The 55,741-nt window shown below is 69.6% G+C and carries 57 protein-coding genes and 1 riboswitch (2 of these 58 only partly in view); of the genes, 21 read left to right on the top strand and 36 right to left on the bottom strand.

The window, feature by feature from the left end:
* The 7 genes from ABC337_RS13370 to hemE all read right to left on the bottom strand — a co-directional run.
* A protein-coding gene (locus ABC337_RS13370; RefSeq protein WP_412883553.1) for a uroporphyrinogen-III synthase crosses the window boundary here: on the bottom strand, positions 1-173 show its 5' end (the start). It extends 754 nt beyond the left edge of the window; the window shows 173 of its 927 coding nt (coding positions 1-173); its start codon is at positions 171-173; its stop codon lies off the left edge, out of view.
* 17 nt (positions 174-190) lie between these two features.
* The gene (gene hemC, locus ABC337_RS13365; protein ID WP_412883554.1) at positions 191-1,189 is read right to left on the bottom strand and encodes a hydroxymethylbilane synthase; all 999 of its coding nucleotides are present in this window, start codon (positions 1,187-1,189) and stop codon (positions 191-193) included.
* Positions 1,186-2,487 carry a ferrochelatase gene (locus ABC337_RS13360; protein ID WP_412883555.1) on the bottom strand — a complete coding sequence of 434 codons (1,302 nt, stop codon included), beginning with the start codon at positions 2,485-2,487 and terminating at the stop codon, positions 1,186-1,188. The genes hemC and ABC337_RS13360 overlap by 4 nt, the downstream gene beginning before the upstream one ends.
* Complete coding sequence (gene hemQ / locus ABC337_RS13355) at positions 2,484-3,185, bottom strand: hydrogen peroxide-dependent heme synthase (RefSeq protein WP_290255731.1); 702 nt, start codon at positions 3,183-3,185, stop codon at positions 2,484-2,486. The genes ABC337_RS13360 and hemQ overlap by 4 nt, the downstream gene beginning before the upstream one ends.
* Before the next feature lie 102 nt (positions 3,186-3,287).
* The gene (locus ABC337_RS13350) at positions 3,288-3,914 is read right to left on the bottom strand and encodes a hypothetical protein (protein WP_412893236.1); all 627 of its coding nucleotides are present in this window, start codon (positions 3,912-3,914) and stop codon (positions 3,288-3,290) included.
* Positions 3,915-4,122: 208 nt separating this feature from the next.
* Entirely contained in the window at positions 4,123-5,640 is a 1,518-nt protein-coding gene (hemG, locus tag ABC337_RS13345; protein ID WP_412883557.1) for a protoporphyrinogen oxidase, read from the bottom strand.
* A complete protein-coding gene (gene hemE, locus ABC337_RS13340; protein WP_412883558.1) occupies positions 5,637-6,770 on the bottom strand; it encodes a uroporphyrinogen decarboxylase in 1,134 nt (377 codons plus the stop codon). The genes hemG and hemE overlap by 4 nt, the downstream gene beginning before the upstream one ends.
* 158 nt (positions 6,771-6,928) lie before the next feature.
* Here hemE and ABC337_RS13335 point away from each other — a divergent pair, with 158 nt between their 5' ends.
* Positions 6,929-8,260, top strand: coding sequence for a glutamyl-tRNA reductase (locus tag ABC337_RS13335; protein ID WP_412883559.1), 1,332 nt, complete (start codon positions 6,929-6,931; stop codon positions 8,258-8,260).
* 85 nt (positions 8,261-8,345) lie between these two features.
* On the opposite strand, the gene ABC337_RS13330 is transcribed toward ABC337_RS13335, so the two are convergent.
* Positions 8,346-9,347: an SDR family NAD(P)-dependent oxidoreductase gene (locus ABC337_RS13330; protein WP_412883560.1), complete on the bottom strand. Its 1,002-nt coding sequence runs from the start codon at positions 9,345-9,347 to the stop codon at positions 8,346-8,348.
* Positions 9,348-9,358: 11 nt separating this feature from the next.
* Entirely contained in the window at positions 9,359-10,570 is a 1,212-nt protein-coding gene (moeB, locus tag ABC337_RS13325; protein ID WP_412883561.1) for a molybdopterin-synthase adenylyltransferase MoeB, read from the bottom strand.
* An 82-nt stretch (positions 10,571-10,652) separates the two neighbouring features.
* Between moeB and ABC337_RS13320 the strand changes: the two genes are divergently transcribed.
* From ABC337_RS13320 to ABC337_RS13310, 3 genes are all read left to right on the top strand, one after another.
* The gene (locus ABC337_RS13320; RefSeq protein WP_290255737.1) at positions 10,653-11,318 is read left to right on the top strand and encodes a TetR/AcrR family transcriptional regulator; all 666 of its coding nucleotides are present in this window, start codon (positions 10,653-10,655) and stop codon (positions 11,316-11,318) included.
* Positions 11,319-11,381: 63 nt separating this feature from the next.
* Complete coding sequence (locus ABC337_RS13315) at positions 11,382-11,606, top strand: DUF3107 domain-containing protein (RefSeq protein WP_412883562.1); 225 nt, start codon at positions 11,382-11,384, stop codon at positions 11,604-11,606.
* Positions 11,607-11,614: 8 nt separating this feature from the next.
* Positions 11,615-11,917, top strand: coding sequence for a hypothetical protein (locus ABC337_RS13310; RefSeq protein ID WP_412883563.1), 303 nt, complete (start codon positions 11,615-11,617; stop codon positions 11,915-11,917).
* Positions 11,918-11,921: 4 nt separating this feature from the next.
* Here the strand turns inward: ABC337_RS13310 and ABC337_RS13305 are convergent, their stop codons facing one another.
* The 4 genes from ABC337_RS13305 to thiO form a co-directional block, all read right to left on the bottom strand.
* Entirely contained in the window at positions 11,922-12,284 is a 363-nt protein-coding gene (locus ABC337_RS13305; RefSeq protein ID WP_412883564.1) for a VOC family protein, read from the bottom strand.
* A gap of 44 nt (positions 12,285-12,328) precedes the next feature.
* Entirely contained in the window at positions 12,329-13,150 is an 822-nt protein-coding gene (locus ABC337_RS13300) for a thiazole synthase (RefSeq protein WP_412883565.1), read from the bottom strand.
* A 5-nt stretch (positions 13,151-13,155) separates the two neighbouring features.
* Complete coding sequence (gene thiS / locus ABC337_RS13295) at positions 13,156-13,392, bottom strand: sulfur carrier protein ThiS (RefSeq protein WP_290255751.1); 237 nt, start codon at positions 13,390-13,392, stop codon at positions 13,156-13,158.
* Complete coding sequence (thiO, locus tag ABC337_RS13290) at positions 13,389-14,681, bottom strand: glycine oxidase ThiO (protein WP_412883566.1); 1,293 nt, start codon at positions 14,679-14,681, stop codon at positions 13,389-13,391. Before thiO ends, thiS begins: the two co-directional genes overlap by 4 nt.
* A riboswitch (TPP riboswitch) is annotated at positions 14,672-14,789 on the bottom strand. Its footprint overlaps the gene before it by 10 nt.
* Before the next feature lie 26 nt (positions 14,790-14,815).
* On the opposite strand from thiO, the gene thiE reads away from it, so the two are divergent.
* A complete protein-coding gene (gene thiE / locus ABC337_RS13285; protein WP_412883567.1) occupies positions 14,816-15,508 on the top strand; it encodes a thiamine phosphate synthase in 693 nt (230 codons plus the stop codon).
* A 41-nt stretch (positions 15,509-15,549) separates the two neighbouring features.
* Here thiE and ABC337_RS13280 read toward each other — a convergent pair whose 3' ends face one another.
* Positions 15,550-16,263: a ferritin-like fold-containing protein gene (locus ABC337_RS13280; RefSeq protein ID WP_412883568.1), complete on the bottom strand. Its 714-nt coding sequence runs from the start codon at positions 16,261-16,263 to the stop codon at positions 15,550-15,552.
* Between the two features lie 41 nt (positions 16,264-16,304).
* Here ABC337_RS13280 and ABC337_RS13275 point away from each other — a divergent pair, with 41 nt between their 5' ends.
* The 3 genes from ABC337_RS13275 (at position 16,305) to ABC337_RS13265 (ending at position 20,818) form a co-directional block, all read left to right on the top strand.
* A complete protein-coding gene (locus ABC337_RS13275) occupies positions 16,305-17,846 on the top strand; it encodes an RNB domain-containing ribonuclease (RefSeq protein ID WP_412883569.1) in 1,542 nt (513 codons plus the stop codon).
* A 285-nt stretch (positions 17,847-18,131) separates the two neighbouring features.
* Positions 18,132-19,928, top strand: coding sequence for a DEAD/DEAH box helicase (locus tag ABC337_RS13270; RefSeq protein WP_412883570.1), 1,797 nt, complete (start codon positions 18,132-18,134; stop codon positions 19,926-19,928).
* A gap of 8 nt (positions 19,929-19,936) precedes the next feature.
* The gene (locus ABC337_RS13265; RefSeq protein WP_412883571.1) at positions 19,937-20,818 is read left to right on the top strand and encodes a DNA-methyltransferase; all 882 of its coding nucleotides are present in this window, start codon (positions 19,937-19,939) and stop codon (positions 20,816-20,818) included.
* A 16-nt stretch (positions 20,819-20,834) separates the two neighbouring features.
* On the opposite strand, the gene ABC337_RS13260 is transcribed toward ABC337_RS13265, so the two are convergent.
* Positions 20,835-21,443, bottom strand: a complete 609-nt coding sequence (locus ABC337_RS13260) for a MarC family protein (protein ID WP_290256465.1) — start codon at positions 21,441-21,443, stop codon at positions 20,835-20,837.
* 8 nt (positions 21,444-21,451) lie between these two features.
* Entirely contained in the window at positions 21,452-22,297 is an 846-nt protein-coding gene (locus ABC337_RS13255) for a PHP domain-containing protein (protein WP_412883572.1), read from the bottom strand.
* An 84-nt stretch (positions 22,298-22,381) separates the two neighbouring features.
* Here ABC337_RS13255 and ABC337_RS13250 point away from each other — a divergent pair, with 84 nt between their 5' ends.
* Positions 22,382-23,959, top strand: coding sequence for an aminopeptidase P family protein (locus tag ABC337_RS13250; RefSeq protein ID WP_412883573.1), 1,578 nt, complete (start codon positions 22,382-22,384; stop codon positions 23,957-23,959).
* Between the two features lie 73 nt (positions 23,960-24,032).
* Here ABC337_RS13250 and ABC337_RS13245 read toward each other — a convergent pair whose 3' ends face one another.
* On the bottom strand, positions 24,033-24,926 hold the full coding sequence (locus tag ABC337_RS13245) for a YflT domain-containing protein (RefSeq protein ID WP_412883574.1): 894 nt from the start codon (positions 24,924-24,926) through the stop codon (positions 24,033-24,035).
* 77 nt (positions 24,927-25,003) lie between these two features.
* On the opposite strand from ABC337_RS13245, the gene ABC337_RS13240 reads away from it, so the two are divergent.
* The 3 genes from ABC337_RS13240 to ABC337_RS13230 are packed head-to-tail and all read left to right on the top strand — an operon-like array spanning position 25,004 to position 28,141.
* Entirely contained in the window at positions 25,004-26,287 is a 1,284-nt protein-coding gene (locus ABC337_RS13240) for a magnesium transporter MgtE N-terminal domain-containing protein (protein WP_290255761.1), read from the top strand.
* Positions 26,280-26,984: a DUF1003 domain-containing protein gene (locus ABC337_RS13235; RefSeq protein WP_412883575.1), complete on the top strand. Its 705-nt coding sequence runs from the start codon at positions 26,280-26,282 to the stop codon at positions 26,982-26,984. Before ABC337_RS13240 ends, ABC337_RS13235 begins: the two co-directional genes overlap by 8 nt.
* A gap of 14 nt (positions 26,985-26,998) precedes the next feature.
* Positions 26,999-28,141, top strand: coding sequence for an Mrp/NBP35 family ATP-binding protein (locus tag ABC337_RS13230; protein WP_412884927.1), 1,143 nt, complete (start codon positions 26,999-27,001; stop codon positions 28,139-28,141).
* 305 nt (positions 28,142-28,446) lie between these two features.
* Here the strand turns inward: ABC337_RS13230 and ABC337_RS13225 are convergent, their stop codons facing one another.
* From ABC337_RS13225 to sigE, 3 genes are all read right to left on the bottom strand, one after another.
* On the bottom strand, positions 28,447-28,824 hold the full coding sequence (locus ABC337_RS13225; protein WP_290255766.1) for a twin-arginine translocase TatA/TatE family subunit: 378 nt from the start codon (positions 28,822-28,824) through the stop codon (positions 28,447-28,449).
* Positions 28,825-28,914: 90 nt separating this feature from the next.
* Positions 28,915-29,982 (bottom strand): anti-sigma factor, encoded by a 1,068-nt coding sequence (locus tag ABC337_RS13220; RefSeq protein WP_412883576.1) that lies wholly within the window; start codon positions 29,980-29,982, stop codon positions 28,915-28,917.
* Positions 29,983-30,070: 88 nt separating this feature from the next.
* On the bottom strand, positions 30,071-30,700 hold the full coding sequence (gene sigE / locus ABC337_RS13215; protein WP_412883577.1) for an RNA polymerase sigma factor SigE: 630 nt from the start codon (positions 30,698-30,700) through the stop codon (positions 30,071-30,073).
* Between the two features lie 241 nt (positions 30,701-30,941).
* Between sigE and ABC337_RS13210 the strand changes: the two genes are divergently transcribed.
* Complete coding sequence (locus ABC337_RS13210; protein ID WP_290255769.1) at positions 30,942-31,574, top strand: O-methyltransferase; 633 nt, start codon at positions 30,942-30,944, stop codon at positions 31,572-31,574.
* Positions 31,575-31,657: 83 nt separating this feature from the next.
* Here the strand turns inward: ABC337_RS13210 and ABC337_RS13205 are convergent, their stop codons facing one another.
* From ABC337_RS13205 to ABC337_RS13190, 4 genes are all read right to left on the bottom strand, one after another.
* Complete coding sequence (locus ABC337_RS13205) at positions 31,658-31,825, bottom strand: DUF3117 domain-containing protein (RefSeq protein WP_290255770.1); 168 nt, start codon at positions 31,823-31,825, stop codon at positions 31,658-31,660.
* A 190-nt stretch (positions 31,826-32,015) separates the two neighbouring features.
* Entirely contained in the window at positions 32,016-33,269 is a 1,254-nt protein-coding gene (locus ABC337_RS13200) for a hypothetical protein (RefSeq protein ID WP_412884928.1), read from the bottom strand.
* Between the two features lie 74 nt (positions 33,270-33,343).
* Positions 33,344-33,757, bottom strand: a complete 414-nt coding sequence (locus ABC337_RS13195; RefSeq protein ID WP_412883578.1) for a DivIVA domain-containing protein — start codon at positions 33,755-33,757, stop codon at positions 33,344-33,346.
* Positions 33,758-33,793: 36 nt separating this feature from the next.
* Positions 33,794-34,522, bottom strand: a complete 729-nt coding sequence (locus tag ABC337_RS13190) for an LOG family protein (protein WP_412884929.1) — start codon at positions 34,520-34,522, stop codon at positions 33,794-33,796.
* Positions 34,523-34,834: 312 nt separating this feature from the next.
* On the opposite strand from ABC337_RS13190, the gene ABC337_RS13185 reads away from it, so the two are divergent.
* The 4 genes from ABC337_RS13185 to ABC337_RS13170 all read left to right on the top strand — a co-directional run bounded on the left by ABC337_RS13185 (position 34,835) and on the right by ABC337_RS13170 (position 38,114).
* A complete protein-coding gene (locus tag ABC337_RS13185; RefSeq protein ID WP_290255773.1) occupies positions 34,835-35,590 on the top strand; it encodes an amino acid ABC transporter ATP-binding protein in 756 nt (251 codons plus the stop codon).
* Between the two features lie 56 nt (positions 35,591-35,646).
* Entirely contained in the window at positions 35,647-36,555 is a 909-nt protein-coding gene (locus tag ABC337_RS13180) for a glutamate ABC transporter substrate-binding protein (protein ID WP_290255774.1), read from the top strand.
* 63 nt (positions 36,556-36,618) lie between these two features.
* A complete protein-coding gene (locus tag ABC337_RS13175) occupies positions 36,619-37,266 on the top strand; it encodes an amino acid ABC transporter permease (protein WP_290255775.1) in 648 nt (215 codons plus the stop codon).
* Positions 37,263-38,114, top strand: coding sequence for an amino acid ABC transporter permease (locus ABC337_RS13170; protein WP_412883579.1), 852 nt, complete (start codon positions 37,263-37,265; stop codon positions 38,112-38,114). Before ABC337_RS13175 ends, ABC337_RS13170 begins: the two co-directional genes overlap by 4 nt.
* A gap of 91 nt (positions 38,115-38,205) precedes the next feature.
* Here the strand turns inward: ABC337_RS13170 and dapE are convergent, their stop codons facing one another.
* Positions 38,206-39,342 carry a succinyl-diaminopimelate desuccinylase gene (gene dapE, locus ABC337_RS13165; RefSeq protein ID WP_412883580.1) on the bottom strand — a complete coding sequence of 379 codons (1,137 nt, stop codon included), beginning with the start codon at positions 39,340-39,342 and terminating at the stop codon, positions 38,206-38,208.
* 71 nt (positions 39,343-39,413) lie between these two features.
* Here dapE and dapD point away from each other — a divergent pair, with 71 nt between their 5' ends.
* Together dapD and ABC337_RS13155 are read left to right on the top strand one after the other, a co-directional pair.
* Positions 39,414-40,424, top strand: a complete 1,011-nt coding sequence (gene dapD / locus ABC337_RS13160; RefSeq protein WP_412883581.1) for a 2,3,4,5-tetrahydropyridine-2,6-dicarboxylate N-succinyltransferase — start codon at positions 39,414-39,416, stop codon at positions 40,422-40,424.
* Between the two features lie 65 nt (positions 40,425-40,489).
* Positions 40,490-41,338: a hypothetical protein gene (locus tag ABC337_RS13155; protein ID WP_412883582.1), complete on the top strand. Its 849-nt coding sequence runs from the start codon at positions 40,490-40,492 to the stop codon at positions 41,336-41,338.
* Between the two features lie 51 nt (positions 41,339-41,389).
* Here ABC337_RS13155 and ABC337_RS13150 read toward each other — a convergent pair whose 3' ends face one another.
* The 5 genes from ABC337_RS13150 to fdxA form a co-directional block, all read right to left on the bottom strand.
* Positions 41,390-42,001, bottom strand: coding sequence for a hypothetical protein (locus ABC337_RS13150; RefSeq protein WP_412883583.1), 612 nt, complete (start codon positions 41,999-42,001; stop codon positions 41,390-41,392).
* A 108-nt stretch (positions 42,002-42,109) separates the two neighbouring features.
* Positions 42,110-42,742 (bottom strand): TetR/AcrR family transcriptional regulator, encoded by a 633-nt coding sequence (locus ABC337_RS13145; RefSeq protein WP_412883584.1) that lies wholly within the window; start codon positions 42,740-42,742, stop codon positions 42,110-42,112.
* Positions 42,743-42,920: 178 nt separating this feature from the next.
* Positions 42,921-44,204, bottom strand: a complete 1,284-nt coding sequence (locus ABC337_RS13140) for a citrate synthase (RefSeq protein WP_412883585.1) — start codon at positions 44,202-44,204, stop codon at positions 42,921-42,923.
* Positions 44,205-44,433: 229 nt separating this feature from the next.
* Positions 44,434-45,582: a succinyldiaminopimelate transaminase gene (gene dapC / locus ABC337_RS13135; RefSeq protein ID WP_412883586.1), complete on the bottom strand. Its 1,149-nt coding sequence runs from the start codon at positions 45,580-45,582 to the stop codon at positions 44,434-44,436.
* A gap of 12 nt (positions 45,583-45,594) precedes the next feature.
* Positions 45,595-45,921 carry a ferredoxin gene (fdxA, locus tag ABC337_RS13130; RefSeq protein WP_290255783.1) on the bottom strand — a complete coding sequence of 109 codons (327 nt, stop codon included), beginning with the start codon at positions 45,919-45,921 and terminating at the stop codon, positions 45,595-45,597.
* A gap of 170 nt (positions 45,922-46,091) precedes the next feature.
* Between fdxA and ABC337_RS13125 the strand changes: the two genes are divergently transcribed.
* Complete coding sequence (locus ABC337_RS13125; RefSeq protein ID WP_412883587.1) at positions 46,092-46,388, top strand: putative acetyltransferase; 297 nt, start codon at positions 46,092-46,094, stop codon at positions 46,386-46,388.
* Here ABC337_RS13125 and ABC337_RS13120 read toward each other — a convergent pair.
* The gene (locus tag ABC337_RS13120) at positions 46,385-47,722 is read right to left on the bottom strand and encodes an MFS transporter (protein ID WP_412883588.1); all 1,338 of its coding nucleotides are present in this window, start codon (positions 47,720-47,722) and stop codon (positions 46,385-46,387) included. The two genes, ABC337_RS13125 and ABC337_RS13120, sit on opposite strands and share 4 nt — an antisense overlap.
* A 195-nt stretch (positions 47,723-47,917) precedes the next feature.
* Positions 47,918-49,846: a translational GTPase TypA gene (gene typA, locus ABC337_RS13115; protein ID WP_412883589.1), complete on the bottom strand. Its 1,929-nt coding sequence runs from the start codon at positions 49,844-49,846 to the stop codon at positions 47,918-47,920.
* Positions 49,847-50,141: 295 nt separating this feature from the next.
* Between typA and ABC337_RS13110 the strand changes: the two genes are divergently transcribed.
* The gene (locus tag ABC337_RS13110; RefSeq protein WP_412883590.1) at positions 50,142-51,053 is read left to right on the top strand and encodes an SGNH/GDSL hydrolase family protein; all 912 of its coding nucleotides are present in this window, start codon (positions 50,142-50,144) and stop codon (positions 51,051-51,053) included.
* Positions 51,054-51,168: 115 nt separating this feature from the next.
* Here ABC337_RS13110 and ABC337_RS13105 read toward each other — a convergent pair whose 3' ends face one another.
* The 4 genes from ABC337_RS13105 to ABC337_RS13090 all read right to left on the bottom strand — a co-directional run.
* Positions 51,169-52,884 carry an ABC transporter ATP-binding protein gene (locus tag ABC337_RS13105; RefSeq protein ID WP_412883591.1) on the bottom strand — a complete coding sequence of 572 codons (1,716 nt, stop codon included), beginning with the start codon at positions 52,882-52,884 and terminating at the stop codon, positions 51,169-51,171.
* Positions 52,885-52,895: 11 nt separating this feature from the next.
* Positions 52,896-53,888 carry an ABC transporter permease gene (locus tag ABC337_RS13100; protein WP_364133087.1) on the bottom strand — a complete coding sequence of 331 codons (993 nt, stop codon included), beginning with the start codon at positions 53,886-53,888 and terminating at the stop codon, positions 52,896-52,898.
* Positions 53,878-54,807, bottom strand: a complete 930-nt coding sequence (locus tag ABC337_RS13095; RefSeq protein WP_412883592.1) for an ABC transporter permease — start codon at positions 54,805-54,807, stop codon at positions 53,878-53,880. The genes ABC337_RS13100 and ABC337_RS13095 overlap by 11 nt, the downstream gene beginning before the upstream one ends.
* A 255-nt stretch (positions 54,808-55,062) precedes the next feature.
* Positions 55,063-55,741, bottom strand: the 3' end of a protein-coding gene (locus ABC337_RS13090) for a peptide ABC transporter substrate-binding protein (protein WP_290255791.1). It continues 962 nt past the right edge of the window; only the last 679 of its 1,641 coding nucleotides appear in the window; the start codon falls outside the window, past its right edge — the gene reads right to left on this strand; the stop codon is at positions 55,063-55,065.

Raw genomic sequence — 55,741 nt, 5'->3', positions numbered from 1 at the left:
GCCTGTTCGAAGTCGATCAGCGGCAGCAGCAGCGGCTCGGCGCCGGTGGCGCGCAGCGCGGAGACCAGCGCGCCGGCCCGGTCCGGGCTGCGGGTCACCAGCACGCGGGCGCCATCCAGCGGCCGCGGCACGGCGGTGCCGTCCGCCCCGGAAGTGGCGCTGCGGCGTCCCATCAGGCTGGTGGTCCTCCTCAGGAAGCGGTCAGGTCGGCGATGTCCGCCGCGCCGGCCGCGAGCAGTGCCTCGGCGAGCTCGATGCCGAGCAGGGTGGCGCCCACCTCGGTCAGCCCGTCGGTGGCCTTCTTGTCCCGGACGCTGGCGGTGCCGTCGACGGCGCAGACCACGGCGTCCAGGTGCAGCATGCTGCCCTTGCGGTAGGCGTAGGCGCCCACCGGGGCGGCGCAGCCGGCCTCGAGCCGGGCCAGCAGGGCCCGCTCGGCGGTGACGGCCAGGCGGGTGTCCGGGTCATCCAGCGCCGCGAGGGCCTGGGCGAGGACGCCCTGGGATCCCTCGGTGGAACCGGCCTTGCGCGGGGCGTCGGCGGTGCGGCATTCGATGGCCAGCGAGCCCTGCCCGGCGGCGGGAAGCATCACGTCGGGGTCGAGGTATTCGCTGACCGCGTCCAGCCGGCCGATGCGGTGCAGTCCGGCGGCGGCGAGCACGACGGCGTCGAGGTCGCAGGACTTGCCCGGCACCACGGCGTCGGTGGCGTTCCCCGGCAGCCCGGGCACGCGGCCCAGGCGGGTGTCCACGTTGCCGCGGATGTCGCGGATGTCCAGGTCCGGGCGGGCGGCGCGCAGCTGGGCGGCGCGCCGCGGCGAGCCCGTGCCCACCGTGGCGCCGGCCGGCAGTTGGGCGAGCGTGAGTCCGTCCCGGGCGCAGAGCACGTCGCGGACGTCCACGCGCTTCGGGGTCGCGGCCAGGCTCAGGCCGAGGGACGGGCCGACGGGCAGGTCCTTGAGCGAGTGCACGGCCACATCGCAGGCGTCCTGGAGCAGGGCGTCGCGGAGGGCGGCGACGAAAACGCCGGTGCCGCCCATCTGGGACAGCGGGCCGGTCAGGACGTCACCGTCGGTGCGGATGTGCACCAGCTCCACGGGGAACCCGCCGACGGCCGCCAACTGGTCGGCGGTCTGCTGGGTCTGGGTGAGGGCGAGCTTGCTGGCCCTCGTGCCGATCCGTACGGTCACGGCGCGGCGTGCCCGGTCGCTTTGCCAGCCTCGGCGGCGTCCGGGTAGGGATCGTGGCCCGTGCCGACGGTGGTGTCGGCGCCGGAGATCGTCGGCTTCTCACCGCGGAAGTTGGCGCAGCAACCGGGGCGGCAGACGTCGTACCAGGGGCCGAGCTTGGTCAGGTGCGGACGCTCGGTGATGGTGTTGGAGCTGGTCCGTTCGGAGATCAGGTCCACGATGCCGGCGACGAACTTGCGGTGCGTACCCGGGGTGGGGACGCGGGTGGCGGCGACGCCGAGCTTTTCGCAGGTCTCGAGGGCCTCGGTGTCCAGGTCCCAGACGACTTCCATGTGGTCGCTGACGAAGCCGAGCGGCACGATCACGACGCCCTTGACGCCCTGGCCGGCCAGGTCCTCGATGGCATCGTTGATGTCCGGCTCCAGCCACGGCACGTGCGGGGCACCGGAGCGGGACTGGTAGACGAGGGACCACGGGGCGGTGTCACCGGTCTGGGCCTCGACGCGGCGGATGACCTCGCCGCCGGTGGCGAGGTGCTGCGCGGCGTAGGCGGAGTCCTGTTCGAACCGGCGCGGTTCGCCCTCGGAGCGCCCGGACGCCTCGGCGTCGCGAGTGGGGATGGAGTGGGTGGCGAAGAGGATGTGCACCGGGGCGTCCGGCGTTCCGGCGGCGGCCAGCTGGGCGCGGACCTCGGCCAGGCCGGCGGCAGTGCCCTCGACGAACGGTTCGACGAAGCCGGGGTGGTCGAAGTACTGGCGGACCTTGTCCACCTCGAGCTTGCCGTCCAGGCCGGTCTCGGTCAGGGCCATGCCGATGTCCTCGCGGTACTGGCGGCAGCTGGAGTAGCAGGAGTAGGCACTGGTGGTGATCATCAGGACCTTGCGGTGCCCGGCGTCGTAGATCTCCTGCAGGGTCTGCGGGATGTAGGGGTCCCAGTTACGGTTGCCCCAGAACACCGGCAGTTCGATGCCGCGCTTGGCCAGCTCGGCCTCCATGGCGGCCTTGAGCTCGCGGTTCTGGGCGTTGATGGGGCTGACGCCGCCGTTGGCGCGGTAGTGGTGGGAGACCTCTTCGAGGCGCTCATCCGGGATGCCGCGGCCGCGGGTGACGTTGCGCAGGAACGGGATGACGTCGTCCTGGCCCTCAGGGCCGCCGAAGGAGGCGAGGAGCACGGCGTCGTAGTCCTTGGGGGCCATGCGGCCCGCCTCGGTGACGGGGTTGACGGAGGTCAGGTCGGTCTCAGCGGTCACGTTGCTCTCCAGCGTCATTGCGGTTTCCTTGGGGTCGAGCGGGCTCATGCGAGGACTTCCGCGACCTCGGCGGCGCTGACGCGGCGGCCGGTGTAGAACGGAACTTCCTCGCGGACGTGGTGGCGGGCCTCTGTCGCGCGCAGGTGGCGCATCAGGTCCACGAGGTCCACCAGTTCCGGGGCTTCCAGGCCGAGGATCCACTCCCAGTCGCCGAGGGCGAAGGAGGACACGGTGTTGGAGATGACCTGGGGGAAGTCTCGGCCCAGGAGGCCGTGGTCGCGAAGCATGGCGCCGCGCTCGGCCTCGGGCAGCAGGTACCACTCGTAGGAGCGCACGAAGGGGTAGACGCAGAGCCACTCGGCCGGTTCCACGTTCCGGGAGAAGGCCGGGGTGTGGTTCTTGGCGAATTCTGCCTCGCGGTGGACGCCCATGGCCGACCAGGCGATCTCCGTGCCGGCGAAGAGCTTGCTGCGGCGGATGTCCCGGATCGCGCGCTGCAGCGCCTCCGGCTGCGGGCCGTGCAGCCAGACCATGATGTCCGCGTCAGCGCGCATGGCGGAGACGTCGTAGCTGCCGCGGTGGATCACGCCGTCCTCGGCAAGCCGGCCGAGGAGCGCCTCGAAATCCTCGGCCGCGTCGCCGCTGCGGAGGACGTCGGAAGAGCGCTTGAAGACGGTCCAGAGCGTAAAGAACTGCTCGGCTGATTCTTCGGTTTTGGTGACAGATTCGGCAGAAGTGTGGCTCATACGTACCAGTCTGCCCCCTCCCCGAGGTGAAGTCGAAACAGGCAACTTCTACAGGCCGTAGAAGTGATCAACATCACACGTGCAGCCTCGGGGTCGGGCGTGTCAGACCCGGCACATCCGGAGGTAGACGGCGCCGGCGCCGAGGGAGACGGCCACCAGGCAGATGCCCCAGCCCACCAGGGCGGAGCCGCCGAAGGGCTGCACGTCGGAGGCGGCCTGCATGCTGTCGCCGGACCGGGCTCCCGCTGCAGGAGCGGCCTTCGCGGCGGCCCGGGTGCTGGCCGACGTCGGGCTGCCCGCGGGCGTGGGCGTCCCGGCGGCGCCGGGGGTCGCTGTCGCCGTGGGGGCGCCCGGAGCGGCGGGGGCTTCGCTGGGAGCCGGCGCCGGTGCAATGCCTGCCCCGGCCGCCGGGGAGGCGGGGACAGCGGGAACCGCGGGGGCCGGGACAGCCGGTGCCACGGTTCCGGGAGCGGCGGGAGCCGGGGTTCCGGGAGCGGGTGCCGACGGTGAAGAGGGCTGGCTGGGGGTGCCGCCGGGCGAGGGCGAGGAGGACGACGGCGGCGCGGTGCTCCGGGTGGGGGTGGGACTGGACCCCTCGTCGGGGGTGGGCGTCGGTGACGGGGTCCACGAGCCGCTCAGTCCGTCGATGAGGCCGCCGAGGCCCACGGAGACGGACGCGGTGGGGGCATCGGGGCTCGGGGTGGGCGTTGCAGCCTGGGTGGCGGGCACTCCCGCCGTAAGGACCAGCACCGCTCCGAGCGCCGCTGCTGCCGTTCCGCGCCGGAGTCCCCCATGGCCGGCCGACGAACTAAAATCTTCGGACCTGTGCGTAACCATGGTCATCGACTGTAGCGGCCGGTCAGTGGGCGGGGAAAATTTGCCGAACCGTTATTTTCCCGCTAGCGGAGGCAGGTCCGGAGCCGCCGCGGGGCCGGGTTCAGGGTGCGGAATTCCGGGCGTCGGCGTGCAGCAGCGGGGCGATCTGGCGGGGGGTGTCCGCGACGATCGCGGCGAGACCGTTGCCGGCCACCCAGCCGCCGACGACGGCGAGGTCCCCCTCCGCGGCGCAGAGTTCCCGGACCCGGGCCACGCGTTGTTTGTGGCCCAGGGACGCGAACGGCAGGGCACCCGCCCAGCGCACCACATCCCACCCGACGAGGTCGTCGCGGGAGAGGCCAACGCCCAGCAGCGTGGAGGCGTCCCGGAGGGCCGCCTCCAGCAGGTCCGCCTCGGTGTCGGGTTCGGGCCTTGCGCCGGCGGGTGCGCTCTCCGGGGCACCCGTCGTGGCGCCCCGGCCGTAGGAGAGCCTGAGGACGTGCAGGCCCGGGGCGGTGGATTCGTCCAGCCAGGCCCATTTGGCGGTGGCGTGGGTGAGGGCTTTGGCCTGGATGCCGGGGCTTTGCGGGGCCACCAGCACGCCGGTGCCGCGCGGGGCGGTGTCCAGCTCGGGCCGGTCCAGCACCAGGGTGACCAGCTTGACGTCCGGGCCGGCAGCGGGACGCAGGGCGGTGATTTCCGGTAGGACACCGGAGAGCAGGCCGACGGCGGCCGGGCCCTCGACGGCGACGACCAGCCGTTCGGCGTCGTACTCCTCTCCCCCGGCGGTGACCTGCCAGCCGGTGAGGGTCCGCCGGACCGCGGCGCCAGGGGTCCCGCCGCGGAGCGTGACGCCCAGGTCCGTGAGTTCGGCCAGCAGCGCGGTGACCAGCGTGTACATGCCGCCGCGGAGGCCGGCCACGGCGGAGCCCGCCTTCTGCAGGGCGGCGCTCCCCTCCGGGCCCGCAGGGGTGGCGGGGGTGGACGCCCGGCGCTGGGCCTTGACCGCAGCGGCGAGGGATCCGTGGGTGCGCAGCCCGGCCCGCAGGCCGGGTGCCACCATGTCCACGTCGAGCAGTGCCGGGTCCGCCGAGTGCACGCCGCCCACCACCGGCGAGACCAGCCGGTCCAGGACGCGGCGGCCCATCCGGGCGCGGACCAGGGCGGCAACGCTGGTGGCGGCGCCCCCGGTCCCCACGGACGCCGGCAGGAGCGTGTCGACCCAGGCGCGGAGCGAGCCGGCCAGGCCCAGGGTGCGGCGGACCTCGGGGTCCCAGGGGTTCGCCGGGATGCCCAGCACGCCGGTTTTGGGCAGTTCGCGCGGGCCTTCGGGCAACTGCACCCAGGCCCCGCCCGGGTTCGGGGCGACGATCTGCGGCCCCAGGCCCAGTTCACGGGCCAGCGCGGCGACGGCGTCGGAGCGGGTGGCGAAGGATTCGGCGCCGCTGTCCAGGGTCAGGCCGGCGACGACGTGGCTGCCGACGCAGCCGCCCCAGGTTCCTGTGGCCTCGAGCACCGTGGTGCGGACGCCGGCCCCGGCCAGTTGGCGGGCAGCCAGCAGTCCGGAGATGCCGCCGCCCACCACCACCGCGGTGGCGGCGTGGGTGGCGTGGGCGTCGTCGGGGGCCACGGGGCTCACTCGGGGGCGATGGAGTGGATGAGTTGCACCACGCGGGTCAAAACGTCCGGGTCGGTTTCCGGCGGGACGCCGTGGCCCAGGTTGAGCACGTGGCCGGGGGCGGCGGCACCGGCAGCGATGACCTCGCGGACGTGGGCCTCGAGCACCTCCCACGGGGCGGCCAGCAGGGCCGGGTCGATGTTGCCCTGCAGCGGCACGGTGCCGCCCAGGCGGCGGTTGGCCTCGTCCAGCGGCAGGCGGTAGTCGACGCCGACGACGTCCACGCCCACGTCACGCATGGCGACCAGCAGTTCCGAGGTTCCGGTGCCGAAGTGGATCAGCGGGGCGCCGAGGTGGCGGACGTGGTCCAGGGCCCGGGCCGAGGCGGGGGCTACAAAGCGGGTGTAGTCGTTCAGGCCGAGGGAGCCGGCCCAGGAGTCGAAGAGCTGGGCGGCGGAGGCGCCGGCCTCGAGCTGGGCCCGCAGGAACATGCCGGAGGCGTCGGCGGCCCAGTTGGCCAGGGCGGTCCAGGTTTCCGGGTCCGCGTGCATCATGGTGCGCGGGCCCAGGTGGTCGCGGGAGGGACGGCCCTCCACCATGTAGGCGGCCAGCGTAAAGGGGGCCCCGGCGAAGCCGATCAGCGGGGTGGTGCCGAGCTCGGCGACGGTCAGCCGGACGGCCTCGCGGATCGGTTCCAGCGCCTCCCAGGTCAGGGTGGGCAGGGCCGCGACGTCGGCGGCGGTGCGGACCGGGGCGTCCAGGACGGGTCCGACGCCGGGGACGATGTCGACGCCGACGCCGGCCAGCTTGAGCGGGATGACGATGTCGGAGAAGAAGATCGCCGCGTCCACGTCGTGCCGGCGGACCGGCTGCAGGGTGATTTCGGAGGCCAGTTCGGGGCGGAGGCAGGAATCCAGCATGGCCACGCCCTCGCGGACCTTGAGGTATTCAGGCAGCGAGCGGCCGGCTTGGCGCATGAACCAGACGGGACGGCGGGAGGGGGTGCCGCCGCGGTAGGCGGTGATCAGCGGCGACCCGGAGGTGCGGCCGTCCATCAGTGGGTGGCTGGCGTCGAGCCCGCCCTGGGCGCCGGGGGTGCCGTCCGTTCCGTCCAGTGTCGAGTCGTGGGGTGCCGCCGCGCGTGAAGTCATGCCTTTGATTCTGCCCAAAACCGGCCCCAAAAGATAACGACAGGCTGTCAAACGGCGGCCGCGGGCGGCCGATGTGCTGCGGCTCACAGCCGGGAGTGCCCAGTCCCACGTCCGGAAACTCTTCTACCGGAGCACGAAAAAGCTATGATGGTCGTGCTGTGGTTCTTTTCTCATTGGTGGCTACACACGCCGACATCGATCTCGAGACCGTTGCTCAGTTGAGCACCGGTGCCTCCGGCCTTGCCACTTCAGCCCTCGCAGAATCCCCCGCCGTCGCCGGCGCCGTGGTGCTCTCCACCTGCAACCGGTTCGAGATTTACGGCGAGGCACCGAACCCCGACGACGTCGAGGCGGCCCGCGCCGCCCTGATCTCCCGGATCAGCGACACCAGCGGCCTGAACAAGCAGCTCGTCTCCCGCGCCTTCAACACCCGCACCGGCGCCGACGTCAGCCGGCATCTCTTCGCCGTCAGCTCCGGCCTGGACTCCGCCGTTGTCGGCGAACGCGAAATCGCCGGCCAGGTGCGCCGCGCCCTGATCTCCGCCCAGCACGAGGGAACCGCCAGCTCCGGCCTCGTCCGGCTCTTCCAGGCTGCGTCGAAGACCGCCAAGGATGTGGGCGCGCAGACCGCCCTCGGCTCCCGCGGCCTCTCGATCGTCTCGGTCGCCCTCGACCTGGCCACCGATCTCTCCGAGAGCAACGACTGGGCCAGCAAGAAGGTCGTGGTCTTTGGCACCGGCGCCTACGCCGGCGCCACCATGTCCCTGCTGCGGGAACGCGGCTGCACCGACATCTCCGTCTTCTCCTCCTCCGGCCGCGCCGCCGGCTTCGTCGCCACCCGCGGCGGGACCGCCCTGGACAGCGACTCACTGCCGGGCGCCGTCGCCGCGGCGGACATCATGATCGGCTGCAGCGGCTCGGACAGCCGGGTCGAGGCCGATGAGCTGGCCCGCATCCGCTCGGCCTCGCCGCAGCCACTGATCGCCATCGACCTGGCGCTCACCCACGACTTCGATCCCGCGGTGGCCGAGCTCGACGGCGTCGAACTCCTCACCCTAGAATCTGTCCGCCTCGCCGCGCCGCAGGAGCAGGCCGAGTCCCTGACCCAGGCCAGCGGCATCGTGGCCGGGGCCGCCACCGCCTTCGAGCAGGAGCGCGAGGCGCGGTCCGTGGACTCCGCCATCGTGGCCCTGCGCCGGCACACCATGGACGTCCTCGACGCCGAGATGGAGAAGGTCCGCGCCCGGCACGGCTGCACCGCCGCCGCCGAGGAGGTCGAGTTCGCCCTCCGACGCATGGTCAAGCAGCTGCTGCACGTCCCGACGGTCCGCGCCCGCGAGCTGGCGGCCAACGGCCAGCAGGCCGACTATGTCGCCGGCCTGGAGGCCGTCTACGGCATCACCGTCGAACAGCCCGCCCAGCCTGCCGCCGGCAAGGCACCGCTCGCCGCGGAGGCCGGCTGCCCGGTCGACCACAGCGAATCCGCCTGACCGGCCCCTCTGCCTGGCGTTTATCCCGCCTGACCGGCCCTCCCTGCCTGACGAACTCCCTGCCTGGCCTTCCCGCGAACGCCGCCTACGCGAACGCGTTGATCCCGGTCAATTCCGCCGACTTCTGCCACAGCTTTTCCGCCGCCTCACGGTCGATCGCGTGGGCATCAACGCCGCGGACCCTTGCCTCCGGGGAGCCCGGAACGGTGGGCTCCGCGATGTCGCAGTCCTCGCAGTAGACCCCACCCATGCCCGCCAACCGCGGTGAGGTGGCGGCCCAGACCGAGGTGGCCGCCCCCTGCTCCGGGGTCTTGAAGCGTTCGTTAACGTTTCCGGCCTCGTCCATCCAACCGGAAACAATCATTTCCTCGCGGGGCAGGTGGCGCTGCAGTTCGGTCATGATGCCGCCCGGGTGCACGGCGAAGGCACGCACCCCGGAGGACTTGCCCAGGGCGTCGAGTTCGACGGCGAAGAGCGCGTTGGCCGTCTTGGCCTGGCCGTAGGCCTGCCACTTGTCGTAGCCGGAGTCGAAGTTCAGATCCTCGAACCGGACCGGCGAGAGCTTGTGGCCGGTGGAGGACAACGCCACCACCCGGGCCCCGTCCCCGGCGGACAGGGCGGGCCACAGGAGGTTGGCCAGGGCATAGTGGCCCAGGTGGTTGGTGGCGAACTGCGCTTCCCAGCCGGGCCCGACGCGGGTCTCCGGGCTGGCCATGATGGCCGCGTTGTTGATCAGGATGTCCAGGCTGCCGGCGTCGCCGAGGAAACCGGAGGCGAGGAAGTCCGCCGCGAAGCTCCCGACGCTGTCCAGGTCGGATAGGTCCAGTGCGGCCACGGCCACGCCGTCGAGGCCGGCCTGATCCAGCACCTCGCGGGCGTGATCGGGCCGGCGCGCCGGGACCATGACCTTGGCGCCGGCGGAGGCCAGGGCCCGGACCGTTTCGAGGCCCAGCCCGGAATAGCCTCCGGTGACGACGGCGGTCCTGCCGTGCAGGTCGATTCCCGCTACCGCTTCGGCCGCCGTCGTGCGGGGCCCGAATCCGGAGCCGAGGGGGTGCTGCGGGGTGGTGCCGTTGCCCGTGACCATGGAGTTGCCTTTCAGTAGACGGGTTTGCCGGGCTCGACGTCCCGGACCCAGGCGAGGATGCCGCCCTCGAGGTGGCTGACGCGCTCGTATCCTGCGGCGCGGGCGGCGGCTAGGACGGCCGCGGACCGGGTGCCGGCCTTGCAGTGGAACACGATGTCCGTGTCCTGTGGCAGCTCGGCCCACGCCTCGCCGGCGAGGATCCGGCCCTGCGGGATGAGCCGGGCGCCCTCAATCCGGACGATGTCGTACTCGCCGCTCTCCCGGACGTCCACCAGTTCGAAGTCCCGCAGCCCCGCCTTGCGGGAGGCGAGCATGGTGGCCAGCTGGGTGGCGGTGACCGTGTGTTCGGTGCCGGCGTCCACGGCCGGAGTGATCCCGCAGAACGCCTCGTAGTCGGTCAGTTCGGTGACCCGGGGCGCGTCCGGGTCGCGGGAGACCTTGATTTCGCGCCAGCTGCCGCCCAGGGCGTCGAAGAGCGCCACCCGGCCCAGCAGGGAACGGCCGACGCCGGTGATGAGTTTGACCGCCTCGGAAACCATCAGAGAGCCGACGGCGGCGCACAGCATCCCGAAGACGCCGCCCTCGCCGCAGGAGGGGACGGACCCGGCTGGGGGCGCCTCGGGGTACAGGTCGCGGTAGGTGGGACCGTGCTGCTCCCAGAACACGCTGACCTGGCCGTCGAAGCGGAAGATCGACCCCCAGACGTAAGGCTTGCCCAGGATGGCAGCCGCGTCGTTGACCAAGTAGCGGGTGGCGAAGTTGTCCGCCCCGTCGATAATCAGGTCGTATCCCGCGAAAAGCTCCAGGGCGTTGGACGCGTCGAGCCGGACGTTGTGCAGGCGGACGTCAACGAGGGGGTTCAGCGCGGCGATTGCGTCCCGCGCCGACTCGGTCTTGGGCCGGCCGACGTCGGCGACGCTGTGGATCACCTGGCGCTGCAGGTTGCTCAGGTCGACGTCGTCGTCGTCGATGATCCCGAGCGTCCCGACGCCTGCGGCCGCCAGGTACAGCAGCGTGGGCGAGCCGAGGCCGCCGGCGCCGATCACCAGGACCTTGGCGTTCTTCAGGCGGCGTTGGCCCAGGGATCCGATCTCCGGAATGATGAGGTGGCGGGAATACCGTTCCACCTCCGCCGGGGTGAGGTCGGCGGCCGGTTCCACCAGCGGGCCGGGAGCCTGGCCGGCTGCGGCGGGAGTGCTGTTCTCGGTCAACTTCGAAGCCATACTTCAATCTATGCCCGAAGTTGCCGCCAGTCATATTACCCCCGCGTATTGTGGAACCAACAGCGAGGAAAGAAGGCCCAGAGTGGTTCATCAGGCACCGGTTGATCGGGGACAGACCGGAAAGCCGGCGGCGCAGCCGCGCACCGGCGGGCAGCGTTCCGCACGCCTGCCCCGCGATGAACGCCGGGCCCAGCTGCTGGCCGCCGCGCAGGAGGTCTTCGTCGCGAACGGCTACCACGGTGCCGCCATGGATGAGATCGCCGAGACCGCCCACGTGAGCAAGCCGGTCCTCTACCAGCACTTCCCCTCCAAGCGTGAGCTGTACCTGGCGCTGCTGGACAGCCACCTCTCCACCCTCACCGCGCTGCTGCTGGGGGCATTGAACTCCACGACCGACAACGACGAACGCGTCCAGGCGGTCATGCGGGCCTACTTCAGGTTCATCGCCCACGATGACCAGGCGCACCGGCTGGTGTTCGAATCCGACCTGGTGAACGACGCCGACGTCGCCCGCCGGCTGGAAACCTTCAACAAGACGTTCGCCGACGCGATCGCCAAGGTCATCGCCGAGGACACCAAACTTCCGTTGCTGGAGGCCCAGCTGCTGGGCCGCGGCCTGTCCGGCATGGCCCAGGTCAGCGCCCGGTACTGGCTGGAAACGGACGGCAACCTGGACCTCGATGTGGCCAGCGACCTGATCTACCGTTTAGCTTGGCGCGGAATCAGCCGCTTCCCGAAAGAGTCCTAGACTACAAATAGAAAACCCCCTTTAGGGGAACGTGAACACTTTGATTGGCTGGGAGGCCTTGCTGTGGAAGTAAAGATCGGCATTCAGAACATCGGCCGCGAAATCGCCCTGGAGTCCGGCCAGGACGCCGACGCCGTGGCGGCGCTGGTCAGCGAGGCCATCGCCAAGGGCACCGAGCTGCGCCTCACCGACGAGAAGGGCCGCCAGGTCATCGTGCCGGCCAACGTCCTCGGCTATGTCGAGATCGGCGCCGAAGAGGTCCGCCGCGTCGGCTTCGGCGCCCTCTAGGACCCGCTGTGCTCTCCCTCATCGTGGTGGCGATGGTGGCCGTGGCCGCCGGCTTCGTCGTCTGGGCCAATGACAAGCGGCATGCCAAGTACGGCATCGCCGTACCCGCCGGCGTCGCCCTCACGGTGGGGATGATCAGCTGGATCATCTTCCAGGCAGCGGGCCTCGGCTACCAGCCGGGCCTGACCTGGATGCCGTGGATCCTGCCGCTGCTGCTTGCCGCGGCCGCCGCGGTTGCCGCCGTCGTGCTCCTGGGCCGGTCCCGCACCGCCCAGGACACGGAGCGGCTGAACGCGATCCTGCGCTCCTAGGCTCCTACAGCGCCTGCTGCAGCACCCAGCGGTTGCCGTCCGGATCGCTGACGTGGGCGAACAGGACGCCGCCCATATCCTCGATTTCGCTGACCTCCGCCCCGCGGCCCACCAGCTCCGCGCGCGTCGCGGCCAGGTCCGGCGTGACCAGTTGCAGCCCCTCCAGGCTGCCGGGCTTCATGCCGGTCATGCCCGTTCCAATCACGATCGACGCCGCGGAGCCGGGCGGCGTCAGCTGGACCACCCGCATTCCCGGGATGTGTTCGACGTCGTGGTCCAGCACGAACCCCAGCCGTTCGGAATAGAACTCCTTGGCCGCGTCGACGTCGGCCACCGGAACCTGGATCACTTCAAGGCGCATCTGCATGCGCCTAGGCTACCCCGCTCCCCCGTCCGGCTCGTCGCCCGTCCCTAGAGGAACTCGGCGCGGCCTTCCATGCCGGAGGATGCCAGCGCGTGCTCGCGGCGCGGGATGCGGCCGGCCAGCCGGGCCAGGCGGCCCGCGGCGACGGCGTGTTTGAACGCCTCCCCCATCAGCACCGGGTTCTGCGCCCGGGTCACCGCGGTGGCCAGCAGCACGGCGTCACAGCCCAGCTCCATGGCCAGCGCCGCATCCGAGGCCGTGCCGATGCCGGCGTCGAGGACCACGGGCACCGAGGCCCGGGAGACGATCAGTTCGATGTTGTGCGGGTTCAGGATGCCCAGGCCCGTGCCGATCGGCGCGCCCAACGGCATGACTGCGGTGGCGCCGAGGTGCTCCAGGCGCAGCGCCAGGACCGGATCGTCGTTCGTGTAGGCGAAGACCTTGAACCCGCGCGCCACCAGCTGCTCGGTGGCGTCGGCCAGTTCCAGGGCGTCCGGAAGCAGCGTCTGCTCGTCGGCGATCACTTCGAGTTTCACCCAGTCCGTCTCCAGCGCCTCGCGGGCCAGTTCGGCGGTGAGCACCGCGTCGCGGGCGGTGAAGCACCCTGCGGTGTTGGGCAGCACCCGGATGTTGCGGTCGGCCAGCAGCTGAAACAGCGATCCGCTCTCCGCCGGGGAGTAGCGGCGCATCGCCACGGTGGTCAGCTCCGTGCCGGAGGCTTCCAGTGCCGCGCCCAGGCCATCGAGGCTGGGCGCGCCGCCGGTGCCCATGATCAGCCGGGAGCCCAGCTCCACGCCGTCGAAGGTCACCGGGTCGCGGTGCGCCGCGGCCTTCACGGCGGGCTCCTGTGCGCTGTCTGCTTCGTTCATGCCGTTCATCCTCCCTGTACCGCGGTGACGAGTTCGACGTCGTCGCCCTCGATGAGTTCTGTCGCGTGCCACCGGCTGCGGGGCACGACCTCGGCGTTGCGTGCGACGGCGACGCCGAGTTTGCGTCCGTCCGTGGCCTGGCCGTTATCCGCCAGGGGCCGTCCGGTGACGCCGCTGACGAGGGCGCCGACCGTGGCGTTGTCCGGGAGCGCGTGCGGCTTCCCGTTGAGGGTGATGTTCATGCTGTTGTCCTGTGGGTCGCGGGGTGGAGAGCATTGGTACGGCTGGGCGCCCGGGTGGTCGCCTGGCTGGTCGACTGGCTGCGCTCAGCGTCGGCGTGCGGGCGGTCGAAGCGGTCCGGGAGGAACCCGTCCCAGCGCGGGTCCGGGGTGCCGTCCAGCAGCTCCCGGCAGATGGCGGCGGCGGCCGGGGTCAGCAGCACCCCGTGCCGGAAGAAGCCGGTGGCAATCACCAGGCCCGGGACGTGGCCGCCGCCGGGGGCACGGACCCGTCCCAGCAGCGGGGCGTTGTCCGGGGTGCCGGGGCGGGCCCTGGCCGTGGCCTCGACGAGTTCCAGCTCGGCGACGGCCGGGACCAGCTGCTGGGCGTCGCGCAGCAGCTGGTAGACCCCGCCGGCGGAGACCGCCCGGTCATAAGCCTGGTCCTCGCGCTGGGTGGCGCCAACCACCACGGTGCCGTCCCCGCGCGGAACGATGTAGACCGGGATACCCCGGACCAGCCCGCGGACGGTGGAACTCAGCAGGGGACGCAGCCGCTCGGGCACCCGGAGCCGGAGAATGTCGCCATGGACCGGACGCAGCGGCAGGGTGAGCCCGGCCGGGAGGTCCTGCAGGGCGGCGGCGCCCAGGCCGTTGGCCACGATGGTCTCGGCCGCCCGGACCTCCCCTCCCCCGCTGAGCCGGACGCCGGCAACCCGGCCGTCCGCCTGAATCAGGCCCTCGGCGCGGTGCGGGACGGCCCGGAATCCGGTGTCGGCGGCCAGCAGGGCTCTGATCCGGGTGATCAGCCGGCGCGGGTCCACCTGGTGGTCGGCGGGGATCTCGAAGGCGCAGGAGATCGCCGGGCTGAGCAGCGGTTCGCGGCGGCGGGCCTCCCGCACGGTGAGGGGTTCGACGGACAGTCCCGAGGCCAATTGGAGGGCGCGCAGGTCCGCGAGCGCCTGCCGGTCCGCGGCGTCCGCCCCCACGGCGAGGGTCGGCGTCGTCAGGTAGCCGGTGCCGGCTCCCCCGTCACCGCCGTCGGCGAGGCGGCCGGCGAAGGCGGGCCAGAGCCGGGAGGACTCCAGCATCAGCGGCAGGAGCCCCTCCTCCTGGTAGTGGAGTTCGCTGACGGGGGCCAGCATGCCGGCGGCGGCCCAGCTGGCCCCGTCCCCGGGGGCGTCGTCGACCAGCGCCACGGTCCGCCCGGAGCGTCGGAGTTCCCACGCGATGCCGTGGCCGATCACGCCCCCGCCAATCACGACGGCGTCGACCGCGTCTACGGCGGTCCCAGGGCCGGGGGTGGTGTTCATGGGTTCCTTCCCTACGCCGGTACTAGCCGGATCAGGTCAAGCGGTCGGCTCTGACGCCCTCTCAGCCCTGCGCCGTCGACGGCGTGCGGGGCTCCCGCGGTATGCGCCCAGTTTAGAGGAACTACGCTTGGGGCATGAGCCAGGACGTCCACAGCACCGCCCGTTTGTACCTCTGCACCGATGCCCGCAAGGACCGTGGAGACTTTGAAACCTTTGTCGATGCCGCGTTTACCGGGGGCGTGGACATCATCCAGCTCCGGGACAAGACCATCGAAGCCGCGGAGGAACTCGAACTCCTGGAGGTCCTGCACACGGTCGCAGCGCGCCACGGCCGGCTGTGGGCGGTCAACGACCGGGCGGACCTGGCCTCGCTGGCCGGCGCCCCGGTGTTCCACATCGGGCAGAAGGACATTCCGTTCGGTGCGGCCCGTGACTTCCTCGGCAAGGACACCGTGATCGGCCTGTCCACCCACACCCCGGAGCAGGTCGACGCCGCCATCGCCGCCGCGCCGGGCCGGAGCGGGCTGGACTACTTCTGCGTGGGCCCCGTCTGGGCCACCCCCACCAAGCCCGGCCGTGCCGCCGTCGGCCTGGACCTGGTCCGCTACGCCGCCGACGCGATCGAGCGCGCCGAGGCCGCGGGCGACGGCGGCAAGGTGGCCGGCGTCGTGCCGTGGTTCGCAATCGGCGGCATCGACCTGACCAACGTGGAGCAGGTCCTCGACGCCGGGGCCCGGCGGATCGTGGTGGTCCGGGCGATCACCGAGGCCGACGACCCCGCTGCTGCGGCACAGGCCCTGCTCGCCGCCCTCGACGCCCGGGCGTAAACGCGGCCGGGTACTTCGGGCGCCGGGCGGGTGCAGGCTCTCTACCCGGCGAGGCCCAAGAGGGTCATCCGGCGTGAGTGCGCCGTGGCCAGCGAGGTCAGCAACGCCCGGACCGGATCCGTGCCCGCCGCGACGCCGTTGCCTGCAGCGCCGTTGCCCGTTGCCCCGTTGCCCGCTGCTTCCGAACCCTGGACGCCAAGGAAGGCATGGTCGGCCGCGACCCGCTGCGCCTGGGTCAGCGCCTCGCCGAGGAGCCGCCGTGCCCACAGCGCCAGCCGGGAGGCCAGCCGTGGATCGTCGGCCAGGGCCTGCTTGAGCCGTTCGCGCAGCACCCCGGTGGCCTCTTCGGAGGCCTGGACCTGCTCCACCAGTGCCGCGGTGGCGGGATCCAGCCGCGGAATCAGGGAGCGGTAGAAGTCGGCGGAGACGGTGTCGATGACGTACGCCTTCATTAGCGACTCGAACCAGTCGGCCGGCCGCGTCCGCTCATGGAAGTGGTCAACCGAGCGCTGGAACGGCACCATGGCGCCCTCCACGTCCTCGCCCATGTCCTGCAGCCGGGCGCACACCAACTCGTAGTGCTCGAACTCCCGCACCGCCAGCCGGCCCAGCACGGCCCGGTCCCGGAGGGTGGGCGCATAGCGGGCGTCGGAGGAAAGCCGTTCAAAGGCGGAGAGTTCGCTGTAGGCCATCACGCCGAGCAGGTCCGTGAGAAAGCGGTGATCGCGGGCGGAATCCGGCGTCGGAGTGCTCATCGTTCAAGACTAGCGGCGGATTTCGGGCTACCCTGACTTTCGTGTCTCACCATCGCCTGACGCCGAGCGTCCGCCAGCAGCAAAACCAGCTAGCCAAGGCGCTGAAGGCCCTGCGCACCCTCCTGGAACTGCCCGGGCCGTTCCCCGAAGAGGCGCTGCGCGACGCCGAGGCGGCGGTGGCCGGGCACGAACTCCCCGGCCTGGACCTGACGCACGTGGAGTTCGTGACGATCGACCCGGCGTCGTCCACGGATCTGGACCAGGCACTGTTCATTGATCGCTCCGGGGACGGATACAAGGTCTTCTACGCGATCGCCGATGTCCCCTCCTTCGTGGCCCCCGGCGGCCCGCTCGACGCCGAGACGCGCCGCCGCGGGCAGACGTTCTACACGCCCGAGGGCCGCATTCCGCTCCACCCCGAGGTCATCAGCGAGGCCGCCGGCAGCCTCCTCGCCGGCCAGCTCTGCGCGGCCTTCGTCTGGGAGTTCGAACTCGACGCCGCCGCCGAGGTGTCCTCGGTCCTGATGCGCCGCGCCCGGGTCATCAGCCGCGCCAAGCTCAGTTACGCCGGGGTGCAGGCGGACCTCGACGCCGGCACGGCGGCCCCCGTCCTGGAACTGCTGAAAGAGGTCGGCGGCAAGCGGGTGGAGCTCGAACGGCAGCGCGGCGGAGCGAGCCTGAACATGCCGGACCAGGAAATCGAACAGCTCCCCGACGGCGGCTACCGGATCGTCGCGGCTCCCCCGCTGCCGGTGGAGGACTGGAACGCGCAGATCTCGCTGATGACCGGAATGGCCGCCGCGGGCCTGATGCTCGAGGGCAAGGTGGGCATCCTGCGGACCATGCCCGCGCCGGACGAACGCTCCCTGCGCCACTTCCGCCGGCAGACCGGAGCGCTGGGCAAGCCGTGGGACGGGGAGACCAGCTACGGGGAATACCTGCGCACCCTGGACCCCACGGATCCCAAGCAGCTGGCGATCCTGCACTCGGCCGGGATGTTGTTCCGCGGCGCCGGGTACACCCCCTTCGATGGCAGCGTCCCGGACGACGCCATCCAATCCGCCATCGGCGCGTCCTACGCGCACTCCACCGCCCCGCTGCGGCGCCTGATCGACCGGTTCGTCCTGGTCATCTGCGAGGCGCTCTCGAATGACGGCGAGGTTCCGGCCTGGGCCCGGGAGGCGCTGCCGTCCCTGCCCGCGATCATGGCCGCCTCGGACCAGCTCGCCGGAAAGCTGGAGCGGATGTCGCTGGACACGGTCGAGGCGGCGCTGCTGGTCAACCACGTCGGCCAGGAGTTCGACGCCGTCGTCATCTCCGGGTCGAAGCCCGCCAACGGTAACGGCACGGGTCCCGGCAACGGCGCCGGCGCAGCCCAGGGCACCACCGGGAAGGGTACTGGGAACGGGAACGGGACAAAAGCCAACGGCAACGGAAACGGTCCGTCCGGGATCGTGCAGATCGCGGAGCCGGCCGTAACCGCCCGCTGCCCGGGTGAGATGGAGTCGGGCAGCCTGGTCCGGGTGCGCGTCGTCTCGGCCGACATCGCCGCCCGCGAGGTGCGGCTGGAGCTGGTCGGCTAAGGCCGCACCGCGCCGCAACGGCCGCGCCGTCGGGGACGCAGAGGCCGAACGGCTAGACTGGAAGGGTAGTAATGGATGCCCGGTCGTTGATTTCCTCGTATTTTCGAATCAACAAGCCCGCCCCTACGCGATCTTGAGACACACCCGCTGGTCCCAGTGCCAGCATCTAGATAGCCCGCGATCGGCTCCACTGGACTTGCTTGCGCCTAACGAGCGTGCTCCGGAACGGCCCTCCGCCGCCCCGTCGAGCAGGCAGCGCAACCCAAATGAATAAGGAAACTCCCCGTGAGTGAATTGCACACGCATCAGCTTCTGACCGACGAATCCGGCACGGAATCGATCGAACCGGAAGAAACCATCAGCTCCGACGAGGCGCCCCACGCCCTTCCGGAAAAAACGTTCGCCGACTTCAACGTCCGCGCCGACATCGTCGAGTCCCTGGCCGACGCCGGGATCACCCACCCGTTCCCCATCCAGGCCATGACGCTGCCGGTGGCCCTGGGCGGCCACGACATCATCGGCCAGGCCAAGACCGGTACCGGCAAGACCCTCGGCTTCGGCATCCCCGCGCTGCAGCGGGTCATCGGCCGCGACGACGCCGGCTACGACGCCCTCCCGACACCGGGTGCCCCGCAGGCCCTCGTGATCGTCCCCACCCGCGAGCTCGCCGTCCAGGTCGCCAACGACCTGCAGAACGCCGCCCGCAAGCGCAACGCCCGGATCGCCACCATCTACGGCGGCCGCGCGTACGAGCCGCAGGTCGATGCGCTGCAGAAGGGCGTGGAGGTCGTCGTCGGCACCCCCGGACGCCTCATCGACTTGTTCAAGCAGAAGCACCTGGTGCTCAAGAACGTCAAGATGGTCATCCTCGACGAGGCCGACGAGATGCTGGACCTGGGCTTCCTGCCGGATGTCGAGACGCTGATCGCCGCCACCCCGGCCGTGCGCCAGACCCTGCTGTTCTCCGCCACCATGCCCGGCCCGGTCATCGCCATGGCCCGCCGCTACATGAGCCAGCCCACCCACATCCGCGCCGCGGACCCCGAGGACGAGGGCCTCACCAAGCGGGACATCCGCCAGCTGATCTACCGCGCCCACAGCATGGACAAGGTCGAGGTGGTGGCCCGCATCCTGCAGGCCCGCGGCCGCGGCCGGACCATCATCTTCACCAAGACCAAGCGCACCGCCGCTAAGGTCGCCGAGGAACTCGTGGACCGCGGGTTCGCGGCCGCCGCCATCCACGGTGACCTCGGCCAGGGCGCCCGCGAACAGGCGCTGCGCGCCTTCCGCAACAACAAGGTGGACGTCCTCGTCGCCACCGACGTCGCCGCCCGCGGCATCGACGTCGACGACGTCACGCACGTGATCAACTACCAGTGCGTCGAGGACGAGAAGATCTACCTGCACCGCGTGGGCCGCACCGGCCGCGCCGGCAACAAGGGCACCGCCGTGACCTTCGTGGACTGGGACGACATGCCGCGCTGGGGCCTGATCAACAAGGCACTCGGCCTGAGCGTTCCGGAACCCATCGAAACCTACTCCTCCTCCCCGCACCTGTTCGAGGACCTGGATATCCCCGAGGGCACCAAGGGCCGTTTGCCGCGCGACAAGCGCGTCCTGGCCGGCGTGGACGCCGAGGAACTCGAGGACCTGGGCGAGACCGGCAAGAAGAACACGCGCAGCAGCGCAGGCACCGGCTCCCGCGACGGCGGACGCTCCGGCTCCCGCGACGGCGGACGCTCCGGCTCCCGTGAGGGCGGACGCTCCGGCAACCGCGAGGGTTCGCGGGCCGGTTCGTCCGAAGGCGGCCGCGAAGGTGGCCGTTCCGGTTCCCGCTCCGGTTCGCGTGAGGGTTCGCGCGAAGGCACCCGCGAGGGCTCACGCCGTCGTCGGACCGCACCCGAGCAGGAGACGACCGCAGCGCCCGTGGAGGCCACCGGGCGCGCCGCTGCCGCGACGTCCGCCACCGAGGTTGACCGGGCCACCCGTGCCCGCCGCCGCACCCGGACCCGCCGTCACAACGGCGAAGTGGTTTCCGGCGAGGCCCAGGGCGGTACCGCGACGCGCAGCGCCGAGGCCTAATTTCCACCATGCCTGATTCCGTCTGGGCGCCGGACGGCAGCAACCTGGTGGTACACGCGGACAACGCGGAGTACCTCCAGACGCTGCCGGACGGCGCCTTCACCCTCATCTACGTGGACCCGCCGTTCAATACCGGGCGGGTCCAGAAGCGCCAGGAAACGAAGATGGTGCTCAACGCCGACGGCGTGGGCGACCGGGTGGGTTTCAAGGGCCGCTCCTACGACACGATCAAGGGCGCCCTGCACAGCTACGACGACGCCTTCAGCGACTACTGGTCCTTCCTGGAACCGCGGCTGGTGGAGGCGTGGCGGCTGCTGGCGGATGACGGCACGCTCTACCTGCACCTGGATTACCGCGAGGTGCACTACGCCAAGGTGATGCTGGACGCGATCTTCGGCCGCGAGTGCTTCCTCAACGAGATCATCTGGGCCTACGACTACGGCGCCCGCGCGAAGTTCCGCTGGCCCACCAAGCACGACAACATCCTCGTGTACGTCAAGAACCCGGCGAAGTACCACTTCGACAGCGCCGAGGTGGACCGGGAGCCGTACATGGCGCCGGGCCTGGTCACGCCGGCCAAGCGGGAGCTCGGCAAGCTGCCCACCGACGTCTGGTGGCACACCATCGTCTCCCCCACAGGCCGGGAGAAGACCGGGTACCCGACCCAGAAGCCCGAGGGGCTGATCCGCCGCGTGGTGGCAGCCTCCAGCCGGCCCGGGGACTGGTGCCTGGACTTCTTCGCCGGGTCCGGGACGCTCGGTGCCGTGGCCTCAAAGCTGGGCCGCAAATTCGTCTGCGTGGACCAGAACCAGGCGGCCATCGACGTCATGGCCAAGCGCCTGTCCGGCGCCGCCGAGTTCACCGCGTACCCGGCCACTCCGCCTGCCTGAGAATCCGGCCTGAGCGCTACATCCAGCTCTTCACGAAGGAGTGCACGGCGTCGGCGATCATCTGCACGGCGATCGCCGAAAGCAGCAGGCCGGCGATCCGGGTGACCAGCTCGACGCCGTTCTCCCCCAGCGCCCGCTGCACCAGCCCGGCGAACCGCATCGCCAGGTACAGGGACGCCAGCGTCACGGCGATGCCCACCCCCACCGCAAGGTACTGCGGCACCGTCGAGGACCGCTGGACGAACACCATCACCGCCACGATCGCGCCCGGGCCGGCCATCAGCGGTGTGCCCAGCGGGACGAACGCCACGTTCTTGTACTTCGCCGCGCTCTCCTCCCCGCCGGTGGACCCGGTCAGCAGCTGCAGCGCGATCAGCACCAGCAGCAATCCGCCGGCGCCCTGCAGGGCCGCCAGGGAGATGTGCATGTAGTTCAGGATGGACTGACCGAAGATCGCGAAGGTGACAATCACGCCGGTTGCCACCACGAGCGCCTGCAGGGCCGAAAGGTTGCGTTCCTTCGCGTTCATCTGCGCCGTCAGGGACATGAAGATGGGCACAGTGCCCGGCGGGTCCATGATCACGAAGAGCGTCACGATCACCGAGGCCAGCAGCTGCAGGTCGATCCAGTCCATCAGCGCACCACCGCGGTGCCGCTGGCGAGTTCCTCGATGCGTGCCAGCACCTCCGGGGCGGTGGTGTTCTCGCCCAGCAGGTTCGGCTTCCCGGCGCCGTGGTAGTCAGAAGATCCGGTCACCAGCAGGTCGTGCTCCGCGGCCAGGCGGCGCAGGAAGGCCCGGCCCTGTTCCGGGTTGTCCCGGTGGTTGACCTCCAGGCCGGCCAGGCCGGCGTCGATCATCTCCCGGTAGGTGTGCTCGCCGACGATCCGGCCGCGGGAGGACGCCACCGGGTGGGCAAAGACCGGGACCCCGCCGGCAGCACGGACGAGTTCGACGGCGGCTGCCGGATCCGGGGCGTAGTGCTGCACCCAGTAGCGGGACCGGGAGGTCAGGATCGTCGCGAAGGCCTCGCTCCGGTCCTCGACGACGCCGGCGGCCACGAGCGCGTCGGCGATGTGCGGGCGGCCCAGGGTGGCGCCGGGGGCAACGTGGTGGATCACGTCGTCCCAGCTGAGCGGGTAGTCCTCGGCCAGCAGGCTGACCATCCGTTCGGCCCGGGTGAAGCGGGCGTCCTTGGACTTGGTGATCTCCTCCAGCAGCCCGGGGTGGGCGGGGTCGTGCAGGTAGCTGAGCAGGTGCACGCTGATGCCCTCGCGGGTCCGGCACGAGACCTCCATGCCCGGGACCAGGGCCACGCCCAGGTTCCTGGCCGCGGCGGAGGCCTCGGCCCAGCCGTCCGTGGTGTCGTGATCGGTCAGGGCCACCACGTCGAGTCCGGCCTCCGCGGCGGCGGCGATCAGCTCCGCCGGCGGCTGGGTTCCATCGGAAACATTCGAGTGGGCATGCAGGTCTATCCTCACCTGTCCAGCCTAGTAGATCGGGGTGCCTCCGGGCCCCGTGCGGCCTGTTGGCCTAAGCCGCGCCGCTGGTGAGACGATGGGGACGTGAACGATGCAGATAACACCCAGATCTCCGCTTCCCAGCCCCTCGAAGAGCGCGTCAACAACCGCTCCCAGCGCCCCGCTTCCGAGGCCTTCAAGGCCTTCATGGCCAGCAACTGGGCTTCCGCCCCGGCAGAGCTGCCGGAACGGGACGCCGTCGCCGGCCACGCCGCCTCCCGCCGCAAGGCCATCTCCGAGCTGTTCAAGGGTGAACGCCTGGTGATCCCGGCCGGCCCGCTGAAGGTCCGCTCCAACGACTGCGACTACCGTTTCCGCCCGCACTCGGGCTTCGCGCACCTGACCGGTCTCGGCCTGGACCACGAGCCCGACGCCGTCCTGATCCTCGAGCCCACGGACGAGGGCAAGGGCGACGACGGCGGCCACCACCATGCGACGCTGTACTTCCGTCCCCTCGCCGGCCGCGATACCGAACAGTTCTACGCCGACTCCCGCTCCGGTGAATTCTGGATCGGCGCCCGCCCCACCCTCGCCGAGTTCAAGGCCCGCCTGGGCCTGGCGACCGCCGACCTGGCCGAACTCGAACTGGCCATTACCAAGGACGTCGGCGCGTCCGAGATCGGCGGGATCTCCATCCGCCTGGTCCGCAAGGTCGACGAGAACATCGACGCGCTCGTGGACACCGCACGCTACAACACCGCCAAGGACCCGGAAAACCTGGACCTCGGCGTGCTGGACGCCCTCGACGAGAAGCTCAGCGAGGCCCTCTCCGAACTCCGCCTGATCAAGGACGAGTGGGAAGTCGAGCAGATGAAAATCGCCGTCGCCGCCACGGTGGAAGGTTTCACCGAGGTGGTCAAGGCCCTGCCGCGGGCACTCACCCACCACCGCGGCGAGCGTGTGGTCGAGGGCGCGTTCTTCGCCCGCGCCCGTGAAGAAGGCAACGAGCTCGGCTACGACACCATCGCTGCGTCCGGCAACAACGCCACCGTGCTGCACTGGACCCGGAACACCGGCAAGGTCAACGCCGGCGAACTGCTCCTGCTGGACGCGGGCGTCGAGGCGGATTCGCTCTACACCGCCGACGTCACCCGCACCCTGCCGGCCAACGGCACCTTCTCCGAGATCCAGCGCAAGGTGTACGAGGCCGTCCTGGACGCCGCCGACGCCGGTTTCGCCGCCGCCCAGCCCGGCACCAAGTTCCGCGACATCCACACCGCCGCCACTACGGTCCTGGCCGAGCGCCTGTCCGAGTGGGGCCTGCTGCCGGTCTCCGTTAAGGAGGCCATCAGCGTCGACGGCCAGCAGCACCGGCGCTGGATGCCGCACGGCACCAGCCACCACCTGGGCCTTGACGTGCACGACTGCGCCCAGGCCAAGCGGGAGCTGTACCTGGACGGCGTCCTCACCCCCGGCATGGTCTTCACGATCGAACCGGGCCTGTACTTCAAGGACGAGGACCTGGCCATCCCGGCCGAGTACCGCGGCATCGGCGTCCGGATCGAGGACGACATCCTGATGACCGAGGACGGCCCGGTCAACCTCAGCGCCGCCCTGCCGCGCAAGGCCGACGACGTCGAGTCGTGGATGGCGGGCATCTACCAGGAAGTCGACGCCCAGTAAGGCCCCCGACCCGCTTACGAGAGAGGACCCCCGGCGCTGCGCCGGGGGTCCTCTTTTTGTCTCGTGGGTTCAGCTACTGCCGAGGCTGGCCGCCCTCGGGCTGCTGTCCCTCCTGCTTCGGCGCATCGCCGACGCGGATGCCGTACTGCGGGCGTCCGTCCGGCAGGTCCGGGTAACGGACGGCGGAGGGGCGGGCGGGCTGCTGGTTCGGCTCGCCGGCCGGGGCACCGTACTGGCCCTGCTGAGGTCCGCCCTGCTGCTGGCCCGGTTGCTGGCCGGCTTCCGGGGAGCGCTGGCCGTAGGGGTCGGTCCAGCCGGCCGGACGCTGCGGGCCCTGCGGCTGGCCCTGCTGCGGGCCGCCGTACTGGGGACCATTTTGCTGAGGACCGGTCTGCTGGTGGCCGCCCCAGGGCTGCTGGCCCTGCGGCGGGGTGTGCTGCTGGTAGCCGGCCGCGTCGGAGCGGTTCATCGGCAGCTGCTGGAGCAGGCGGCGCGCCTCGTGGGACGCCTCGAAGGCCACCACCACGTCGTAGTTGGTAGCGACCACCTGGCTGGTGGAGGTGAAGTCACGCTTGCCGCGCTGCATGGCGTAGGTGACGATGCCGAACAGCATGAAGAAGGCGGCGCCCATCAGCACGGAGGTCATGATGGAGAAGTAGCCGTCCGAGGTGGAGAAGAAGGAGAGCATGACGCCGACGAACAGGCCGAACCACATGCCGCTGAGTGCGCCGGAGAGCGCCACCCGGGGGTAGGTGAGCCGCCCGGTGACCCGCTCCACCATCTTCAACTCGTTGCCCACGATTGAGACAAGCTGCACGGGGAACTGCTGGTCCGCGAGGTAGTCCACGGCCTTCTGGGCGTCCAGGTAGGAGCTGTAGGAGCCGACCGTGTCACCCTTGGGGACGGCGCGGGCATCGTCCGCCCCGCCCGGAACGTTGGCCTTCGGACCACCAAAAATGTTTGACATAGGCCCATTCTCACCCATCGAGCTGGTGGGCGCCTGCAAATTCAGCTAAAAGAGAGCAGACTCGGTAGCCTGTAGGAGTGAGCACCACTCTTTCGCGGGTATTTGTCGCGCGCCTCCTCGGACTGGACGTCTTCGACCCCCTGGGCGACCGTCTGGGCCGGTTGCGCGATGTCGTCGTGCTCTCCCGCGGCAACCGCGGCGCACCCCACGTGGTGGGCATCGTCGTCGAGGTCCCGGGCAAGAAGCGCGTCTTCGTGCCGATGACCCGCATTACCTCGATTGACCAGACCCAGGTGATCTGCACCGGGCTGGTGAACCTGCGCCGCTTCGAACAGCGCGGAGCCGAAACCCTGGTGGTCGCGGAGATGTTCGACCGGCGCGTGACCCTGGCCGACGGCAGCGGCGACGCCACCATCGAGGACATCGCGATGGACCGGCACCGTTCGGGCGACTGGTTCGTCAGCAAGCTCTTCGTCCGCCGCGGCCACTCGCTCTCGCCGCTGAGCCGGCTGCGCCGCAACGAGACCCTCATCATCGACTGGGCCGACGCGCAGCAGGGCGCCCGCACCGAACCGCAGGCCGCCACCCAGTTCGTCGCCACCCACGAGGACCTCAAGCCGGCCGACTTCGCCGAGGCCCTGCAGGAGATGAGCGACAAGCGCCGCTTCGAGGTGGCCAGCGAACTCCAGGACGAACGCCTCGCCGACGTGCTCCAGGAGATGCCCGAGGGAGACCAGGTGGAGATCCTGTCCGCCCTCGACGTCGAACGCGCCGCTGACGTGCTGGAAGAGATGGACCCGGACGACGCCGCCGACCTCCTCGCCGAACTCCCCTCCGCCCAGGCCGAGGAACTCCTGCAGCTGATGGAGCCGGAGGGCGCCGAGGACGTCCGGCGCCTGCTCGAGTACGACGAGGACACCGCCGGCGGCCTGATGACCCCGGTCCCGGTGATCCTCCCGCCCGAGGCGACCGTGGCCGAGGCTCTGGCGCATGTCCGGCGCGAGGAGCTCTCCCCCGCCCTGGCGTCGTCGATCTTCATCGCCCGTCCGCCGCTGGAGACCCCCACCGGGCGGTTCCTCGGCGTCGTCCACATCCAGCAGCTGCTGCGCTACCCGCCGCCGGAACCGCTGGGCAACCTGGTGGACAAGAATCTGGAGCCCGTCTCCGACCAGGCGCACATCAGCGAGGTGGCCCGCACCCTGGCCACCTACAACCTCAACTCGCTTCCCGTGGTCAACGACGACGGCCGGCTTGTCGGGGCGGTGACTGTTGACGACGTGCTTGATCATCTGTTGCCCGACGACTGGCGCGCCCACGAGGATGACGCCCCGATAAGGAAGCTTGGAGGCCGCATTGGCTGAACTCAGCACCCCCCGGAACTCCAACGTCCGTCCCGGCACCCGCTCCGCCGGCACCCTCGACACCCCGCTGAGCGGCCGGCAACGCATCCTGCCGAAGCTCTCGCCCAACCCGGACGCGTTCGGCCACGCCACCGAGGGCTTCGCCCGCTTCATGGGAACGCCGCAGTTCCTGGTCTACATGACCGTGTTCTGTGTCTTCTGGCTGGCCTGGAACACCTGGGCACCCACCGACTGGCAGTTCGACTCCAAGGACCTCGGCTTCACGCTGCTGACCCTGATGCTCTCGCTCCAGGCCTCCTACGCCGCTCCCCTGCTGCTGCTGGCCCAAAACCGCCAGGACGACCGGGACCGCGTCTCGCTGCAGCAGGACCGGCAGCGCGCCGAACGGAACCTCTCGGACACCGAATACCTGACCCGGGAACTGGCGTCCCTCCGCATCGCGCTGCGCGAGGTCGCCACCCGCGACTACGTACGCGCCGAACTGCGCAGCCTGCTGGAGGACATGCTGGAGGCGCAGGAGGAGCTCCGCAACCAGGAAGAGCCCGGCGCCGGTCCGGACAACCCGCGGGACAAGGTCAAGGAACACCTCCGGGAACGCCGGGACAAGCAGCGCGGTCCGCGCACCCAGCAGATCCCCCGCGTCCGCGCCGACGGCGGCGCCGAGACCCAGGGCCGCCGCTCCGTCCCCGAAAGCTGACATCCGTGAACACCCTGCAGGATCACTCCGGCGCGCCCGGACTGGAACCGGCGGTCCGCGCCGCGCTGGCCACCGTCATTGACCCGGAGCTGCGACGCCCCATCACCGAACTCGGGATGGTCGACGCGGTGGAGATCGACGACGCCGGCCGGGTGAAGATCAGCGTGCTGCTGACCATCGCCGGCTGCCCGCTGCGCGGCACCATCACCGCCGACTGCGAGGCGGCGCTGGCCGCCGTCCCGGGCGTCACCGCCGTCGACGTCGAACTGAAGGTGATGACGCAGGACCAGCGGGACGCGCTCAAGGAGATGCTCCGCGGTCCGGGCGGTGCCCGCGGCATCCCGTTCAACCAGCCCGGCTCCCTCACCAAGGTCTACGCCGTGGCCAGCGGCAAGGGCGGGGTGGGCAAGTCTTCCGTCACGGTCAACCTCGCCTCCGCGCTGGCCGCGAAAGGCCTGCGGGTCGGGATCGTCGACGCCGACGTGCACGGCTTCTCCGTGCCGGCGCTGATGGGCATCACCGCCGCCCCCACCCGGGTGGACGACATGATCCTGCCGCCGGTGGCGCACGGAGTGAAGGTCATCTCCATCGGCATGTTCGTCGCCGGGAACCAGCCGGTGGCCTGGCGTGGTCCCATGCTGCACCGCGCGCTGGAGCAGTTCCTGACGGACGTCTACTTCGGGGACCTGGACGTGTTGTTCCTGGACCTTCCGCCGGGCACCGGGGACATCGCCATCTCCGTGGCGCAGCTGCTGCCGGGTGCGGAGCTCCTGGTGGTCACCACTCCGCAGGCCGCGGCGGCGGACGTCGCCGAACGTGCCGGCACCATCGCCGCGCAGACCGGGCAGACGCTGGCGGGCGTCGTGGAGAACATGTCCTACCTGCAGCTGCCCGACGGCGGCCGGATGGAGCTGTTCGGCAGCGGCGGTGGCAAGGTCCTCACCGAGCGGCTCTCCGCCACGGTCGGCGCCGACGTGCCGCTCCTGGGCCAGATTCCGCTGGAGATCCTGCTGCGCGAGGGCGGCGACGCCGGCACCCCGCTGGTGCTGGCGCACCCGGAAACCCCGGCAGCGGCGGCACTGGAAGCCATCGCGGGCCGGCTCGCCTCCGTCCCCCGCAACCTCGCCGGCCGCCCGCTGGGACTCCAGCCCCGCTGACGGGCCTCCTCATCAGCTCCGTGCCTTCACCGCCACTCCTGCGGCAAGCCACGTCGAAATGACCGGCCTCCAGCCGCCGGTTGAAGCAGTGTCTCGATTACTGTCAAAGGTCCTCGATCCGCAGACGATAGACCGGAAAGCTTCCTGAAGATTCGCTTTGGTCTGTCTCTAACAGCCCGGTGATCCGTCGGCTAAGGGATGGTCGTTACCGGCAGGGAGCTAAATGCCTGAGTGAAGCATCGCTGGGACCAGACCGTTGGCTATGGGGCCCGTCAACCGCTTTGACGACCCGCGTGTTCGCTGCCCTAGGTGGCTTCGGTGTCGAAGGGGGCCGGCACGCCCTCGGGCAGCCGTTCCACCACCCGGGCGGGCTTCCGCTCCTCCGCGGCAGCCACGGCCGCAGGAGCACCGGCGCTGACCGGCTTGGTGTCATCCTCCAGCAGGGCCTCGCGGATGATCCGGCGGGGGTCGTACTGGCGGGGATCGTACTTCTTCCAGTCCACATCGTCGATGTCGATGCCGACTTCTTCCTTGATCTGTTCCCGCGCGCCGGACGCCATCCGCCGGACTTCCTTGACGATGTTCGCCAGTTTCTGGGTGTATTCGGGGAGCCGGCTGGGACCGATCACCAGGAGGCCGATGATCAGCAGCAGAATGAACTCCGGGCCGTTGATTCCAAACACTCTAGGAAGATTACCCTCTCGTCCCGGGAGCCGACGATTCGGCGCCGGAACGTCCCCCGGCACTCCGTGTGCCGGCGAAAATGCGGGCGCTCATCGGGCCAGCAGCTCGACGACGCGCTGCAGGCCTCGGCCCAGCCGGGTCTGCAGGGACTCCGCTGCCGGGGCACCGGCGGCGTCGGCCCCGGGGCCTGCGGTGGCGGGCTGGGCGGACTGCAGCGCCGCGGCGACGCCGTCGTCCGTCCCGGCCGGCGGAGCCTCGGCGACCACGGTGAAGGTCGCGCGTTCGGTCCGGTAGATGGCCCGGTAGGGCGGCTGGCGGTTGACCCAGAGGACACCGGGTGTCCCGTGCCCTGAAGCCTCGGGAGTCGCTGGGTGCAGAGTGACGGGCACGAAGCCGTCGGCCGGGGCCGGGCGGCCGGTGAGGACGTTGACGGGCACGCCGCCCCCAGTGCCAGAGGGAGTGCCGGCAGAATCCGGGTGTTGTTCCAGCACCGTGGCGAAGGACTGCCCGTCGGTCAGGCGCAGCTCCAGGACGTCCTTTCCGTCCGCGGCGCCCGCACGCGCCCAGGCGAGGTGGTAGCCGAGGTCACGGAACTCGGGGCAGGCCCAGCCGCGGGTCTGCAGCGCGGAGAGTTGCTCGGCGCTGAGGGATTCGGCCGGCGCGATGTCCGGTTCCCCGCTCAACCGCCAGCCGGAGACGGATGCCATTTGGGCGGAAACGAAGCGGCCCGTGCCGGGCGGGGTGAGCGAATCGGTGAAGGCGGGGGCACCGGCGGCAGCCCCGGTTTCCTCACCGAGGACGTACGCGGTCCCCGCTGTCAGGCAGGTGGCAGCGGCCACGCCTCCGGTCACGGCGGCGGCCAGCCGGACCCGCGCGTTGCGGGCCGGCGGGGAAGGCACGGTCGGGGCGGCACGCGTTTCAGCTTCAGGGCGCGCGGTTTCGGGCTGTGCGGTACCCGTGCGCGTGGCTCCGGGCTGTTGCGCCATCTCACTGGTCCGTGCCAGCAGCCGGGCGGTCAGGTCGCCGCTGGCCTCCGGGACGGCGGCGTTACGGAGCCGCTGCAGGTACTGCCGCTCGTGGGCCTGGCGCCGCCGGCAGCCGGCGCAACGCTGCAGGTGCCGTTGCAGGCGGCGTTCGGCGGCCGCGCTGGGAAGCACGCCGGCGGTCCGATGACGCCGGGCCTGCCGGGCGAGGAACTTACACGCCAGGCCCCCCAGGAGAACTCTCAGCTGTGCCATCGTCCCGTCAGAGCAGACCGGCGATGCGCGGCATCTTCAGGCGGGGCTTCAGGGCGGCCTTGGGCTGCGGACGGGGGTCGCGGTGCGCAAGCTTCTCCCGCAGCAGGGTCCGGCCGCGGTGGATGCGGGAGCGGACGGTGCCGAGCTTGACGTCCAGGGCGGCGGCGACCTCGTCGTAGGAGAGGCCTTCCAGGTCGCAAAGCACGACGGCGGCGCGGAAGTCCGGCGGCAGCTCCTCAAGGGCGGCCTGAACGTCCAGGTCCAGGTTGTTCAGCTCGAAGCTCTGCTCCGGGCCCGGTTCCCGGCCGGGGATCCGGGATTCGGCGTCCTCGGCCAGCGCGTCGAACCGGATCCGACTCTTGCGGCGTGCCTGGTCCAGGAAAAGGTTGGTGGTGATGCGGTGCAGCCAGCCGTCGAGGGTGCCTGGCTTGAAGTTCTCCAGCGATCGGAAAACGCGGACGAAGACCTCTTGCGTGAGGTCCTCGGCGTCGTACTTGTTGCCCGTCAGCCGGTACGCGAGGCGGTAGACCTTGGCTGAGTGGTTCGTGACCACTTCCTCCCACGTCGGCCGGACCCATTCGGCCTCGGCGGCGGGCTGGGCGTGATCACTGACTGGGACATTTGCCAGAACCGACATTGTCCACTCCCCTCGCAGATGGTGTTTACGTCTCCGTGGCGCCTGCTCCTGCAGGCTCCTGCACCACTGGTTCGACGCCGATCACCGTGGGGATGAGCGGATAGCCATCATTTCAAAAATTTCTGGGAAATTCCTGACCCGCCCGGGGACTTCCGCCATCGGCGGAATGCCGCGCCGGTTCGCGGGTCCGGACCCAGTACGCTGGAGGGAACACTCCCCTCCTGCCCGGAAAGCGATACCCATGAGCGCCGATAAGTCCACAAGCTGGTCCTACGCAGAAGATCTGCCTGCCGAGGACGAGGTCTTGCTGCACGCGCGTGAGCGGTCGTTCCAACTGGGTGTGACGCCGGTAGGTCCGGGAGTGGGCGCCGTGCTGACTGTGCTGGCCGCCGCGTCCAAGGCCCAGACCGCCGTCGAGATCGGCACCGGGGCCGGCGTCTCCGGCGTCTGCATCCTCCGCGGCCTGGGCCCGCAGGCGGTCCTGACCACCATCGACGTCGACGTCGAACACCTGCGCGCGGCGCGGGAATCCTTCCAGGAGGCCGGGAACCCGGCCAACCGCACCCGCACCATCTCCGGCCGCGCCGGCGACGTGCTCCCCCGGCTGACCGACAGCGCGTACGACCTGGTCTTCATCGACGCGGACAAGCCGAACTACCCGCGCTACGTGGAGCAGGCCATTCGGCTGCTCAAGCGTGGCGGCCTGCTGATCGTCAATGACGCATTGGACCAGGACCGTGTGGCTAACCCCGCGGCCCGGGAGGCCACCACCGTGGTGCTGCGCCAGATCGGCAAGGCCATCCGCGACGACGAACGGCTGGCCTCGGCCATGCTGCCCACCGGTGACGGACTCCTGGTGGCCGTCAAGAAGTAACCACCTGCAAACGCACAAGGGACCGGCTGCCTCGCGGCAACCGGTCCCTTTGTTCTTGTCCTGCCAGCCGTGCCGGCCGCGTCCTATTCGGTGACGCCGACCAGGCATTCCCTGAGGTTCGATGCCTCAGCGGCGTTAAGTTCGACCACCAGCCGGCCCCCGCCTTCCAGCGGGACCCGCATGATCAGGCTGCGACCCTCTTTGGTCACTTCCATCGGTCCGTCGCCGGTGCGCGGTTTCATAGCAGCCATGCGGAATATCCCCTCCAAATTGTCCCGTGACTTTCCAGCCCGGCCGGGCTGTGTCCGCTTGGTCCATTAAGCTGCCCGCCGGCCGCGAGCGGACGCCGGGGTTTGACACTCAGTTTTCCTTAGCTTGGGCACCATTATCCCGTAATTATCTGACCGTAGCTAATCGATGGAGATTCTTCGTCGCGGCGGATCAGGGCGGGTAGTCCCCGCCGCCGGGCAGTTGGGCCCAGGCCCAGAGCCACACAACCCACACGAGCTGGAGCAGCAAAAACATGATGACAACGGCGCCGCGGTAGGCCCGGGACCGGGAAATCCAGGCCGCGCTGAGTGCCAGCGGGAAGAGCGGCAGGAGCATCCGGAAGGTGCTTGTTTGAGGGTGCAGGAACACCAGCAGGTACCCCACGTAACAAACGCACCAGAGGCGCAGCTCGGTCCCCAGCCGGACCGCCGGTTTGGACATCATCAGCAGCGCGAACAGGGCCACGAACACAAACGGGGCCAGCAGTCCCAGAACGGGCCCGAACAACTGCACGCCGGTATCGAACCACGGCTTGAAGGGCACCAGGTCGTGGCCCCGCCACACCGTCTCGGTTCGCGTGTAGGCCTGGATGTCCCCGGTGACCGCCCACGCGATCGCAGGCCAGAGCAGGGCGCCGACGCCGGCGACGGCGGTCAGGGCGGCCAGAGTCCAGAGCCCGGCGGGGGTGTCGTCCGCGGGACGGCCGGCGGGCGCCTGGCCGGACAGACGGTGGCCGCGCCCGGCGCTGACGCGGCCGTACAGGCGGTACAGGAACAGCAGCCCGAGCATCGCCGCGAACGGGACGCCGGTGGGCCGGGAGAGGTCCATCAGCAGCACCACGGGCATGGCCCACAGGTACCGGCGCTCCAGCACCAGCAGCAGCGCCGCCGCCAGCAGGAGCAGGTTCAGCGACTCGGCGTAGGGCACCTGGAGGATGGGTGCGACGGGGAACGTCGCCACGAACACTGAACCCCACAGCGCGGTGCGGTGACCTGCCTTGAACCGGAACAGGCGGTAGACCGCCAGGGCGGCGCCCAGCCCCGCTACCGAGGCTATCAGGGTGAGAGAGGTTGCCGGGGCCAGTCCGGTCAGGCCGCTGAGCACCCGGCCCAGCAGCGGGAAGAGCGGATAGAACGCCCAGGCGTTCTCCTTGACGTTGCCGGCCGCGTCCACCGGGAGTTCGGACGGATAGCCGTTCCGCAGCGCCTCGCCGTACCAGCGGGCATCCCAGATGTTGATGAAGTTCCAGTAGTCCGGCTTCGGCGGGAACCAGGGGTTGACGCCCTGCTGCAGTGCGGCGCCGGCGAAGATGCACGCGCTGACCAGCCGGGCGGCAAGGTACAGCGCCGAGATCTGGAGCCACCAGGGCCACCGGGCGGCGCGGGCTCCCGTGGCGGCGATCACCCGCCACAGGGCGCCGGTCACGCCCTCCGGCGCCGCCGGGGCGGCGGGACGGACCTCGACGGCGGGGCCCGCCTCGCGGACGGGGCGCGGTTCGTTCACGGTGCCGGGTGCGTGGCCGGGGCGGGATGTGGGGCCGTGGCGGAACGCGCGGAGTGGCCCGGGTCCGCGGCGGGCGCCGTCGCGGTCTCCCCGCCGGCCCGGGACCTCAGGTCCTCCAGTTCCCGGTCCTTGCGGATGATCTGCGCCTTCAGCTCGTCCAGGACCTGGTCCACCTGGTCCATCCGGTAGCCGCGGACTCCCACGGCGAACCGGATCCGGTCGATATCCGCCGTCGTCGCGTCCTCGGGCAGCAGGACGTCCGGCAGCGACGCGACCGGCTCATCGAACCCGTCGTCGAACGCCCGGCCCACCCCGCGGCCGCGGCGGAAAAGCCGCGGCACCAGGTCCGTACCGAGGAAAATGGCGACGGCTGCCAGCACGACCGCCAGGAAGACGAGGAAAAAACTCACAGCTCCATGGTGCCAGAGAAGCCGGGGCGCGGCCGGTCAGGCGTGCGGGGCGGTCTCGCCGCCGGGCGCCGCGCCGGGGTTGTTGCCGCTGGGGTTGCGGTGCCGGGCAGCCCCCTCGACGATGAGTTCGACGGCGAGCGCCGGATCGTCGACCACCTGGACGAGGTCCAGGTCCTGCTCGGCCATCATGCCCTCGGTGACCAGCGTGGTCTGGATCCATTCGAGCATCGGGCTCCAGAACGCGGTGCCGATCAGCACGATCGGGAAGGAGGTCACCTTGCGGGTCTGCACCAGGACCATCGCCTCGAACAGCTCGTCCAGGGTCCCCAGTCCGCCCGGCAGCACGATGAAGCCCTGCGCGTATTTGACGAACATGGTCTTACGCGCGAAGAAATAGCGGAAGTTGATGCCCAGGTCCACCCACTGGTTCAGGCCCTGCTCGAATGGCAGCTCGATGCCCAGGCCCACGGAGACTCCGTTGCCCTGGACTGCGCCCTTGTTCGCGGCCTCCATGGAACCGGGTCCGCCGCCGGTGATCACGGCGAGTCCGGCCTCGGCCAGCTTCCGGCCCACCTCGACGCCGAGTTCGTAGTTCAGGCTGCCGGGCTGGGTGCGGGCGGAGCCGAAGACGCTGACCGCCGGGCCCAGGTCCGCCAGGGCGCCGAAGCCTTCGACGAATTCGCTCTGGATCCGCAGCACCCGCCAGGGATCCGTGTGCACGAACTGCCCGGGGCCCTTGGTGTCCAGCAGCGTCTGGTCGGACATAGTGACCTTCGCCGCCCGGCGCCGTAGTTCCAGGGGGCCCTTGTGCCGGATGCCGTTGGCCGGCGGATTATCCCGCCGCCCGGTTCCCCCATTGCCGCCGGCGGTGCTGCCGCCGGAGGATGCGGGCTGCTCGGGCACGGGCTGCGGATCGCTTTTCATGCCCCCAAGGCTAGCCCCCGGGGAGGCACCGGATGTTCGAGGCCCGCCGGGCGCGGTCCGGGGTTCCCCGTGACGGGTATCTCTTGTGTCACGATGTGGACGAACTGGGAGTGATTGGCGTCATAAGGGGCTAATCTTCGCTAGATTCTTTCTATGACTACTCAAGTACCCGGCGATGCCCTCGTCTCCCTGAAGGCCGTGAATAAGCACTACGGCCAGTTGCATGTCCTCAAGGACATCAATCTGAACGTCCGCAAGGGAGAGGTCGTTGTTGTCATCGGCCCCTCGGGCTCGGGCAAGTCAACGCTGTGCCGCACCATCAACCGGCTGGAAACGATCGACGACGGCGTCATCACGATCGACGGCAAGGAACTTCCCGCGGAGGGCAAGGGCCTGGCCAAGTTGCGGGCAGACGTCGGCATGGTGTTCCAGTCCTTCAACCTGTTCGCCCACAAGACGATCCTGGAGAACGTCACGCTGGGTCCGATCAAGGTCAAGGGTGCCTCCAAGGCCGAGGCCGAAAAGGACGCCATGGCGTTGCTGGAGCGCGTCGGCGTCGGCCAGCAGGCGCCGAAGCTGCCCGCACAGCTCTCCGGCGGCCAGCAGCAGCGCGTGGCAATTGCGCGGGCCCTGGCGATGAAGCCCAAGGTCATGCTGTTCGACGAGCCCACCTCCGCACTGGACCCAGAGATGATCAACGAGGTCCTCGACGTCATGGTCCAGCTCGCCAAGGAAGGCATGACCATGATCGTGGTTACCCACGAGATGGGCTTCGCCCGCAAGGCCGCGGACCGGGTGGTCTTCATGGCCGACGGCCAGATCGTCGAAGACGAGACGCCCGAGGAGTTCTTCACGAACCCGAAGAGCAGCCGCGCCAAGGACTTCCTCTCCAAGCTCCTGACCCACTAAGCACACCGCATCTCTCTCCGGCCGCCGACAGGCGGCCGTCCAATGAAAGGTATCCGATGAAGAAATTCTTTAACGGGAAGAAGCCCCTGTTCGTCGCGGCCACCGCGGCTTTGGCTCTCTCCCTCAGCGCCTGCGGCGGCTCCGGCAGCACCGGCGGCGCTGCTCCGGCCGGCGGCGGGGACCAGGCACCGTACAAGGTTGCCGACAACGTCTCGCTGACCGGCAGCCCCACCTACGACGCGATCAAGTCCAGCGGCAAGATCCGCATCGGCGTTAAGCAGGACCAGCCCGGCCTCGGCTTCAAGGATGCAGCCACCGGCGAGTACTCCGGCTTCGACATCGAGATCGCCAAGTGGGTTGCCGCGTCTCTGGGCATGAGCAAGGACAAGATCGAGTTCAAGCCGATCCCGTCCGCCAACCGTGAGTCCGCCATCACCAACGGCGACATCGACTACTACGTCGGCACCTACTCCATCACGGACAAGCGCAAGCAGCTGATCGACTTCGCCGGACCGTACTTCGTCACCGGCCAGGGCATCCTGGTCAAGAAGGACAATTCCAGCATCAACAGCGAGAAGGACCTCTCCGGCAAGAACGTTTGCTCGGCCACCGGTTCCACTCCGATCCAGAACATCAAGGCCAACTTCCCGGGCACCAAGACCACCGAGTTCGACACCTACTCGCAGTGTGTTGAGGCCCTCAAGAGCGGCCAGGTTGACGCGGTCACCACCGACCAGGCCATCCTGCTCGGCTACGCCGCCCAGGAGCCGGACAGCCTGAAGGTTGTCGGCCAGCCGTTCACCACCGAGAAGTACGGTGTCGGCCTGAAGAAGGGTGACACCGCCCTGCGCCAGTTCATCAACAAGACCTTCACCGACGGCGGTTCCGTCTGGCAGAAGATCTACGACCAGACGCTCGGCCAGTCCGGCACGAAGGTCCAGCAGCCCGCAGTAGAGAACTACTAAAACCTGCGTTGAGGGGGCGGCCTCCGGGCCGCCCCCTCTTCCACTGTCGAAAGCGACGATTCTGTGAATACGCTGCTGAATAACTCGGACCTCTTCATTACGGGGTTCCGAAACACGCTCATCCTCTTTTTCTTCTCGGCGATCTTCGCCCTGATCCTCGGCACCGTCGTCGCCGCCCTGCGGGTGTCCCCCGTCCCCGCCATGCGTGCGACCGCGACGCTCTACGTCAACGTGGTGCGCAATACCCCGTTGACCCTGGTGCTGTTCTTCTTCGCTTTGGGTTACCCGAAGCTCGGCCTGGTGCCGATCGACTTCACCACCGCCGCGATCATCGGCCTGAGCCTCTACACGGCCACCTATGTGGCCGAGGCTGTCCGCTCCGGTATCAACACCGTGCCGGTGGGCCAGGCCGAAGCCGCCCGTGCCATCGGCCTGCCGTTCACCCAGACCCTCACCCTGGTGATCCTGCCGCAAGCGTTCCGCGCCGTGATCCCGCCGATGTTCAGCGTCTTCATCGCCCTGCTCAAGAACACCACCGTGGCCGCGGGCTTCTCGGTCTTCGAGGCCGGCGCCATCCGCGCCAACCTCTCCGAGCGCGGCGAACCGGCCCTGACCGGCCTGCTCTGGGTGGCCCTGGTGTTCATCATCCTTGTCTTCATCCTTTCCGCCCTGCAGCGAAAGCTTGAACAGAAGTGGAAGGTTGCCCGATGAGTTCCGTCCTCTTTGACGCCCCCGGCCCCAAGTCCCGTGCCCGCAACCGGATCCTCGGCGTCGTCACCGCCCTGGTGATCCTGCTGATCATCGGTTTTGTCCTGCTCCGGTTCGCCGAAAGCGGCCAGTTCGAGGCGAAGAAGTGGCAGCTGTTCACCTTTCCGCTGGTGCAGCAGACCATCGCCCAGTCCGTCGGCGCCACGCTGTCGGCCTTCGGCACCGCGGCGGTCCTGAGCCTGATCCTCGGCATCCTGCTGGCCTTCGGCCGGCTCTCGGACCGCCGTTGGATCAGCGCCCCGTGCTACGGCTTCACGGAGCTGTTCCGTGCCGTGCCGCTGCTGATCCTGATGATGATCTTCTACTACGGCCTCCCCACCGTCGGCATCCAGGGCATCACGCCCTTCAGCGCCGTCGTGGCCGGCCTGGTGCTGTACAACGGCTCGGTTCTGGCGGAGGTGTTCCGCGCCGGCATCGAGTCGCTGCCGCGCGGCCAGAGCGAGGCCGGCTACGCGATCGGCCTGCCCAAGAGCAAGGTCATGACCAGCATCCTGCTGCCGCAGGCGGTCCGGTCCATGCTGCCGGTCATCATCTCCCAGCTGGTGGTCATCCTGAAGGACACCGCCCTCGGGTTCATCGTGACCTACAACGAGATCCTGTTCCAGGCGAAGTACTTCGGCAGCCAGATCCAGTACGGCTCCCCGATCATTCCGGCCGCCATGGTGGCTGCCGTGCTGTACGTGGGCATGTGCCTGATCCTGGCCGCGATCGCCAAGTGGCTGGAACGCCGGCTCTCCCGCAAGCCGGGCGTGGCGGTGGCCCCGGCGGCCAGCGTGCCCGCCGACGCCTAGCCGCACCAGCAACGCAGCTTCAACGCAGAACGGCCCGGAACCTCAGGTTCCGGGCCGTTCGTGTTTCGGGCGTGTGAGGGCCCGTGCTGCCCTACTGGGCGCCGGGCAGACCCAGCCAGTCGCGCAGCGCGCGCAGGCACTCGCGGATGGCCGCGGCGTCGACGTGTTCGTTGTCCTTGTGCGCCAGCAGCGCATCCCCCGGGCCGAAGTTCACGGCGGGGACGCCCAGTTCGCTGAAGCGGGCGACGTCGGTCCAGCCGTACTTGGGCTTCGGCTCGGCACCGACGGCGGCCACGAAGGACGCGGCGGCCGGGTGGTTCAGGCCCGGCCGGGCACCGGCGGCGCCGTCGGTGCGGACCAGGTCGAAGCCGGCCAGCAACTCGCGCACGTGCGCCTCGGCCTGCGCCATGGTCTTGTCGGGAGCGAAGCGGTAGTTGATCTCCACCACGCAGCGGTCGGGGATGACGTTGCCGGCCGTCCCGCCGTGGACGCGCACGGCGTTCAGGCTCTCCCGGTAGTCCAGACCGTCGACGGCGACCGTCTTCGGCTCGTATGCCGCCAAGCGTTCCAGGATGGGGGCCGCGGCGTGGATGGCGTTGCTGCCCATCCAGGCCCGTGCGGAGTGGGCCGCCTCGCCGAGGGTGGTGGCCTCGAAGCGGATGGTGCCGTTGCAGCCGCCCTCGACGGTGCCGTCCGTGGGTTCGAGCAGGATCGCGAAGTCGCCCTCGAGGAGGTCTCCGTGGTTGCGCACCAGCCGGCCCAGGCCGCTCTTCACGCCCTCGACCTCCTCGTGGTCGTAGAAGACAAAGGTGACGTCCTTGTCCGGTGCCGCGCCGCCGTCGAACATTCCGGCCGCCAGGGCCAGCTGCACGGCGACGCCGCTCTTCATGTCGGTGGCGCCGCGGCCGTAAAGGATGCCCTCCCCCGGCGCGCCGGAGGCCCAGTAGGAGGGGACGGTGCCGAGGGAGCCTTCGGTGGTGGGCAGCGGCACCGTGTCCAGGTGCCCGGCCAGGATGACCCGCTCGGCCCGGCCCAGCGAGGTGCGGGCGACGATCGCGTCGCCGTCGCGGGTCAGCTCCAGCTGCGGGACGGCCCGGAGCGCGTGCTCGACGGCGTCCGCCAGCCTGCGCTCCTCCCCCGAAACGCTGAAGATATCGATGATGTCTGCGGTCAAAAGGGCCACGTCCTGGTGCAGATCCAGGCGGGCGGGGGCGCTTTGCTCAGTCACCGTCCCACTGTAGCGTCCGCGCACCGTCACCGTTTTAGAAGACGGCGGGGCCCGTCGATAGACTTGGGCGCATGACTGACAACGCTTCCTCCGCCGCGCCCGCCGACTCCCGCTCCGCCTACGGTTACGGGGTGGCCACCATCGCCACCCGCGACGGGGAAGCCACCGTGCTGGACGCCTGGTTCCCGGCCCCGGCCCTCGGAACCGCCGCGGAGAGCCTGCGCGACGTCACCAACGCGGACCAGACGCTGCAGGACATCGCGGCGGCGGGCGGCGACGCCGACCGCGGCACCGAGCAGAAGGTCATCTTCGCCCAGATCAACCTGGATGAGGCCCCCGCGGACACCGCCGATGCGTACCTGCGCCTGCACCTGCTCTCGCACCGCCTGGTCAAGCCCAACAGCATCAACCTTGACGGCATCTTCGGCAAGCTGCCCAACGTCGTCTGGACCAACTTCGGGCCCGCCCCGGTGGAGGGCTTCGAAATGACCCGCGCCCGGCTCCGCCGCCGCGGCGCCGTCACCGTCTACGGCGTGGACAAGTTCCCCCGCATGGTGGACTACGTCCTCCCCTCCGGCGTCCGGATCGCCGACGCCGACCGGGTCCGCCTCGGCGCGCACCTGGCCGAGGGCACCACGGTCATGCACGAGGGCTTCGTGAACTTCAACGCCGGCACGCTCGGCACCTCCATGGTCGAGGGCCGGATCTCCGCCGGTGTCGTCGCAGGCAACGGCACCGACGTCGGCGGCGGCGCCTCGATCATGGGCACCCTCTCCGGCGGCGGCAAGGAACAGATCTCGCTCGGCGAGCGGGTCCTCCTGGGCGCGAACTCCGGCGTCGGGATCAGCATCGGCGATGACTCCGTGGTGGAGGCCGGCCTGTACGTCACCGCCGGCACCCGCGTCCGCGTTGTGGGCCCGAACGACGCCGACGGCGAGGACACCACCCGGATCGTGAAGGCCGTGGAACTCTCCGGCGTCCCGAACCTGCTGTTCCGCCGCAACTCCACCAGCGGCCAGGTGGAAGTACTGCCGCGCAAGGGACAGACCGTGGAGCTCAACGAGGCTCTGCACGCCAACTAGGCACCGGCCGAGAGCCTGACGGCTCAGGATTCGACCGGCCCCGCGGGGCCCGAGGGAGTATTTACGTGGCACGCAGACGTGGCTGGCGCCGCAGGATCGTGCTGTTGCTGGTCCTGGCGATGGTGGGCGGCGCCGTATACACCGCCGTCGCCTTCCTGCAGCGGTCCGAGACCCTGGTGACCGAGGGCTGCGAGGTCCCCGGCGCGGACGAGGACCTCGCCACCGACCAGGCCGGGTACGCCGCCCTGATCAGCGCGGTCGCCGTGCGGCGCGGCCTGCCTGCCCGCGCCGCCAGCATCGCCCTGGCCACCTCGTTGCAGGAATCCAAGCTCCGCAACATCGGCCACGGGGACGAGGCCGGACCGGACTCTCGCGGGCTCTTCCAGCAGCGGCCCTCGCAGGGCTGGGGCACCGAGGCCGAGGTGATGGACCCGTACCATGCCACCAATGCCTTCTACGATGCGCTGGTCAAGATTCCCGGCTATGAGTCGCTGCCCATCACCGCCGCCGCGCAGGAGGTCCAGCGTTCGGCCTACCCGGGCGCCTACGCCCAGCACGAACCCACGGCACGGGCCTTCGCCTCCGCCCTGACCGGGCAGTCGCCGCAGGCCCTGGACTGCACGCTGCGCGCCCCCGACGCCGCCGGTGACCCGGCCGCCGTGCAGCAGCGGCTGACGTCGGCATTCGGAGCGCTCGACGCAGGCACGGAGGGGCGCACGCTCACCGTGCAGGCGCGGGACACCCGGGCGTGGGCCGTGGCCCAGTGGGCGGTGGCGAACGCGAAGTCGCTGTCCATCACCGCGGTAGCCGTCGACGGCCAGAACTGGACCCGGTCCGACCATAAGGGCTGGCAGCCCGGGGACGCCCCGGCCGGCCAGGTCAGCATCACGGTCGCGGCGGAACCGGCCAAGTAGCCGGGACAGCCACAACGCAAAGCCGGCGGGCCCGGACGACCGGTCGCCCGATCAGGCCAGCAGTTCGATGACCGGCTGGACGTAGCTGCGGAACAGCTCCGGGTCCGCGGCCAGCGCCGAGCTCATGATGATCTTGTCCGGCTCCAGGTACCAGGCCCGCGGCTCGGCCAGCGGCAGCTCAATGATGGTCAGCTCGAAGTCGGGGGCATCCCGGCCGGCCTCCAGCAGGCGGTCCTCGACCATGTCGGCCAGGATCGAGGCGGCGCCGTTGGCATCCCGTTCAGCCTCGAGTGCGCGGTACTCCCCCTGGCGCTCCCTGGCCCAGCTGAGCGCTGCGCCGAAGTGTGCCTGCAGCACGCGCCGCAGGGCCGGGGAGTTGCCGAAGGCACGGAAGCCAGGCGGCCCGAGCTCGGGCTCCATCTCCGGGTGCGCCTTGAGCAGCTGCGACCACCAGGCCTCCCACTCCGTCTTCAGCGCCGGCATCCCGCCCACCTCGTTGATCAGGTGGGAATGGTTCGACGGATGGATCTTGGGAACGACCGGGCAGAGGACCGGATGACCCACGGTCTCCAGGCCGGCCGCGTCCCGTACATACAGCGCGATCAGCATGGGACCCGAGGTGTCCATGGTGATCCGCCAGCCGGGCCCGCCTGTGTGGTGCATCCGATGTGCCTCCCTTGGCAAGACGTACTTTTTCAGTGTATTCCCGTTGGCCGCACAGGTTAATGGCGGGCACAGGTTGGTGGCGGTGCAGGTGATGGTCCCCGGCGGTCAGGCAGGGACCGGGTGCCGCCGGTCCAGGGTCGAAAGGTGCGCCTCAAGGACGTCGCGGCACACCTGTGCCGTCATCCATTCCGGCTGCAGCAACGCGTGCAGGACCAGCCCGTCGAGGGTTGCCAGGAGTCGCTCGGCCTCGGTGACAAGCTGTTGCTGGTCCGGCTCCGCCCCGTCTCCGGCGAGGCTAAGCACGAGGCGGCCGACGACGGCGGCCACCGCCCGGTGGCTGCGGTCCGCCTCCGGGACCAGGAAAGGGCGGGTGCGGGCGGCGGCCTTGAAGGCCATCCAGACGCAGGCGTCCACGGCCCGCTCCTCATCGAGCGGCAGCAGTTCCTCCAGCAGCGCCAGCACGGCGGTCCGGTGGCCGGGGGTGCCGGAGGCCGCCCCGGCGAGCTGCTCCTCGGCGGCGAGCAGCCGACCGGTGATGCTGTCAACGGCGACGCTGAAGGAGTGGATGAGCAGCTCGTCGCTGCTGGCGAAGTAGTGCCGCACGGAGCCGACGGCCAGGCCGGCCTCGTCGGCCACCTCACGCAGGGACGCCCGTTCCAGGCCGTCGGTGGCGATAATGCGGAACACCGCGTCGACAATTTCCTGGCGCCGCAAAACAGCGTCGACAAATTTGGGCATTGCTCCTTTTTAGCACGCATGTGCCCCGTCCGCGGCGAACCACGCCGTCCCACCCGTCACTCCCGTACCAGCTACGGGTGCTCCCGGCACGGAAAACGGCGGCGGCCGCGCCCCCGGGAAGGGTGCGCGGCCGCCGCCGTCAGGCTGTGCACAACTGTGCGGTGCCGTCGGATGGGTCCTAGACGGCCGGGTAGTTCCGTTCCGGCTCTCCCGTGTACAGCTGGCGCGGGCGGCCAATCTTGGTGTTCGGGTCGCTGATCATCTCGCGCCACTGGGCGATCCAGCCGGGGAGGCGGCCGATCGCGAAGAGCACGGTGAACATCTTCTCCGGGAAGCCCATGGCCTTGTAGATCAGGCCGGTGTAGAAGTCCACGTTGGGGTAGAGCTTGCGCTGGATGAAGTAGTCATCCTGCAGCGCCTTCTCTTCGAGGCGGAGGGCGATCTCGAGCAGTTCGTCGTTGCCGCCGAGCTTGCTGAGGATCTCGTGGGCTGTGGCCTTGACGATCTTGGCGCGCGGGTCGTAGTTCTTGTAGACCCGGTGGCCGAAGCCCATCAGGCGGACGCCGTCTTCCTTGTTCTTGACCTTCTCCATGTAGTCCTCGGGCTTGATGCCGTCGGCCTGGATCTGGCGGAGCATCTTGAGGACGGCCTCGTTGGCGCCGCCGTGGGCGGGGCCGAAGAGGGCGTTGATGCCGGCGGAGACGGAAGCGAAGAGGTTGGCGTTGGAGGAGCCCACCAGGCGGACCGTGGAGGTGGAGCAGTTCTGCTCGTGGTCCGCGTGCAGGATGAGCAGCAGGTCCAGGGCCTTGGCGACGACCGGGTCCACCTCGTACTGCTCGGCGGGGAGGCCGAAGCTCAGGCGCAGGAAGTTCTCCACCAGGTTCATGGAGTTGTCCGGGTACAGCATCGGCTGGCCGATGGACTTCTTCAGCGCGTAGGCGGCGATGACCGGCATCTTGGCCAGCAGGCGGTAGGTGGAAACCTCGACGTGCTCGGCGTTGAACGGGTCCAGCGAGTCCTGGTAGAAGGTGGACAGCGCGGAGACGGCGGAGGACAGCACCGGCATCGGGTGCGCATCGCGCGGGAAGCCGCTGAAGAAGCCCTTGAGCTCCTCGTGCAGCAGGGTGTGGTGGCGGATCCGCTGGTCGAAGGCGTCCAGCTCGGCCGGCGTCGGCAGGTTGCCGTAGATCAGCAGGTAGGACACCTCGAGGAAGCTGGAGTGCTCGGCGAGCTGCTCGATCGGGTAGCCCCGGTAGCGCAGGATGCCGGCGTCGCCATCGATGTAGGTGATGGCCGAGGTGGTGGCCGCGGTGTTCATGAAACCGGGGTCAAAGGCAACGGCGCCGGTCTGCTTCAGCAGCTTGGAAACGTCGTAGCCTTCGTTTCCTTCAACAACCTTGATGCGCGGGAGCTCAAGCTCGCCGCCTGCATGACGCAGGGTTGCGCTGGTGGTCTCAGTCATGGATTCTCCTCATGAGGCCCTGGGCCCCTGTTGAAAGCTTGATCCAACATCTGGTGAAGCCGCCCACGGAATCCGCATCTGCATGCCGGTTCCAACGGCCGCGCTGCCTTCTTGTGGAAAGCCACCATTGATCGTCAGTTAAAAAGTACCGGGAGTTCGCGGGTGGCACTAATCCGCGGGGCTTCAAGCCGGCGAATCCGCGCTTTGTGTGCCCCGCGTCACAGCATCGTTACGGTCCCGTAGCCAGACGCTCCGCGGCGGCGTCAATCCCCTCGTCGCTGGCCGTCAGCGCCACCCGCACGAAGCCGTTGCCGGCGTCGCCGTAGAACACCCCGGGGCCGACGACGATCCCGCGGTCCGCCAGCCGCCCCACCGTGTCCCAGGTCGGTTCGCCCGCGGTGGCCCACAGGTAGAGGCCGGCGCGGGACTCGTGGATGGTCAGCCCGAAGGCCTCCAGGGCGGGAACGATCCGCTCGCGGCGGCCGCGGTACAGGTCCTTCTGCGCGGTGACGTGGGCGTCGTCGCCGAGCGCCACGCGCATGGCCTCCTGGACCGGGTAGGGCACAATCATCCCGGCGTGCTTGCGGCTGTTGACCAGGTTGGCCATCAGCGCCCCGTCGCCGGCAACGAAGGCGGCCCGGTAGCCGGCCAGGTTGGACTGCTTGCTCAGCGAGTAGACCGCCAGCAGCCCCTCGTGGGAGCCGCCTGCCACCCGCGGGTCGAGGATGCTGGGCACGGGTTCGCCGCCCCGCTGGACGTCCCATTTGCCCCAGCCCAGTTCGGCGTAGCACTCGTCGGAGGCGACGACGGCGCCCAGCTCACGTGCCTGCGTCACGATCCGGCGCAGGGACTCGGCGTCGCGGACGCTGCCGGTGGGGTTGGCCGGAGAGTTGACCCAGACGAGCCGGACGCGCGAGCGCGTGCCGGCGTCGAGTTCATCGAGGTCGTCGGCGGCGACGTGCTCGGCGCCGGCGAAGGTGGCCCCGATGTCGTAGGTGGGGTAGGCGACGGTGGGCCGGACGACGACGTCGCCGGGCTTGAGGCCGAGCAGGAACGGCAGCCAGGCCACCAGTTCCTTGGACCCGACGGTGGGCATGACGTTCTGCGGGTCGAGGCCGGGGACGCCGCGGCGGCGCTCGAACCAGGCGGCGATGGCCTCGCGGAGGGCGGGGGTGCCGTGCACGGTCGGGTAGCCGGGGGCGTTGGCCGCGGCCCGGAGGGCGTCCTGGACCAGCGCGGGCGTGTCATCCACCGGGGTACCGATGGACAGGTTGGCCACTCCCCCGGGATGCCCGGCGGCGCGGGCGCTGTAGGGCGCCATCGCCTCCCACGGGTAGTCGGGCAGGCTGAGGCCGAAGCTGCGCACCGCAGAAGTCACCGTGGGTCCGTCCTAGTGGTCTTGGTTCTGCGGCGGCAGGGCGGCGATCATCGGGTGGTCGGTGTGGGTGTTGCCGATCTTGGCGGCGCCGCCCGGGGAACCCAGCACGTCGAAGAACTCGACGTTGGCCTTGTAGTAGTCCGCCCACTCTTCGGGGGTGTCGTCCTCGTAGTAGATCGCCTCGACGGGGCAGACCGGCTCGCAGGCACCGCAGTCCACGCACTCGTCCGGGTGGATGTACAGGGAACGCTCACCCTCGTAGATGCAGTCGACGGGGCACTCCTCAATGCATGCCTTGTCCTTAACATCTACACACGGCTGCGCGATTACGTACGTCACGACCCTGGCCTCTCCACGTTGGCTCCGGCTTACGCCGGGCGTTCTGCCCCGGCCTGAGCGCCGGGCTGCTGACTTCCGAGCCTATTATCCCCCAGCCCGCTCCCACCAACCTACCCGGCCGTCACAGACGCACGCGGCGGGCGGTCCGGCCGCGGACCTAGGATAGGGCGGTGAGCGTTTCCCCTTCCCGGCCCCGTGACTTCCTGGCCTCCGCCGCGCCGGGCACCCGGGTGGTGGTCCGGTACCGGATCGACGGCGGCCTGACCGACGCGCTGGGCGAACTGCTGGGCTGCGACGGCATCGAGTGCACGGTGCGCACGCGCCGGGAGGATACGGTCATCACGCTGGCGTCCGTGGTGGCGGCCAAGGCCGTGCCCCCGCCTCCGCCGCGCCGGGTGCCGCGGGTGAGGCCGGGCTCAAGTGAGCCGGAGAAATCCCAAGACGCGGCCGGCCCGGAGGAAGCCTAGGACGCGGGTTCCTCGACGCTGTCCGGGAGCTTCCGCATGGACATCAGCGGCGAGAACAGCACCGGCGCCACGGAGAGCAGGCTCAGTGCGGCACCCAGCCACATGGCCGGCACCATCCCGATGGATTCGCCGAGGAAACCGCCGATCAGGGCCGCCACCGGCATGACGCCCCAGACGACGCAGCGGACGGAGGCGTTCATCCGGCCGAGCAGCCGCGGCGGGCAGACCCGCTGCCGCATGGTCAGCTGCATGATGTTGTAGACCAGCGCGCCGAAGGTGGTGCCGAACTCGGAGATGGTCAGCAGCACCAGGGCGTTGCCGGGTTCGGTCTGCAGGGCCGCCACCGGCACCAGCACCAGCGCCAGCGACCCCAGCAGTGCCCCCGCCGGGATGACCCGGCCCTCGCCGATCCGGCGGGCAAGCCACGGACCGGACACCGCGCCCAGCAGGCCGCCCGCGGCGCCGACGGACATGATGATGCCCATGCCCTGGGGGCCAAGCCCCAGCTGCCGAAGCACCAGCACCGGCAGCAGCGTGAACACCAGCATGCTGGCGAAGTTCATGCCGGCGGTGCAGAGCACCACGCGGCGGATCAGTTCGTGCCGCACCACGAAGGCGAGGCCCTCGCGGATCTCGGTGCCCAGCGAACCGTGCTCCCGGGCCGGACGGGGTTCCTCCCGGTCGCGGGTGCGGCTCAGGAACAGGGCGGAGAGCAGGTATCCCACGGACTGGCCGACAAAGAGCACCGGCGCCGTCACCACGGCCAGGAGCGCTCCGCCGGCGGCCGGGCCGCCGATCCGGGCGATCTGGGCCGTGGCCTCAAGTTTGGAGTTAGCCTCGCCCACATGGCGGGCGGGCACCAGCAGCGGCACGAAGCTCTGGTAGGAGACGTCGAAGAACACGGTGGCGACGCCGACGACGGCGGAGATGACGTAGAGGTGCCAGACCTGCAACGCACCGGCCCACCAGAGCAGGGGCACGGCGCTGATCGCGACCATCCGGACCAGGTCCGCGATGATCATGGTGCGGCGCTTGAGCCAGCGGTCCACCCAGGCGCCGGCGGGCAGTCCGACCAGCAGGAAAGCGGCGAGTCCGGCGGCGTTGAGGATGCCCACCTCGAACTCGGTGGCGCGCAGCAGGGTCACGGCCAGGACGGGGAACGCGAGCTGCCCGAGCTGGGCGCCGAGCTGGGAGAGGGACTGGGCGGTCCAGAAGACGCCGAAGTTGGCGTCCCGCCACAGCGAGGCCGCCCCCCGGGAAGTGTCCTCCGGGGCCTCAGCGTCCCCGCCGACGTCGGAATCCGCGGCGTAGTCGGCGGGTTTCTGGGCTGTCACCGGGTCAGCTTTGCAGTAGAGGTGACAGCTGTCAATCACTTCGCGGCGCGCCGGGGCGGCGGTGTGCCGCACCGGCGCCGGCAGGACCGGGAGGGCCGGTTAAACGGCACTGCCGCCGGGGCGGCGGTTGGACCGCCTGCCCCGACGGCAGTTCGTGGTGGCGCTGGAAGCACCGGTGCCCTGGCGGGCTGGACCCTAGGCCTTGGCGCGGGCGCGGTTGGCCTTGGCACGCTCGTTGGAGTCCAGGATCAGCTTGCGGATACGGATATCCTCCGGGGTGACCTCGACGCACTCGTCCTCGCGGGCGAATTCGAGGGATTCCTCGAGGGTCAGCTCGCGCGGCGGGGTCAGGTTCTCGAAGGAGTCCGAGGAAGCGGCACGCATGTTGGTGAGCTTCTTTTCCTTGGTGATGTTGACGTCCATGTCATCGGCGCGGGAGTTCTCGCCGACGATCATGCCCTCGTAGACCTCGGAGGTGGGCTTCACGAAGAAGGAGCCGCGTTCCTGCAGGTTGATCATCGCGAACGGGGTCACGACGCCGGCGCGGTCGGCGATCATCGAACCGTTGGTGCGGTATTCGATCGGGCCGGCCCACGGCTCGTAGCCCTCGGAGATGGAGGCGGCGATGCCGGCGCCGCGGGTGTCCGTGAGGAACCGGGTGCGGAAGCCGATCAGGCCACGGGCGGGAACGATGAACTCCATGCGGCACCAGCCGGTGCCGTGGTTGGCCATGTTGGTCATGCGGCCCTTGCGGGCGGCCATCAGCTGCGTCACGGCGCCGAGATACTCCTCGGGCACATCGATGGTCATGTGTTCCATCGGCTCGTGGACCTTGCCGTCGATGGTCTTGGTGACAACCTGCGGCTTGCCGACGGTCAGCTCGAAGCCTTCGCGGCGCATCTGCTCGACCAGGATGGCGAGGGCGAGCTCGCCACGGCCCTGGACTTCCCAGGCGTCGGGACGCTCGGTCGGGAGGACCTTGATGGAGACGTTACCGATCAGTTCCTTGTCGAGGCGGTCCTTGACCTGGCGTGCGGTGACCTTGGCGCCCTTGACCTTGCCGGCCAGCGGCGAGGTGTTGATACCGATGGTCATCGAGATGGCCGGGTCGTCAACGGTGATGAGCGGCAGCGGCTGCGGGTTCTCGGCGTCGGTCAGGGTCTCACCGATGGTGATCTCCTCGATACCGGCGACGGCGACAATCTCGCCCGGTCCGGCGGACTCGGCCGGGACACGGTCCAGGGCCTTGGTCGCCAGCAGTTCGGTGATCTTGACGTTCTTGAGCTCACCGTTGGCGCGGGCCCAGGCCACGGTCTGGCCCTTGCGCAGGGTGCCGTTGTAGATGCGGAGCAGCGCGAGGCGGCCGAGGAACGGGGAGGCGTCCAGGTTGGTGACGTGTGCCTGCAGCACACCCTCCGGGTTGTAGGTCGGGGCCGGAATGTGCTCAATGATGGTCTTGAAAAGCGGTTCCAGGTCCTCGTTCTCCGGAGCGGTGCCGTCGGCGGGCTGCTCGAGGGAGGCGCGGCCAACCTTGGCGGCGGCGTAGACGACGGGAACTTCGAGGATCTTGTCCAGGTCCAGGTCCGGAACTTCGTCCGCGAGGTCGGAGGCCAGGCCCAGGAGCAGGTCCATGGACTCGTGCACGACTTCCTCGATGCGGGCGTCGGGACGGTCGGTCTTGTTGACCAGCAGGATCACCGGCAGGTGCGCGGCGAGGGCCTTGCGCAGCACGAAGCGGGTCTGCGGCAGCGGGCCTTCGGAGGCGTCCACGAGGAGGACGACGCCGTCGACCATGGACAGGCCGCGCTCGACCTCGCCACCGAAGTCGGCGTGGCCGGGGGTGTCGATGACGTTGATGGTGATGGTCTCGCCGTTGGAGGACGGACCGTTGTAGGCCACCGTGGTGTTCTTGGCCAGGATGGTGATGCCCTTTTCGCGTTCCAGGTCACCGGAGTCCATGACGCGGTCTTCGAGGTGGTTGTGCTCGGCAAAGGAGTTGGTCTGCTTGAGCATGGCGTCGACCAGGGTGGTCTTGCCGTGGTCAACGTGGGCCACAATCGCGACGTTGCGCAGGTCACTGCGCAATGCAGTGGCTACCGCAGTGTTGGTGGTGGTTTCAGACATGCGTTATTGCTCGATTCAGTGGTGAAGTCAGCTGTTGTATCGCGACATTTCCGACCGGAACGCACGACAGGAATGGCCCGTTCGCACAGGGCACCTGCATCCATTCTAGCGGCACGGGCTTTTATTGGCCTAAATCGCCCGTCGGCCCGGGGATCTTCGGGAACCGTGTCCCGCGCCCGACGACGGCGGCAGGGGCGCACGGGCGTCGTGTCCCCGTGAGGAATGTCACTGGCTTTTGAGAGCGAAGTACCGCATTATTGCCGTGGTAAAGAAAAGCAAAGCCCGGAGACCCCAGATGCGAATCGCCTCGGCTCTGACCCGCTACGCCGCACCTGTGATCGCCACCGGCGTTCTCCTGGCCGGCTGCGGGCAGGCACCCACCCCTTCCTCGTCCGGCCCGGACTCACCGGCCAGCGCCAGCGCCCCAGCCTCCGCCGTACCCGGCAAGTCGGCGGCCCGTGCGGGCGCCGGCGTGTCCGGCGAACCCGTCGCGGCCGGCGGCCAGAAGTCCCTGCTGGCACCCCTGCCCAACCCGGCCACCATGGCCCCGGGCACGGTCTACCGCAACCCGGCCAACGGCCGGGACGAGGTCATCGTGGCCAACATCAACCGGACCGCGCTCCTGATCGGCGACTCCCAGTCCGAGCCGACCAACGGGTGGCCCCGGCAGGGCCTCTCCGCGGCCGGATACGACGTTTTCTTCTGCGGCCTGGGCGGAACCGGCTATGTCGCGGCGAACGGGAAGACCGGCAACTACATCGACGCCCTGCAGCGCGGGGACTGGAAGCTGCCCTACGGCGCGCCCGCCCTGGTCGTGATGGAAGGGGGCGGCAACGATGCCACCCGCGGGGCCACCGACGCCCAGATCGTGGCCAATGCCGAGCGGCTGATCGCCTCCCTCAAGCAGCGCTATCCCGCCGCCCGGCTGGCGATGATCGGCACCCTGGCCCGCGGGGCGAACTACGGCGGCGGCCGCCGGACGCAGGTGGATTCGTTGCTGGGCGGCCTCGCGGCCCGGCATTCCATCCCGTTCATCAGCACCGGCGACTGGCTGACCAAGTACAACCTGACCTCGCAGATGGCCGACGGCGTGCACATGAACAGCACCGGACACGCCGCGCTGGGTAAGATCCTGGCCGGCCGGCTCAAGGATCTGGGCCTCGAACTGCCGCCGCCCGGGCCCGTGACCACCGAGCCCGGCAACTAGGCAGCGGTACCGGCGGACCGTGAAGAGTTAAGAAAGGGAGCCGGTGACCACCCCCGCGGGGTGGTCACCGGCTCCCTTTGTTAGTGAGGGCCCGGAGGGGCGTCCTGCCTGGAGGTCAGGCGACGTCCGGCGGGAGCATCAGCTTGGCGCCGGGGATGGCGTTCAGCAGGGCCTTCGTGTACTCCTTCTGCGGCGCGTCGAAGACGTCGTCGGTCGAACCGGTCTCCACCAGCTTGCCCTTTTCCATCACGCAGACGTGGTCCGCGATCTGCCGGACCACGGCCAGGTCGTGGGTGATGAAGAGGTAGGTCAGGCCCAGCCGCGACTGCAGGTCCGCGAGCAGGTTGAGCACCTGCGCCTGGACCAGCACGTCGAGCGCGGAGACGGCCTCGTCGCAGATGATGACCTCGGGATCGAGGGCCAGGGCACGGGCAATCGCGACGCGCTGGCGCTGGCCGCCGGAGAGCTCGTTCGGGTAGCGCTGCATGGTGGACTGCGGCAGGGCCACCTGGTCCAGCAGTTCGCGCACCTTCTTTTCCCGGCTGGCCTTGGTCCCGATCTTGTGGGTCCGCAGCGGTTCCTCGATGGTCCGGAAGATGTTGTACATCGGGTCGAGGGAACCGTAGGGGTCCTGGAAGATCGGCTGGACGCGGCGCCGGAACGCGAAGATTTCCTTGGCGTTCAGCGTCGAGGTGTCCACGCCGTCGAACACGATCTTGCCGGAGGTGGGCTGGAGCAGGTTTAGCACCATCTGGGCCACCGTGGACTTGCCGGAGCCCGACTCCCCCACGATCGCCGTCGTCGTGCCGCGCTTGACGCTGAAGGACACGTCGTCCACCGCGGTGAAGTCGGTGGACCGGCCCAGGCCGGAGCGGAGCTTGAAGACCTTGCGGAGGTTCTCGATCTTGAGTACCTCGTCCGGCTTCGCGGCCTCGACCACGCCCTCCTCGGCGGGGGCGAGCAGGTCCTCGGACTCGACGCCCTGCTCCTTGGCTGCCTGGATCCGGCGGGACGCCAGCGACGGCGCGGAGGAGACCAGGCGCTGGGTGTACGGGTGCTGCGGGTTGCGCAGCAGCTCCAGCGACGGACCCGATTCCACCACCTGGCCGCGGTACATCACGACCACCTTGTCGGCACGTTCGGCGGCGAGGCCAAGGTCGTGGGTGATCAGCAGCACGGCGGTGCCGAGCTCGGTGGTCATCTTGTCCAGGTGGTCAAGAATCTGACGCTGCACGGTCACGTCCAGGGCCGACGTCGGCTCATCGGCGATGAGCAGGCGCGGCTGGCAGGACAGGCCGATGGCGATCAGCGCACGCTGGCGCATGCCGCCGGAGAACTCGTGCGGGTACTGCTTGGCGCGCCGGGCGGCGTCGGGCAGGCCCGCCTCCGAGAGGACCTTGGCGACGTCGTCGGGACCGTCGGGCAGCCCGTTGGCCTTGAGCGTCTCGCGGACCTGCTGGCCGATCTTCCAGACCGGGTTGAGGTTGGACATCGGGTCCTGCGGGACCATGCCGATGCTGTTGCCGCGCAGTTCGATCATGCGCTTCTCGCTGGCGTTGGAGATGTCCTCGCCGTCGAACAGGATCTGGCCGCCGGAGACCCGGCCGTTGGTGGGCAGCAGGCCGATCGCGGCCAGCGCGGTCGTCGACTTGCCCGACCCGGACTCGCCCACGATCGCGACCGTTTCGCCCGGCATCACGGTGAGGTGGGCGTTGCGGACGGCGTTGACGTCGCCGCCGCCGGTCTTGAAGGTGATCGCCAGGTCCCGGATTTCCAGGAGCGGACGCACGGCGGCCGTTCCCTCTTCACGGATTTCAACAGGGGTGTTCATGGCTTCCCCTTTCATCGCTTGCGCGCTTTGGGATCGAGAGCATCACGGAGGGCGTCGCCCAGCATGATGAAGCTCAGAACGGTGATGGAGAGGGCGATGGCCGGGTAGAGCAGCGGCATCGGGTTCGAGCGCAGCGAGGCCTGCGCTGCCTGGATGTCGTTGCCCCAGGACATCACGCTGGGCGGGAGGCCGATGCCCAGGAAGGACAGCGTGGATTCCGCCACGATGAAGGTGCCCAGGGAGATGGTGGCCACGACGATGATCGGGGCCAGCGAGTTCGGCATGACGTGACGCATGAGGGCGCCGAACTTGGACACGCCCAGGGAGCGCGCGGCGGTGACGAAGTCGGCATTGCGGACCTCGATCACGGCGCCGCGGGTGATGCGGGCGATCTGCGGCCAGCCGAACGCCATCAGGATCAGTACCAGGGTCCACGCGGTGCGGTTGGAGCGGAACATCGGCAGCTGCATGACGACGATTGCGCCGAGGATCAGCGGGAGCGCGAAGAAGATGTCGTTGATCCGGGCCAGGACCGCGTCAACCCAGCCGCCGTAGTAGCCGGCCAGGGCGCCCATGATGCCGCCGATGACCAGCACACCGATGGTGGTGAACAGGCCGACGGTCACCGAGGAGCGCGTGCCGTAGATGACGCGGGCGTAGACGTCGCAGCCCTGCTGGGTGAAGCCCAGCGGGTGGCCGCCAGTGGGTCCACCGTCGGAGTTGGCCAGCTGGCAGGCCTCGGAGGTGGGGTCGATGCCGGAGAACAGTCCCGGGAAGAGGGACACGGCCACGACCACCAGGATCAGGAACGCGGAGATCAGGAACAGCGGCTGCTTGCGCAGGTTGCGCCAGGCCTCGGCCCAGAGGCTCAGGGGTGCCTGATCCTCCTTGACCTTGTCCGTGGCCTGCAGCGGGGTCTCGGAGAAGTCGGCGACGAAGTGCTCGATGTGGCGCGGGGCGGGCATCGGAGCGTCCTGCCGTGCGGGATTGGTTTCAGGAGTCATAGCGGATCCTCGGGTCAAGCCAGGCGTAGAGCAGGTCAACGAGCAGGTTGGAGAGGCAGTAGATCAGCACCAGGACGGTGACGATCGAGACCACCGTGGGTCCCTCGCCGGAGAGCACGGCCCGGTAGAGCCGGTTGCCGACGCCGGGCACGTTGAAGATGCCTTCGGTGACGATCGCGCCGCCCATCAGGCTGCCCAGGTCCGCGCCCAGGAAGGTGATGACGGGGATCAGGGAGTTACGCAGGATGTGCACGCGGACCACGCGGAACCGTGACAGGCCCTTGGCGGTGGCGGTGCGCACGTAGTCGGCGTTCATGTTCTCGATCACGGAGGTGCGGGTCAGGCGCAGCACGTACGCGAAGGAGCCCAGGCCCAGCACGATCGCCGGCAGGATCAGGTCCTGCACCGTGGCCGCGGAGCTGACCGTCGGCTTGGCCCAGCCGAGCTGGACGCCGATGGTGAACTGCAGCAGGAAGCCGAGCACGAAGATCGGGATGCCGATGACGATCAGGGACGCCACGAGGACGGTCGCGTCGAAGAGCTTGCCCTTCCGCAGGCCGGCGATCAGGCCGAAAATGATGCCGAAGAAGGCCTCGAAGATCAGCGCCATGATGGCCAGGCGGGCGGTAACGGGGAACACCTCGCCCAGCACGGCGGCGATGGGACGGCCGGAGAAGTCCTGGCCGAGGTCGAAGGTGAAGATGCTCTTGAGGTAGAGCAGGTATTGGATCCAGAAGGGCTGGTCCAGGTGGTACTGCGCGCGGAGCTTCGCGGCGACGGCCTCGTTGACCGGCTTGTCGCCGAAGAGGGCGACGATCGGGTCACCGGGGAGGCTGAAGACCAGGAAGTAGACCAGCAGCGTTGCGCCCAGGAAGACGGGGATCAGTTGGAGAAAACGCTTGAGGATGTAAGTCGCCATCAGCGAAGCACACCCTTGTCAGCAGGCATCCGGTCCAGGGATGCGGCGGAGTTGTTCATCGAAGAACCTTTTCACTATGGACTGCGGCCCGGCGCCGGGTCGGTCACGGAGGACGGGCTGCAGAGTTCACCCGAGGCGGTGGCCGTCAGGGCGGACTGTCAGGGAGAACTTTCGGGGATCTGTCGGGAAAACAGAGTGGAAGCAGAACAACGGCGGAGGCCCCAATCCAGGCAGCCCCCGCCGTCGTTCAGTTATTTACTTGCCGCTGATGTTGTAGTACAGCGGGACGCCGTCCCAGCCGTAGTCAACGTTGGTGACCTTGTCGCTCCAGCCGCCCTGGGCAACCTGGTACCACAGGGGGATGGCCGGAAGGTCGGTCAGGAGGATTTCCTGGGCCTTGTTCATGGCCTTGTTGCCGTCGGCGACGGTGGAGGCGTTCAGGCCGTCGGAGATGGCCTTGTCGAACGTCGGGTTCGCGTACTTCGCGTCGTTGGAACCGGCACCGGTCTTGTAGATCGGGCCGAGGAAGTTGTACAGCGACGGGTAGTCTGCCTGCCAGCCGGCGCGGATGGCACCGGTCAGGGTCTTGGCGGTGGCGTCGTTGCGGGCTTCCTTGAACGTGGCGTACGGCTTGCCCTCAACCTTGATGCCGAGGGTGTTCTTCAGCTGGTTCACAACAGCCTCAACCCATGCCTTGTGGCCGCCCTTGTCGGCGTTGTAGGCGATGGTGAAGGTCTTGTCAGCGTCCCACTTCTGGATCGCGTCAGCCTTGGCCCAGGCGTCCTTGGCCTTGGTGGCGTCGAACTTCAGGTTGTCCGAACCCGGGATCGAGTCGCTGTAGCCGTCCAGCACGGGGGCGGTGAAGTCCTTGGCAGGCTGGCGTGCACCGTTGAAGATGACCTTGGTGATCTCATCGCGGTTGATGGCCATGGAG

This window comes from Arthrobacter phoenicis (genome assembly GCF_047238215.1).
GTDB lineage: Bacteria > Actinomycetota > Actinomycetes > Actinomycetales > Micrococcaceae > Arthrobacter.
The sequence above is the reverse complement of the archived record's forward strand: the minus strand, read 5'-3'. Positions and strand labels throughout refer to the sequence as shown.

Coding starts and splice junctions, on each gene's coding strand:
- ABC337_RS13360 (WP_412883555.1), bottom strand. CDS start 2,487: ATGAGCCCGCTCGACCCCAAGGAAACCGCAATGACGCTGGAGAGCAAC.
- hemQ (WP_290255731.1), bottom strand. CDS start 3,185: ATGAGCCACACTTCTGCCGAATCTGTCACCAAAACCGAAGAATCAGCC.
- hemE (WP_412883558.1), bottom strand. CDS start 6,770: ATGACTTCACGCGCGGCGGCACCCCACGACTCGACACTGGACGGAACG.
- ABC337_RS13330 (WP_412883560.1), bottom strand. CDS start 9,347: ATGGTCACGGGCAACGGCACCACCCCGCAGCACCCCCTCGGCTCCGGA.
- moeB (WP_412883561.1), bottom strand. CDS start 10,570: ATGGCTTCGAAGTTGACCGAGAACAGCACTCCCGCCGCAGCCGGCCAG.
- ABC337_RS13305 (WP_412883564.1), bottom strand. CDS start 12,284: ATGCAGATGCGCCTTGAAGTGATCCAGGTTCCGGTGGCCGACGTCGAC.
- ABC337_RS13300 (WP_412883565.1), bottom strand. CDS start 13,150: ATGAACGAAGCAGACAGCGCACAGGAGCCCGCCGTGAAGGCCGCGGCG.
- thiS (WP_290255751.1), bottom strand. CDS start 13,392: ATGAACATCACCCTCAACGGGAAGCCGCACGCGCTCCCGGACAACGCC.
- thiO (WP_412883566.1), bottom strand. CDS start 14,681: ATGAACACCACCCCCGGCCCTGGGACCGCCGTAGACGCGGTCGACGCC.
- thiE (WP_412883567.1), top strand. CDS start 14,816: ATGAGCCAGGACGTCCACAGCACCGCCCGTTTGTACCTCTGCACCGAT.
- ABC337_RS13280 (WP_412883568.1), bottom strand. CDS start 16,263: ATGAGCACTCCGACGCCGGATTCCGCCCGCGATCACCGCTTTCTCACG.
- ABC337_RS13265 (WP_412883571.1), top strand. CDS start 19,937: ATGCCTGATTCCGTCTGGGCGCCGGACGGCAGCAACCTGGTGGTACAC.
- ABC337_RS13245 (WP_412883574.1), bottom strand. CDS start 24,926: ATGTCAAACATTTTTGGTGGTCCGAAGGCCAACGTTCCGGGCGGGGCG.
- sigE (WP_412883577.1), bottom strand. CDS start 30,700: ATGTCGGTTCTGGCAAATGTCCCAGTCAGTGATCACGCCCAGCCCGCC.
- ABC337_RS13210 (WP_290255769.1), top strand. CDS start 30,942: ATGAGCGCCGATAAGTCCACAAGCTGGTCCTACGCAGAAGATCTGCCT.
- ABC337_RS13205 (WP_290255770.1), bottom strand. CDS start 31,825: ATGGCTGCTATGAAACCGCGCACCGGCGACGGACCGATGGAAGTGACC.
- ABC337_RS13190 (WP_412884929.1), bottom strand. CDS start 34,522: ATGTCCGACCAGACGCTGCTGGACACCAAGGGCCCCGGGCAGTTCGTG.
- ABC337_RS13185 (WP_290255773.1), top strand. CDS start 34,835: ATGACTACTCAAGTACCCGGCGATGCCCTCGTCTCCCTGAAGGCCGTG.
- ABC337_RS13180 (WP_290255774.1), top strand. CDS start 35,647: ATGAAGAAATTCTTTAACGGGAAGAAGCCCCTGTTCGTCGCGGCCACC.
- ABC337_RS13170 (WP_412883579.1), top strand. CDS start 37,263: ATGAGTTCCGTCCTCTTTGACGCCCCCGGCCCCAAGTCCCGTGCCCGC.
- dapD (WP_412883581.1), top strand. CDS start 39,414: ATGACTGACAACGCTTCCTCCGCCGCGCCCGCCGACTCCCGCTCCGCC.
- ABC337_RS13150 (WP_412883583.1), bottom strand. CDS start 42,001: ATGCACCACACAGGCGGGCCCGGCTGGCGGATCACCATGGACACCTCG.
- ABC337_RS13145 (WP_412883584.1), bottom strand. CDS start 42,742: ATGCCCAAATTTGTCGACGCTGTTTTGCGGCGCCAGGAAATTGTCGAC.
- ABC337_RS13140 (WP_412883585.1), bottom strand. CDS start 44,204: ATGACTGAGACCACCAGCGCAACCCTGCGTCATGCAGGCGGCGAGCTT.
- typA (WP_412883589.1), bottom strand. CDS start 49,846: ATGTCTGAAACCACCACCAACACTGCGGTAGCCACTGCATTGCGCAGT.
- ABC337_RS13110 (WP_412883590.1), top strand. CDS start 50,142: ATGCGAATCGCCTCGGCTCTGACCCGCTACGCCGCACCTGTGATCGCC.
- ABC337_RS13105 (WP_412883591.1), bottom strand. CDS start 52,884: ATGAACACCCCTGTTGAAATCCGTGAAGAGGGAACGGCCGCCGTGCGT.
- ABC337_RS13100 (WP_364133087.1), bottom strand. CDS start 53,888: ATGACTCCTGAAACCAATCCCGCACGGCAGGACGCTCCGATGCCCGCC.
- ABC337_RS13095 (WP_412883592.1), bottom strand. CDS start 54,807: ATGGCGACTTACATCCTCAAGCGTTTTCTCCAACTGATCCCCGTCTTC.